The organism is Trinickia sp. (genome assembly GCF_057351765.1).
On sequence record NZ_JBMRBK010000008.1, the window covers coordinates 1 to 43,938 of the forward strand.

The following is a 43,938-nucleotide window of genomic DNA, read 5'->3' on the forward strand; positions in this document are numbered from 1 at the left end:
CGATCCTGACTTCGACGTGGCGATCGTCGGCGCGGGCCCCGTCGGCCTTGCGCTCGCCGCCTGGCTTGCCCGGCGCAGTGCAAGTGCCGGACTCGCCGTCGCGCTCGTCGACGCACGGGAGCCGGAGGATGCGACAAACGACCCGCGCGCCATCGCCGTCTCGGAAGGCTCCCGCATGTTGCTGGAGCCGCTCGGAGCGTGGCCGGCCGACGCCCATCCGATCGAGCGCATCCACGTTTCGGAGCGCGGACGCTTCGGTCGCACGCTGATCGAGCGCGACGAGCACGGCCTCGCCGCACTCGGTTATGTCGTTCGGTACGGGTCGCTCGTGCAGACGCTCGCCCGGACCGTGCGGCGCACCGCCGTAGACTGGTTCACGTCCACCTCCGCACTGCCGCCGCGTAACGAGCCGGGCGACGACGCGCTGACGCTGCCGCTCGAAACCGGAGCCGTGCGGCGCACGGTGCGCGCGCGCATCGTCGTCAACGCCGAAGGCGGCCTCTTCGGCGAGGTGCGCACCGGCGAGGGGGAGAGCGAGAGGGAGACCGAGGGCGAGACCCACAGCCCGCACGGCGCGGCAGGCTCGACCGAGGTCGCCCGCCGCACGATGCGCGACTATCGACAAACCGCGCTCGTCGGCGTCGTGAGCGTCGCCACACCGCAGCCGGATACAGCCTGGGAGCGCTTCACCGGCGAAGGGCCGATCGCTCTTTTACCGATGGGCGGGGTCGGACAGGCCGATTACGCGCTCGTCTGGTGCATGTCGCCCGATGAGGCCACCCGTCGCGCCGGACTGGCCGATGCCGAGTTGCTCGACGAGCTCGGGCGCGCGTTCGGCTCGCGCATGGGCCGCTTCGAGGCGATACGGGGCCGTGCCGCTTTCCCGCTCGGTCTCGCCGCGGCAAAGACGCTCGTCGATGGCCGCATCGCGGCGATCGGCAACGCCGCGCAGACGCTTCACCCCGTCGCGGGCCAAGGCCTCAATCTGGGGCTGCGCGACGCGCACGCGCTGGCCGACGCGCTCGCGCGGCTCGGGCCCGTGCCGGATGCACTCGCCGCGTTCGCCAAGGCACGCCGGCTCGACAGAACGCTCACGATCGGCGCCACCGATACGCTTGCGCGCCTGTTCACGGCCGATCTCGGGCCGCTGTCGCCGCTACGCGGCCTCGCGCTGACGGCGCTCGAATTCCTGCCGCCCGCCAAGACCGCGCTCGCGCGACAGATGATGTTCGGCCAGCGCCAGTAGCTTGCGAAACGAGGGCTGCGCCGGGGCCCACCCGCGGGGCTGACCGTTAACGCGGTAAAATGCCCGTTTCCCTTGTCGCCAGCCTGCGTCCGCGCCGCGTCACGAGCCCGGACAGCCGTTCCATCATGCCAACCCTCGGCCCTCACACTCTGCGCAACAATCTGTTCGTCGCTCCGATGGCGGGCGTCACGGACCGGCCGTTTCGGCAGCTCTGCAAGCGCCTGGGCGCCGGGTATGCCGTATCGGAAATGGTGGCTTCGAACGCTCAGCTCTGGAAAAGCGAAAAGACGATGCGCCGCGCCAATCATGCGGGCGAGGTCGAGCCGATCGCGGTGCAGATCGCGGGCGCCGACCCGGCCATGATGGCCGAGGCCGCTCGCTACAACGTGGCCAACGGCGCGCAGATCATCGATATCAACATGGGTTGCCCGGCGAAAAAGGTCTGCAATGTCGCCGCGGGCTCGGCGCTTTTGCAGGACGAGCCGCTCGTCGCCCGCATCGTCGAGGCGGTCGTGGCCGCCGTCGGCGTGGGGCCCAATGCCGTGCCCGTCACATTGAAGATCCGCACCGGCTGGGACCGCGAGCACAAGAACGCGCTCAATATCGCCCGCATCGCGGAGAACGCCGGCATCTCGATGCTGACCGTGCACGGCCGCACGCGCGCCGATCTCTATCACGGCGACGCCGAGTACGACACCATCGCCGCCGTGAAACGCGCAGCACGAATCCCCGTCGTGGCAAACGGCGACATCGATACGCCTGCGAAAGCGCAGGCCGTGCTCGCCGCCACCGGAGCCGATGCGATCATGATCGGCCGCGCGGCGCAGGGGCGCCCGTGGCTCTTTCGCGAAATCGAGCACTACCTGCGGCACGGCGAGCTGCTGCCGCCGCCGCGCATCGCGGAGATTCGCGAGGTGATGAACGAGCACCTCGAGGATCATTACGCGTTTTATGGCGAGTTCACCGGCGTGCGTACTGCGCGCAAGCATATCGGCTGGTACACTCGCGGCCTTCCTGGCGCCAATGCGTTCCGGCACAGGATGAACACGCTCGATACCACACGCGAACAACTGCTGGCCGTCAACGAATTTTTCGACGCGCAACTGGCTTTGTCCGACCGTCTCGTCTACGTGGAAGACGAAGCGGATACAAGCGGCGAGCCGAACCAGCCGAGACATCAAGAACCCATAGCAGCATGAGCAAACACAACATCGAACAATGCGTCCGCGACAGCCTGGGGCGGTACTTCCAGGATCTCGACGGCGCGAAAGCACACGACGTCTTCGACATGGTGATGTCGTGCGTCGAAAAACCGATGCTCGAGGTGGTGCTCGAGCAGGCCGGCGGCAATCAGTCGCTTGCCGCCGAATATCTCGGCATCAACCGCAATACGTTGCGCAAAAAGCTGCAACAGCACGGTCTGCTGTAGTCGCGCCGCCCTCGTCCCTTTTCGGTATTGGTTTCCATCATGATCAAGCAAGCGCTCATCTCCGTTTCCGACAAGTCCGGCATCGTCGAATTCGCCCAATCGCTCTCGGCGCTCGGCGTCAAGATTCTGTCGACGGGCGGCACGGCCAAGCTGCTCGCCGAGGCGGGCCTCGCCGTGACCGAAGTGGCCGACTACACCGGGTTTCCCGAAATGCTCGACGGCCGCGTCAAAACGCTGCACCCGAAAGTGCACGGCGGCATTCTCGCGCGCCGGGACGTGCCGGAGCATATGGCCGCGCTCGAGGCGCACGGGATTCCGACGATCGATCTGCTCGTCGTCAATCTCTATCCGTTCGTCGCAACGGTTTCGAAAGACCAATGCACGCTCGAAGACGCCATCGAGAACATCGATATCGGCGGTCCGACGATGCTGCGCTCGGCCGCCAAGAATCATCGCGACGTGACGGTTATCGTCGATCCGGCCGACTATTCGGCGGTGCTCGATGAAATGCGGGCGAACGGCAACACGGTCGGCTACAAGACGAACTTCCGCCTGGCGACGAAGGTCTTCGCGCACACGGCGCAGTACGACGGCGCGATCACGAACTATCTGACGAGCTTGACCGAGGCGCTCCAGCATAGCTCGCGCAACGCGTATCCGGCCACGCTGAACCTCGCCTTCGAGAAAGTGCAGGACCTGCGCTATGGCGAGAATCCGCATCAGAGCGCGGCGTTCTACCGGGACTTGTCGGCGCCGGCCGGTGCGCTCGCGGCCTATCGGCAGTTGCAAGGCAAGGAGCTCTCGTACAACAACATCGCCGATGCCGACGCGGCGTGGGAGTGCGTGAAGACGTTCGATGCAAGCGCCTGCGTGATCGTCAAGCATGCGAATCCCTGCGGCGTCGCCATCGGGGCCGATCCGCTCGAAGCCTACTCGAAGGCGTTCAAGACCGATCCGACTTCGGCTTTCGGCGGCATCATCGCGTTCAACCGCGAGCTCGACGAGGCTGCGGCTCAAGCCGTGGCCAAGCAGTTCGTCGAAGTGCTGATCGCACCGTCGTTCACGGAGGGCGCCAAGGCAGTCTTTGCGGCCAAACAGAATGTGCGTTTGCTCGAGATCGCTCTGGGCGCCGGGCAGAACACGTTCGATTTCAAGCGCGTCGGCGGCGGGCTGCTCGTGCAATCGCCCGATGCGAAGAACGTCTCGTCGCGCGAATTGCGCGTCGTGACCAAGCGTCATCCGACACCGCAGGAAATGGACGATTTGCTCTTCGCCTGGCGCGTCGCGAAATACGTGAAGTCGAACGCGATCGTCTTTTGCGCCAAGGGTATGACGCTCGGCGTCGGCGCGGGCCAGATGAGCCGGGTGGATTCGGCCCGGATCGCGAGCATCAAGGCGCAAAACGCGGGGCTCACGCTCGCGGGCTCGGCCGTGGCGTCCGATGCGTTCTTCCCGTTCCGCGATGGCCTCGATGTCGTCGTGGCCGCGGGCGCGACCTGCGTGATTCAACCGGGCGGCTCGATGCGCGATGACGAAGTCGTCGCCGCCGCGGACGAGCACAACATCGCCATGATCATGACGGGCGTGCGGCACTTCCGGCACTGATCGCCGATTGCATGTCGCGGGCGCCCGCATCGATGGGTGCCCGTTGCGTGTGCAACGTTTTCATCGAAGACAGTCGAGCCACGGACCGACACCCTCTCATTGAATCGGTCAGAACGCTGGCCCGGCGCACATGATCGTCCCAATAGCTGCACCGCTTTTCGCCTCTCCTCACACCCCTTCGCCCTCGCTCGCGTTTTGATACGTGCGCCCTCGATGCGCACGCCTGCCACGTCGCGCCGCCGTTCTCCTCTTCGCCCACCTCCATGCGCCCAATGTGCGCAACGCGATAATCGTCACCACTTCAGCGCGAGAGCCGCACACGGCACGCACTGAGCAACTGCAAGGCGCTTCGATCACATGAAGTCGTCAGCCATTGCGGCGACCACTCGATCGTCGAGCCGGTGACCAAAGAGAAGAACCTCCCAAGGAGACGTGTATGTCAACGCCCACTCTTTCGCCCACGACGGCACCGAGCGTCCCGCATGCGCAGCATCCGGCAGCGGACCGGCAGACTGCCGCCCCCGCCGCTGACGATGTCAATCGGGAGAACGCCTCCCGCCTGCGAGGCGGCAGGCTGCGCGGGCTGTTTCGGATGGATCGCAAACCGCAGCCGGTCGACGTCAAGCGAAAACTGGATGAGCACGTCGAGCGGACATTCGCAGGCAACGACGATCGAACGAGTCGCCGCCGGTTTCGCGCAGCGGCCGAGGACGCTCGCCAGCGCCCGAGCACTCACGATCCGATGACCGACCGGGAGTCGGCACGCGCTGAGATCGAGTCGATGTTCGAGGGCGTCAGCCATCAATTCGTCGATCAGTTGCTCGACAGACGCGAAAACAGCGACATCCCTGTCTACGGTCATGCGCCGCGCTACGCGCAGGCGATCGTGTTGGCCACCGCGCTCGCCCAGGCAACGGGCGGCGATGCAGAACGTGCGCGGGATGTCATGAATGCCTGGAATCTTCAAGCGGAGGGCGACCCGTCGCGATTCCCAGCAACGGTTCAAGCCGACGATCTGGCGGCCCAGTGTCTGCTCGCAAAAACCGAGCTGGGTTGGGATGTGCTGACGGCGCTCGCCCCATCGCGCTTTGTCCGCCTGAGCGATACGGACGACGAGCGTCGGCGGATGTCGACCACGCTCAGAGCGTGCGCACATCTGCTCGACAATCTGCCGTTCGGCGATGAGGCGTTTGAGCGCCCGCGAGATCTCAATGACGCCCTCATGCTCGCCCAGGAGATCGTTGATTGTGCCCTGCCCGAACCCGATGCCGACAAACCGCGGCCCGGCACCAGCGAGGCGCTGGGCTTCGAGCGCAATGTCATCGCGGCGCGCGCGTTGATGGGCTCGTGCTCCACCAGCCCTACCCGGAAGGAACGTGAGGCGATTCTGCTCTTCAAGCCACAAGGGGGCGAGCGCGACGCCAGAAATCTGTCGATGATGCGGCACCGGGTGAACCAGATATTCAGCGACACCAACGAAAAACGCGGTTTCTTCGGGCGCATGCCGACGATGAACCAGCGTCTGATGGACACGCTGGCCAAGCGGACCATGAGCGATTTAGTCGGGCATCTGGACGAGGCACTCGCCCCGCCGATGAGATGGGAAAACGGCCTGCTCGTGCGCGACACCGACTTCGTCCCGGAATTGACCGATGACCGCGTCCGTCAAGCGCTGCACTTCACCGCATTGAAAGCGTTCATCAACCGCGTGGATCACCGTACACGGCGCGCTTCGATCGATCTGAAAAGAGGGGAGTTCAACGATTTGCTCGATGCGACCGCGCGCAGGCTGCAAATCACGCCGCGGGAGCTGAGCCGCCACCCGGCATGGCAACAGGCGCACGGCGAATGCAGGCAACTGAACGTCGACAAACTGCGTGCATGGATGCGGGAAGCCGGCGTCGATCCCGCCACGTCCGACATGGGCAAGCACCTGCGGACGCTCGAAAACATGCAGCTAGGCAAAGCAAGCAACGCTCGAGGGGTGCGCGAGCTCGTCGATACGATGCGCCCCGGCACCTCCATCGCGTTCACGAGCCGAGGTGCACAGGGGCCGAATATCACGTACTGGGCGACGGTCGCTCCCGAGGCGTTGAGGCATAAATGGGGGCATCCGACCGTCACGCCGTTGCCGACAGGCTCTCGCATTCGCGGCCGCGGCGCCGCCATGATTCTCTCGGGGGACGAAGGTCCTGACGGCGCACATATCGACATCGACATCGGCACGATGGATCGCAAGTCATGGACACTTCTCGCCGGCGCTGTGGGGCAGATTCACTCCGAGAGCCCGAGCGCCGCGTCCGAGAATTTCTGGTGGCAAGTGTTCGAATATGGTTTTCACGGCTCTCACGAAACGTCGGAGGGCGTCAAGCTTCGCATCGCGGCCGACACGTTCGATGAGGCAAAGGCCTTGGCATGCAAGGTCGTCGATGCGCTATCCGGCGTGACCGCTTCCGAGGATAGCGACGAGGACCTTGGCGGGTGGGACAATCTCGTTGACGAGCATTTCGACAACGACCACATCAGCGTCCATCATCAAACGCGCGAAGACACGGAAAGGGCGCGTATCGCGCAGACCATGACGGTGCTCGGCGTAAACACCCCGTTCGGAGGCAACCTCGCCATTCCGAAGAACGCGTGGGTTGTGGGGGGCGTCAACAGCTGGTGGAACGCGTTCGCCGTGCAACTCTCGCGGACCAAAGGAACTCTCACGAGCCGAATCCGCGGGGCGGACAATGTCTCGCGAAGCGAGAACCGCCGCGAACAGCATATAACGCTCGGTGGGCTCACCTATCCGCAACCGAGCCTCACACCGCCCATTCACGACGTGACGGGGATGGGCCTCGGTGCGTGGTGGATCCCAATGAAACGGTTCGTAAAAGGACTCGAGAGCGGAGAGGCGACGCTGTACCTCCCGCCCCCGGGCTCCAACGGTACACCGTATCAAGAATGGGTCATGACCGAGCTCGAGTACATCGAATGGCAAACGGAACTCTGGGGCGCCTCTTCGCCTACGCCGCCAGAACACATGCGCAACCACATACTGCCCGATCGCCCCGCGGGCGCGCGCGGGGATCTCAAAGTCGTCGTGCGGCGCTATGTGAAGCCCGAAGCCGCGGGCGAGTTGAACGCCCGCTTCGACAGGATTGCCACAATGAACGGCAACCCCGCCGCGGGGCCGGCGATTCAGCGTGAGATGGACAGCGCGGGCGCGAAGCTGCTGGACGAATCCACTTGGGGCGAAAACATGGTGGTGTCATACCAGTACACCAATCAGCACGAAAATGTGAGCGGGATGCCACCGATCGCGTACCAGAAACAGCACTTCGTCGGCACCGTCGAGCGCGATCGTCAACACGTGCTCGGCCGAACGGGCGGACGCAATACGCTCGTCGGCACTCGCGTGCCCGAAATGTACGTGCCGGACGCCGAAAACCAGCGGATCTTCAAAGCCAATAAGCCGACCCGATTCGCACCCGCAGATCCCAACGTGCGTCAATCGCCGATGCAGCAGCAGATCCGCGAAATCTTCGCGAACTTTCCGCAGGAATGGATGCCGGTCGAGCCTGTGGTCATGCCGAGTCACAAGCAGATCTATGGGCAGCTCTTTCACTTGGTGCAGAGGCGCTCCCGTCTCTACCCGATAGGCACGCCCATCGGCGATGCGCTCCACGACTATCTGGGTACGTCCGACAGCATGGCCGTGGTCGACTGCGACCCCCGGCGCCCTGCGGCCGAGATCATGGCGGATTTCGAGCGGTCGCGGCGAGAATACGCAATCAAAAACATCGCGCAGGGACAAGCTATCCCGGACGATCTCGATACGTTGGGAGACGAGTTCTGGAAGGACTTCGACGTTGCGGACTTCTTCAAGGCGAACTTCTATCCGCCGCGTCGACCGCTTGCCGACAGAAAGCCCGAAGGGCCGATCAACTCACTGAAAGACCACGTCCTCGCGTTTCGCAAGATCAACAAGCTCGATATGTCGGAAGCGACGTTGCGGCCGGGCTCATCCGCAATTCCGGTTCCGGAGGTTGCGGACGTACCGTCAAATCGCTTCAGTACACCGTTCCAATGGGACCAGTTGCTGGCATCGGCGGGCCAACTGGCCGACGGAGACCTGGCGAGCGTCCGGCGTACGCTCATCAACAAAGCGCACATCATCAGGACGACCGGAATCGATGACAACGCCTACGCGACGCACTACACCGGACGTCAGCAGCCGGAGACGTTCGCGATCATCGCGGGGATGTATGCCGACCACGTCGGCAATGACGACATCCTGGTGGAGTTTCTGCCCGAACTGATGGGCGAGTGGTACAACAGAATGCGCGGTGCGGAGAGCCTGATGCCCGGGACCATCTTCAACGGTGTCGCAATGAAACCCGACGGCAAGATCATCAACGGTTTGATCGACTATGCGACGCCCTCGGGATCGCGCCCCGAAGGCGATCTCGAAGACACTGAGATCGCAGACGAGGAACTCGCGCGGGTCGGAATCAATCCTGCATTCGTGTTCGGCGAGAACCGCGATAGCGCGGCCATCGGTACCGATTTCAGCCGGGCGCAGCGCAACCCGGTCGATGGCCGCCGCGAACTGAGCTATTCCGCGCCGCTGACTGAAAATGCCCATGTGCTCCAGTCCGAGCGCGTCCTGGTAAGGGCGCTGCGTGCAGCCGGTCATGACGAAATGGCGGACATGCTGCAGAAGTTCGCCGATCAGCGCGAGCTCGCAATGCAGGAAACCTTCCTCGCGCCTCGTACGGATATCACGCTCGAGCCGAAGCCCGGCACGCGTCCGCCGATGATGGTCGGGTCGTACTACCGGCTCAGAGAAGGCGAGCTGCATCCACTGCTGTCGGCCGAGGTCGCCAACGCACTCTGGGCCGGCGTCGTGCCGCCGCAAGACATCGAATGGATCGTCGGGGCTTTGGACTCGCTCACCACCGGGGACGGTCTCATGGCCACCGCCGATGTGGATAGCCACGAGCAGTGGGATGGCCTCAATTTCTGGGCGATGCACGCTTACAAGGCGGTCGAAGGCCTGATCGCGAACGGTCATCCAGAGCGTGCGGAACGAATCGCGTTGGGCTTCGTGAAAAATGCCCGCGCGGCACTCGTCAATTACGGCATCACGGCCGAGAAGTACAACCCCAATGGCGAGCTGGGCCGCGGCGGCGAATATCCGGTTGAACCGAACATGACGATGACCAATGAAACGCTTGCCTATTTCGCATGGCGGTTCAAGAGCTGCAAGGAGGTCTACGAGCAACCGGTGGAGCAGACGGTGGCGGCCTGACAACACGTGTCCTCGCACTCGGGATGTATCGGAGCGTTGCGCCTGTAGGCGGGAAGTGCCGTTCGTTGTAGTATCGCAGGCACTTCCCCACCTGAATCTCATGAGAATCCTCGGCATCGATCCCGGCCTGCGCGTCACGGGCTTCGGCATCATCGATCAAACCGGCCAACGGCTCACTTACGTGACGAGCGGCGTCATCCGCACGGCCGATGCGGATCTGCCGTCCCGTCTTCGCACGATTTTCGACGGCATCTCCACGCTGATCCGCCAGCACACCCCGGACCAGTCGGCCATCGAAAAAGTCTTCGTGAACGTCAATCCGCAATCGACGCTGCTGCTTGGGCAAGCGCGTGGCGCGGCGATCTGCGGTCTCGTGTCCGGCGGCGTGCCCGTTGCCGAATATACGGCGCTGCAGCTCAAGCAAGCCGTCGTCGGATACGGCCGTGCGACGAAAGAACAAATGCAGCAGATGGTTGGACGCCTGCTCGATCTGCCCGGCCTGCCGGGCACCGACGCGGCGGACGCGCTCGGCATGGCCATCTGCCACGCCCACGGTGGAAGTGCGCTCGGCGCCCTCGCCGATATCGCCCCCGGGCTCGCGAAAAAAGGATTGCGCGTGCGGCGCGGGCGACTCGTCGGCTGACACGCAAGGCCAGCGGCCGGCTCGCGACACCTCGGCATACGCTACACTCGCGCATTGCCTTTCCACTCGCCTCAGACATGATCGGTCGAATCGCCGGCACCCTGCTTGAAAAGAACCCGCCTCACCTGCTCGTCGATTGCAGCGGCGTGGGCTATGAGATCGACGTGCCGATGAGCACGTTTTACAACCTCCCGTCGACCGGCGAAAAGGTCGTGCTGCTTACACAGCTGATCGTGCGCGAAGACGCGCACCTCCTCTACGGCTTCGGCACGGCCCAGGAGCGCACCACATTCCGCGAGTTGCTCAAGATCAGCGGCATCGGCGCGCGCATGGCGCTGGCAGTGCTCTCCGGCATGAGCGTTCAGGAGCTCTCCCAGGCCGTGACGCTGCAAGACGCCGCGCGTCTCACGCGCGTGCCCGGCATCGGCAAGAAAACGGCCGAGCGCCTGTTGCTCGAACTCAAGGGCAAGCTCGGCGCCGATCTGGGCGCGGCCGCCGCGGCCGTGTCCCCTTCCGATCACGCGAGCGATATCCTCAACGCCCTGCTTGCGCTCGGCTATTCCGAAAAAGAAGCGCTCGCCGCCATCAAGAACGTTCCGGCCGGCACCGGGGTGTCGGAAGGGATCAAGCTCGCGCTCAAGGCGCTCTCGAAGGGTTAACGGGCACCCCGGCCCAGCGGCGCCGCGCGCGGTACAATGGCGCGCATGATCGAAACCGACAAGCTCGCCACCGAGCGCATCATCTCCGCGGCCCCCTCTTCCTCGCACGAGGAAGCGTTCGAGCGCGCGCTGCGTCCGCGCCAGCTCGAAGAGTACGTCGGCCAGGAAAAAGTGCGCGGCCAGCTCGAAATCTTCATCGAGGCGGCCAAGCGCCGCTCCGAGTCCCTCGATCACGTCCTGCTGTTCGGCCCCCCGGGCCTCGGGAAAACGACACTCGCGCACATCATCGCCCGCGAAATGGGGGTCAATCTGAGGCAAACGTCCGGGCCCGTGCTCGAGCGTGCCGGCGATCTCGCCGCGCTGCTCACAAATCTCGAAGCCAACGACGTCCTGTTCATCGACGAAATCCATCGCCTTTCGCCCGTCGTTGAAGAAATTCTCTATCCCGCGCTCGAGGATTACCAGATCGACATCATGATCGGCGAGGGTCCGGCCGCGCGCAGCGTGAAACTCGATCTCCAGCCGTTCACGCTCGTCGGCGCAACGACGCGCGCCGGCATGCTGACCAATCCGCTGCGCGATCGCTTCGGCATCGTCGCGCGCCTCGAGTTCTATAACGCCGAGGAACTCGCGCGCATCGTCGTGCGCTCGGCATCGCTGCTCGGCGCGCAGATCCATCGCGACGGCGCGTACGAGATCGCGCGCCGCTCGCGCGGCACGCCGCGCATCGCGAACCGGCTGTTGCGCCGCGTGCGCGATTACGCCGAAGTGAAGGCCGACGGCAATATCACGGCGCGCGTGGCCGATGCGGCCCTTGCCATGCTCGATGTCGACGCCGTCGGCTTCGATCTGATGGACCGCAAGCTGCTCGAGGCCATCCTGCACAAGTTCGACGGCGGCCCCGTCGGCGTCGACAATCTGGCCGCCGCCATCGGCGAGGAGCGCGATACGATCGAAGACGTCCTCGAGCCGTATCTGATCCAGCAAGGCTATTTGCAGCGCACACCGCGCGGGCGCGTGGCGACTTTGGCGGCGTACCGCCATTTCGGCCTGGCCACCCCCGACGCGGCCAGCACCGTGCGCAGCCTCTGGGATAACGACGCCTCCTGAGGCGCAAGCGTCGAGCGCACGCGTCGGGCAGGCCTCATTTCAACGGTTCCCCAGCTCTCCATGTCAGATAGCGCCGGCAAAGCCCCTCGTCCGAGCATGGCATGGCGCGATGCGCTCGGCGCCCGAGTGCGCGCGAAGATCGTCCGGGGCATCACTCATCTGACGACAGGCAGCGGCCCGACGCTCGATTTCTCGTCGCCGCCCGGCGACCCGGGCCTCTTCGGCCCCGATGCGGTCTGCTGGCAAGTGCATGCCGATTTCACGGCGATGATGGTGGGTGGCATCTCGGCGTTGATGCTGCAGGCCCTCCATCCGCTCGCGTTAGCCGGTGTCTGGGACCATTCCACGTTTCGCACCGACATGCTCGGCCGCCTGCGCCGCACGGCCACGTTCATCTCGGGCACGACGTTCGGCAACCGCGCCGACGCGCTCGCGCTTATCGAACGCGTCAAACGCATCCACCTTGCCGTCAGCGGTACCGCTCCGGACGGGCGGCCTTACCGCGCCAGCGATCCCGGGTTGCTGACATGGGTCCACGTGGCGGAGGTCTCGAGCTTCATGGCTGCCCATCTGCGCTACGTCAATCCCGCGCTGTCGATCGGTGAGCAGGATCGCTATTACGCCGAGATGGCCATGATCGCGCAACTGCTGGGTGCCGAGGATGTGCCGCGCTCCCGGGCGGAAGTGGCGACCTATCTCGCCACCATGCGGCCCGCGCTCGAGGCAGGGCCGCGCGTGCAAGAAGTCGTAGCGGTGCTCGCCCACGCCGCCCCGAAAGGACGCTTGATGCGGCCCGCCGGCGCGTTGGTGTTCCGCGCGGGCGTCGATTCGTTACCCCGCTGGGCGCAGGACTTGATCGGTTTTTCGGCGCCGGCGCGGTATGCGGGCAAGCTGGCACGCCAAGGCGTACGGATCATCGCGCCCGCGATGCGCTGGGCGCTCGTCAATGGGGCATCGAAGCGCGCACGCCGGCGCGTGGCTGCGCAAGTGTGAACGGCATGACGGCGGTAATGGCGCCACCGCGACCAAGCTCAACGCTCGCGTCGATGATGCTCCGTATCGCCTACTTGCGGTCGACGCCTTTCGCCACCGCCAAGCCGTCGTCGGCGCTCGCGCTTTCGAGATGCGCGACATCGCCCCATTCGACGATCGAGGCGCGGCCGGCTTCGTCCCACTGCACGCTGTTGAGACTCGCATTGAGCAACGGATAGTCGCGCGGCGCATCGAGCGCCAGCCCGCGAGCACAGCGATAAACGCAATCGAGCACGCCACCGTGCGTCACGCAGACGATGCGGCCGTTCGGATGCTCGGCCGCGATTTGCGCGACGGTGTGCAGCACCCGGTGATAGAACACGCGTGGCGACTCGCCGCCTTCGGGCGCAAAGCCTGGATCGCGCGTCTGCCAGACCGCGTAGGCATCGGGGAACCGGTCCGCGATCTCATCGCTGTCATGTCCCTGAAAGACGCCGTAGGCGCGCTCGCGCAGCCCCGGTTGTAGCTTCAGCGACAAGCCGAGCACGGCCACCGTCGGCTCGGCCGTTTGCCGCGCGCGCATCAAGTCGCTCGCATAGATGGCATCGACCCCGCGGCCGGCGCCGGCTTCGCGCGCCATCCGCGCCGCAATTCGGCGCGCCTGCTCGAGCCCAGTCTCGTTCAGCGGGATATCGATGTGGCCCTGGATGCGCTTGATGCGATTCCAGTCCGTCTCGCCGTGGCGGATGAAAACGATGCGGGTTGGCATGATCGAAATACGTATGGACGGTCAGGTCAGACCCGGACCGTTCGGATCAGTTACGGGCGCGCAGCCAGAACGTGACGGGACCGTCGTTGACGAGCGAGACCTGCATCTCGGCACCGAACTCGCCGGTTTCGACGAGCGGGTGACGCGCCCGCGCCGCAGCAACGAAATAGTCGAACAGACGCCGCCCATCCTCGGGCGGCGCGGCCGGCGTAAAGCTCGGACGCAGGCCGCTGTCCGTATCGGCCGCCAGCGTGAATTGCGAAACGAGCAGCAACGCGCCGGCACGCCCTGCGCCGTCGATATTCGAAAGCGGCAGATTCATTTTGCCGGCCGCATCGCCGAACACGCGATAGCCCAGCACCTTGGCGACGAGTTTGTCGGCCACGGCTTCGCTGTCGCCGCGCTCGGCGCAAACGAGCGCGAGCAGTCCCGGGCCGATCTCGCCTGTTACGCGCGTGCCGACGCGCACTTGCGCCTGGGTCACCCGCTGGATCAAAGCGATCACGAGCCCCCCTCTGTCACGCGGTCAGCGTGATGCGCGCGAAGCGCCGCTTGCCGACCTGCACGACATATTCACCGGCGTCGACCTTGAGCCCTTTGTCCGTCACCGTCGTGCCGTCGATCCTGACGCCGGCTTGGTCGATGTTGCGCAGCGCCTCGCTCGTCGACGGCACGAGGCCCGCCTGTTTGAGCAATTGGCCGATGCCGAGCGGCGCGCCGGCAAGCGTCACCGATGGGATGTCATCGGGCACCCCGCCGCGCGCGCGGTGATTGAAGTCCTCGAGCGCACGCTCGGCGTCGGCCTGCGAATGAAAGCGCGCCACGACCTCCTGCGCGAGCAGCACTTTGAAGTCGCGCGGATTGCGGCCTTCCTGCGCCTCGCGGGCGAAGCGTGCAATCTCGTCAACGCTGCGAAACGACAGCAACTCGAAGTAGCGCCACATGAGCGTATCCGAGATGCTCATCAGCTTGCCGAACATGTCAGCCGGCTTCTCACTGATGCCGACGTAATTGTTCTTCGACTTCGACATCTTGTCGACGCCGTCCAATCCCTCGAGCAGCGGCATCGTCAGAATGCACTGCTGCTCTTGTCCATACTGCTTCTGCAGTTCGCGGCCAACGAGCAGGTTGAACTTCTGATCCGTGCCGCCGAGTTCAAGATCGGCATTCAGCGCGACCGAGTCGTAACCCTGCATCAGCGGATAGAGGAATTCGTGGATGGAGATCGGCACGCCACCCTGGAACCGCTTCGTGAAGTCCTCGCGTTCGAGAATGCGCGCGACGGTATAGCGCGACGCCAGCTTGATCATGCCGTCGGCGCCGAGCGGCATCGACCATTCGCTGTTGAAGCGGATCTCCGTCTTCTCGCGATCGAGCACAAGCGCGGCCTGATCGAAATAAGTCTTCGCATTCGATTCGATCTGCTCGCGAGTGAGCGGCGGTCGCGTGGCGTTGCGTCCCGAAGGATCGCCGATGAGCGAGGTGAAGTCGCCGATCAAAAAGATGACGGTGTGCCCGAGATCCTGAAGCTGACGCATCTTGTTCAGCACGACCGTATGGCCGATATGAATATCCGGTGCGGTCGGGTCGAGCCCGAGCTTGATGCGCAGCGGCTTGCCCGTCGCGGCACTTCGCGCCAGCTTCTGCACGAACTCCTCTTCGATCAGCAGTTCGTCGGCGCCGCGCTTGGCGACAGCGAGCGCGTGAAGGACCTCGTCCGTGACTGGAAACTTCGAGGCGGGTTGGGCAGTGGAGTCGGTGCTCATCGGAAAGTCGCGTGCTGGGACGTTGCAAAAGCCGTAATTGTCCCATATTCGTGCCGCGGCACGGCCAAACCGCATGGCGGCATCACGCCACCGGTAGCCTGATCCGGAATATGCTGCCGTGCTTCGGTTCAGACTCGAGTTCGATCACGCCGCCGTTGGCTTGCACTGCCCATTGCGCGATTGCGAGGCCGAGCCCCGTGCCGCCCGTCGCGCGCGAGCGGTCCGGCTCGACGCGATAAAACCGTTCGAAAACATGAGCCTGATGTTCGGGCGCAATCCCGGGTCCGGTGTCGGCCACCTCGACGACGACTTCGCCCGGGCGCGACGCAACACGTGCCTCGATCGCACCACCGGCAGGGGTATAGCGAATCGCATTGGCAAGGAGGTTGTAGACGGCTTGCTTGAGCGTCGCCTCGTCCACCGTCGCAAGGACCCCCGGCGCATTGGCGCAAACCAGCACCTGCCGCTTCTCTTCCGCCAGCACCGCCAAACTATCTATCGAGTGCGCAACGAGCGCACTCACATCGGTCACCGTCCGCTCGAGCGGCAATGCACCATCCTGCGCCCGCGTCAGCAAAAGCAGCCCATCCAGCAATTGCACGAGGCGGTCGACCTCTTCAAGCATGCTGCCGATCGCATCGGCGTGACGCACGCCGTCCCCCGGATGCTGCAACGCATTTTCACCCACGCTCCGTATGACCGTAAGCGGCGTGCGCAACTCATGCGAAGCATCCGCCGTGAAACGGCGCATCCGCTCGAACGCGCCTTCGAGTCGCGAAAGCGTGTCGTTGAACGCCACCGCAAGCTGTCCGAACTCATCATCGCGATCGTAGACAGGCAGGCGCTCCGACAAGTTCTCCGCACCGATGTCTCGCGCGCGACGCGCCATCTGAGCCACCGGCGCAATCGCATGCCCCGCCAGCCAATAACCGCCCGCAAGGCTCGCGAGCAATGCAGCCGGAAAACCGATCCAGATGAGGAGTGTCAGCTTGCGCCCGATCGCATAGGTCTGCTCGACATCTTGCGCCACGGCGACCGTGTAAGGTCCGCCCGGCGTACCGGTCTTCGCTTCGTGTAGGAAGTAGTGTCTGCCATTGCTGCCTTGCACGATTCGATCGGACTGACCGCTCCCACCCAGCAATCCGGCCGGAAACACCTCCCGCCAGGCAGCGGTCACACGCTCCCCGCGCTGAGCCGATGCAGTGCCGAACAGTCTCACGCCGCCAGGCCCGCGTGCGACCGACGCGTCGCCCGGCCACTGGTCGCCCGCTTCGTCGATGAGTGCCTTGACGTACGCGACATCGCGATCGGCCTGTGTCCGCAACAGCAACATGCTGCTCGTGCGCACGAACAGGTACACGCAGGTCGAGAGCGTCAGGCAAATCAACGTCAGCGTAATCGCGTACCAAAGCGTGAGCCGCCAGCGGACACGCCCGTGCATCGATCCCGTCATGGATGCGCACGCAAAACGAAGCCGATGCCGCGCACGGTATGTACGAGCGGTACCCCGAAACCCGTGTCGATCTTCTTGCGCAACCGCGCGATGTGAACATCGATCACGTTGTCGAGCGGCATCACGCGCGCGACCTCGTGCCAGATGTCGCGCACGATCATGGCGCGCGTCACCGTGGTGCCCCGATGGCGCAGCAGGAATTCGAGGATTTCGAACTCCTTCGCGGTTAGCTCGACGGCCTGTCCCGCCCGCGATACCGCACGCGCGACAAGATCCATTTCGAGGTCCGCGCATCGGAGCCGCAATACGGTCTCGGCGCCGCCACGCCGAAGCATTGCGCGAACACGAGCAAGCAGCTCCGGAAGCGCGAACGGTTTCACGAGATAGTCGTCGGCACCGCTGTCCAAGCCTCGCACGCGATCCTCGACTGAATCGCGCGCCGTAATGATGATGACTGGCGGCGCCGCATCGCGCGCGCGCATCGCAGATAGAATCTCGATCCCACCTCGCCCAGGCAACATCAAATCGAGCACGACGAGATCGAAGGGCTCGCCACTGAGCAGAAAGAAACCCTCTTCCCCCGTGGTCGCCACACGCACGTCGTACCGCGCAAGCGTCAAACTCTCCTCGATCACGCGGGCAAGCTTCGCTTCGTCTTCAATGACAAGGATCTTCATTTGGGAGCGGCAATACCCGCGGCTGGAGGCTGGCTCGCGCATTCTATACCGATGTGCGCGGGCTTCCTTTCTGAAGTTTTCTTCATGAAAAGTTCAGTTGCGCAGGCAAAGCTGCCTTTCTACGATGCTCCGCGTCGACGCTGCGTACCGCCTTTCCACGGCCTCGCACCCCGGCTTCCCTTCAACACGAATACGGTACCTCCATATGAAATTTGCTCTTCGAAGCATCTTGGCCTTCACGCTGCTCGTTTCGAGCCTCTTTGCTTTCGCCGGCGAGCAAGCATTCGACCGGACGACGTTCGACACATTGCGCGCCGCCGGCAAACCCGTCGTCGTCCATGTGCATGCCCCCTGGTGCCCTGTCTGCAAGAAGCAGGCGGAGGTGATTTCCTCGCTCGAATCCGATGCGCGGTTCAAGGACGTCACTGTGATGCGCGTCGATTTCGACACCGAAAAGGACGTGCAGCGGACACTGGATGTCAAGGCACGCAGCACCCTCGTCGCGTTCAAGGGCAACACCGAGGTCGGCCGCTCCACCGGTGAAACGAATCGGGACAGGATCGCAGCGCTATTTTCAAAGACCCTTCCCTAGGTCAGGCCCCACCCGGTACGCGCCCCCATGCAATTCGGCATCGGAACCTACGGCCTCGCCTATGCGGCCGGCCTCCTCTCGACCCTCTCCCCCTGCGTGTTGCCCCTCGTCCCGCTCGTCCTCGCGAGCGCAGCGTCGGCACACCGCTGGGGTGTTGCAGCGCTCACGGCCGGCCTCGCCCTGTCGTTCGCCGTAGCCGGTACGCTTCTCGCCGCGCTAGGCACCTCGCTCGGTATCGATGAGCTGATGCTGCGCAACGCATCGGCGGTGCTACTCGTTGCAGCCGGTGTCGTTACGCTGCTGCCGGCGCTTCAGCGTCGCTTCGGATCGGCCGCTTCAGGCATTGCGGCGATCGGCCATACATACAGCGCGCAAATCGATACGCAGACCCTGCGCGGCCAATTCGTCATCGGCCTGCTGCTCGGCGCGATCTGGAGTCCCTGCGCAGGTCCGACGCTCGGCGCAGCGATCGCACTCGCGGTGCAAGGCAAGGCGCTGGGCCCGATCGCAGCGCTCATGAGCGTCTATGCGGTCGGCGCCAGCACGCCGATGGCTGTGCTCGGCTTCGCCTCGCGTGCATCGGTGGCGAAACTGCGCGAGCGCATGCGCTCGACGGGATCGTTGGGCAAGCCCGTGCTCGGCGTGATACTCGTCGCGCTCGGGCTCGTCACGTTGACTCACGCCGACCGAGCTCTGGAAACCTGGGCGACCCAATGGCTGCCTGCGGCGCTCGTCGATCTGACCACGCGGTTTTAAGGGTTCAACATTGCCGACATCGCGAATGCAGCCACTTGTTCAGCATTGTGTCAACGCCGGGTACCATTGCTCCGATAATGTCATGCACGAAGCGCTTTCACATGCCTGCCCGCGCGCATTTCCGGCTCCTGCCGGCAACGAAACGACGAGGAGTTTTCCGTGCCCCGTACCGCCCCCTCCGCTCCCGGTGACGGCATCTACTTCGGCTTGATGTCCGGCACCAGTCTGGACGGCGTCGACGGCATCGCCGTCGAATTCGCCGACGGACGGCCCCCGACCGTGCTGGCCGACGCTTTCGTCGGCTTCGCCGACGGCCTGCGCGGCGCGCTCTTCGCGCTGCAGCAGCCCGGAGACAATGAAATCGAGCGCGAGGCGCTCGCCGCATCGGCGCTCGCGACACGGTACGCGGTGTGCTGCCACGAACTGCTTCGCTCCGCCAACCTGGCACCGTCGCGCGTGCGAGCGATCGGCGTACACGGGCAAACGGTGCGCCATATGATCGAAAAAGGCTATACGCGTCAGATCAATAATCCCGCCTTGCTCGCGGAGATGACGCACATCGACGTCGTGGCGGATTTCCGAAGCCGCGATGTGGCGGCCGGCGGCCAAGGCGCGCCGCTCGTGCCGGCCTTTCACGAGCAGATCTTCCGGTCAGCAGACGAGACCCGCGTGATCTGCAATCTCGGCGGGATCAGCAATATCACGATCCTTCCCGCCGACACCGACACCTCTGTCCGGGGCTTCGACTGCGGGCCCGCGAATGTGCTGCTCGACGAGTGGGCCAGCCGCCATCTAGGCACGCCCTACGACGAAGGCGGTCGATTCGCGGCAAGCGGCACGGTTGTCGAGCCGCTCCTGAACCGGTTGCTGGACGAGCCGTTTTTTGCATTGCCGCCACCCAAGAGCACGGGCCGCGATCTGTTCAATGCGAGTTGGCTGGATGCCAAACTGGCCGGTTTTTCCGGATCGGCCCCGGCCGACGTCCAGGCCACGCTGGCCGCGTTGACGGCGACGACCGTCGTGCGGGAGGTGGAGCGGCATGCCGGCGGATGCGGCGCTATTTACGTCTGTGGAGGCGGAGCGCGCAATCCCGAACTGCTTCGAGCGTTCGAGGCGGCATTGACGAAGAGCGGTGTCAGGGGCGCATCGGTGAGAACGACCGACGAACTCGGCGTACCGCCCCACCATGTGGAAGCGCTCGCGTTCGCCTGGTTGGCGAAGCGGTGTATCGAGCGGGCGCCGGGAAATCTGCCCGCGGTGACGGGCGCCGCGGGCGAGCGCGTGCTGGGGGCGCTCTACCCGGCGTGAGCGGTTGCTGAACGACCGGAACGGGGGAGACTACGTTACGCCGAGAACGACGAGCCGCAGCCGCACGTGGTCGTGGCGTTCGGGTTCTTGATGACGAATTGCGCGCCGTTGATATCGTCCTTGTAGTCGATTTCGGCGCCGACAAGATATTGATAACTCATCGAATCGATCAGCAGTTGAACGCCCGCCTTGTTCATGACGGTGTCGTCTTCGTTGATCGTTTCGTCGAACGTGAAGCCGTATTGGAAGCCCGAGCATCCGCCGCCTTGCACGAAAACGCGCAATTTGAGGTCCGGATTGCCCTCTTCGTCGATCAATTGCTTCACTTTTTCAGCCGCCGCGTCCGTGAAGACGAAGGGGCCGGGCATTTCGGTCACGGGGGTTTCAGTGACGGCGGTCATTCGAACTCTCCAAAAAAGCTGCTAAGCGCCATTGTAGGGCTGTTCGGAATATCGTGCTGTAAGTCCATGAATTCAATGGGTGCTTGCCTTACACGTTCCGTATGACGCCCCGGAAATGAACAAAGCCGCCGGTGCGGACAGCAGCGGCGGCTTTTTTTGCGGACCGCGCCAGCATTGCGGCGCGGTACCGGCGCGTATTAACGCTTCGAGAACTGCTTGCGGCGGCGTGCCTTGTGGAAGCCGACCTTCTTACGCTCGACTTCACGTGCATCGCGCGTCACGAAGCCGGCGCTCGACAGCGCGGGCTTCAGCGTCGCATCGTAGTCCATCAGCGCACGCGTGATGCCGTGACGGACCGCACCCGCTTGACCCGTCTCGCCGCCACCCGACACGTTGACCTTGATGTCGAACGTCGTGCCGTGGTTCGTGAGCTCGAGCGGCTGACGAACGATCATCAGCGACGTTTCGCGCGAGAAGTAATCAGCGATGGGCTTGCCGTTGACGACGATATCGCCCTTGCCTGCCTTGATGAAGACACGAGCGACGGCGCTCTTGCGGCGGCCCGTACCATAGTTCCAATTACCGATCATGTGGGCTCCCCTTAGATCTCGAGCGCTTGCGGCTGCTGAGCCGTATGCGGATGCGTCGCTTCGGCGTAGACCTTCAGCTTCTTGATCATTGCATAGCCAAGCGGGCCCTTCGGCAGCATACCCTTGACCGCTTTCTCGAGCGCGCGGCCCGGGAAACGCTCCTGCATCTTGCCGAACGTCGTTTCGTAGATACCGCCCGGGTAGCCCGAGTGGCGGTAGTACTTCTTGTCGGTGGTTTTGTTGCCCGTCACCTTCAGCTTGCCAGCGTTGATGACGATGATGAAATCACCAGTGTCGACGTGCGGGGTGAACTCAGGCTTGTGCTTGCCGCGAAGACGGCGTGCCACTTCGCTGGCGACACGGCCGAGAACCTTATCCGTCGCGTCAATCACGTACCATTCGCGCTTTACCTCTTCGGCTTTCGCGGAAAATGTCTTCATGATCGATCCAAAATTGTGACCTGCCCTTACTTTTCATTCCTGCTTGGATAGTTGCGTATCGAGACGCGGCGCAGGCTCTCCCTGTTCTTCTCCCGCGGGCATGGATGCGGAAAAGCCCTGAATTATAAAGGAATTCAAGGCGACACGTCAAAAAAAAGCCCGAACACTTGGCTCGGGCTTAATCCACCTAAGGAGGAGGGTGGAGGAGACATGCGGAGATTGCCGAACAACCAGGGCAACCAATGAGGCGTATTGTACAGAGGATCGCCCCATCGCGCAAGAAAATTTGCATGGCGAAATCGCATCTCACGATACGATATATCGATATCGCGCGCCGTGGGATTCCGCGAGGAGCGGCAGCGTTCGGGCGAGGCTACAATGCGCTCTTCTTTTGACTGCGCGGGAGCCTGAACATGGAATGCAAGGTGAGCTGGATGGGGCCTGACGGCATGGCGTTCGCCGCCGAGACCGGCAGTGGGCATCTGGCCATGATGGACGGCGCCCCCGAAGGCGGCGGCCGCAATCTCGCTCCGCGGCCGATGGAAATGGTTCTGCTAGGCACGGGCGGCTGCACGGCCTATGACGTCGTCATGATCCTGAAAAAGAGCCGTCAGGAGATCGCCGGGTGCTCGGTGACGCTGAAGGCGGAGCGTGCGAGCGTCGATCCGAAGGTCTTCACGAGCATTCACTTCCACTTCACGGTGACGGGGAAGAATCTGAACCCGGCCACGGTCGAGCGCGCCATCAACCTTTCGCACGACAAGTATTGCTCGGCATCGATCATGCTCGCCAAGACGGCCGAATTGACGCACTCCTTCGAGATTGTGGAGCAGTAAGGACGATCGCGTCATTTCGCCTTATTTAGCGGCGCGCGAATGCACTGAGCTCGGCCGGCAGGCAAGCTTCGATCCTTCGGAGTCGGTTTTCAGGCCAAGGGGGATATCAATGAGCTTCACTCTCGTCGCACCCGAGCAGTTCACCGCGCGCCAACAGCAGTATCTCGAGAAGTTCCGGCAATCCATCGATCTCGTCTCTTCGCAGGCGGGAGCAATCGTCGGCGCAAAAGACGTCGATTCGCGGCATCTCATCGCGACAGATTCTTATGCGCGCATCGTCGGCCTGTCCAAGGGAGGGGATGTGACCGGGCGCTTCGACCGCGAGATGCCTTGCGAGGGCACCGCCCAGTTCGCGGACTGCTATGTCCGCGAGGACCGCGACCTGCTATCGCATCGCGATCCCGGACGGATGACTTCCGTGATCAACATTCACGAGTACAGCGACGGCCTCAAAGGGCTGGTGTTCAACAAATTCGCGCTCAAGCACCGCCCGACGAAGTCGATTCTCGGCACCATCTACAGCGCGTACGAGTTCGATATCTCCCGCTTCTTGGCGATGTTGCCGAACTATACGTTCGAGTTCGGCGCAGGATGCAGCATCGCACGGGCTGACGACGCCCCGATCGAAATCGAGACACAGCTCACGGAGTTCGAGTACGAGATTGCGTTCTTGCTCACCATGAGATGGAGCCTGGGACAAATCCGCGACTTCCTGAGCGAGTATCGGCGCGGCACGGAAGCGGGCGTCATCGCCAGCGTCCGGACGATCGGCGACAAGCTCGGCGGCGGCTTACGGGGTGCATCGGCGTTGCGCGATAGGCTCGTCGAGCTTGGCGTGCATCGAAAAATGCCCAAGGCACTCTTTGATCATGTGACGGCCGCGCAGCCGCTGCGAGCCGGTTCATCACTTCGTGAGGACCTTCCTTGAACCCCAACATCGATCTGATCGGCGTGCCGGGCGGCCGGCACCTACTCGACACGCCCGCCCTGCTCGTCGATCTGGCCGCCCTCGAACGCAACATCGCCCGTATGGCGGAACTCGCTGCAAGCTCCGGTATTGCGCTGCGGCCGCACGCGAAAAGCCACAAGTCGGTCGAAATCGCGCGCTTGCAGATCGAAGCGGGAGCGATCGGGGTGTCATGCGCCACGCTCGGCGAAGCCGAAGTCATGGTCGAGGCAGGCATTCCCGGCGTCCTCGTGACTTCGCCCGTCGTCGGCAAGAACAAGATGCGCCGGCTCATTCGCAGCGCGCGTACCGCCGGGCCCGGGCAGTTGATGGTAGTCGCCGACCATCCCGACAACGTCGACGCACTTGCCGCAGCCGCGGTGGACCTCGGCCATCGGCTGCCGGTGCTCGTCGATTATCACGCCGGATATCACCGCACCGGCGTGGCCGATGCCGCGGCCGCCGTCGCACTCGCCCGACACATCGCGAAGAGCGATACGTTGTGCCTGGGTGGCCTGCAAGCCTATGGCGGAAACATTCAACACCTGGCAGACCGCCGTCAACGGCAACGAGCCGCGGCGGAACTGAGCCGTACGGTCGCGAACATCGTGGAGGAAATCGAATGCGCGGGCCTCGCGGTCGAGATCGTCACAGGCGTCGGCACGGGCACGCAGGAATTCGATTCGACCGCCCAGGTATTCACCGAGATGCAGCCCGGGTCGTATCTGTTCATGGATTCGGACTACCTGAAAGCATTGAGCGACCCGTTGCGCCCAGCCCCCTTCGAGACGTCTTTATTCGTGCAAAGTACGGTCGTCAGCGTCAACGCAACGGACTGGGTAACGGTCGACGCCGGCATCAAAAGCTTCGCGACGGATAGCGGCAAGCCCACCGTGGCACGTGGCATCGAAGGGCCGTCGACCTATGAATTCTTCGGGGACGAGCACGGCAAGCTGGTCGTCGACGCCGCCCATCGTCCGGCGCTCGGCGAACGCGTCGAATTCATCACTTCGCACTGCGATCCGACCGTCAATCTGTACCGCCACTATCATGTCGTCGATAGCGACGCGCTCGTCGCAATATGGCCGATCGACGCGTAGCCCCCCCTTAAGCCCCGCCCCGAAATACGACAGTCCGAAGGTGTTGGGCATGCCCGGTCCTCACCACAGCGGTCCACCAACCCATCGAATTCAGACCGAACTCCCCGGGAGACATCATAGACTGTGCTGCTCATCGAGCTACGATCGCGATGCGTGCGTGCCCCAAGGGTCACGGAGCCCCCAGCCCCCAGTCAAGGACAAGTGTCACCGTTCCGCGCGGCGTGCGCCGTCAGTCAGGCGCCTGACTTCTCGGCGTAGTCGCCGGTTTTCCGTGAACAACGCGACGAACACGATGACGCCCAAAATCAACGAACTCCACTCCCCCGCGGCGTGCCCAAAGGCCCATGCCAGCGACGCTAGAATCAACGACACAAGGAGTAGCAACGTGCGGTCTTTCCACCACTCAGCCGAACCGAACTTCATAGTTACCTCGCTGTGGCTGAAACGCGCGAATCGCAGACGAGCGCCGCATGCGCATAGGCAAGGCGGCCGGGCGCGCTTTGATTGAAAATTTCGGGATGGCACTGTATATGGTGATACAACTGCGGCGAAACACGTATCCCGGTATCCCCCTGAAAGCGTAGCACCGCGCGCCCGTTGTTCGCCGGAGAGGGCCCGCAACTCGTGTATTTGCCCATGGCGACCATTGCGCTGCCGATGGCGGCACCCGTGTAGTAAGAGGCATAAATTGCCCCGCCGACCAACAGCTTTTCGGGCAACGTCGTGGCGCCCACCAGTTCCGCAAGCGTCGCCCCCTTACCAAGCTTATCGACGGCTGCCACTAGCGCGCCGAGTTTGGTGAGTATCGTCACCTGAGTGCCGTACCAACTCGTCGGCACATCCAGGCCCAGCGCTTCCATATTCGTCTTGTAGGCGAGGAAAAACCCGGCCGCACCACATTGCATTGGCATAGGAAGTCTCTCAGGAAATGTTGTTATTGGTAAGCCCGCACGGGACTTGCCGCATTTTACACGCGGGCTTTTCATCCGCGGCATCAGAGGAGGTCCAAGTGACCGTCGGGACTTACATCCGCAGGAAGGTGCTCACTCTGGCGTAAAAGAAAAAGGCGGCACCCTGACAACGGGTGCCGCCCTTCGCGTCGATCGGCAAAGCAGGCCGGTAAGCCGGATTCTGTGCACGCGCGACGCGCCTTGCGGCGCGTCACACGCGTGGCAGTCATTCCTCTAGGCGCGCCATTGCTGACGCGCTCGAGCTTCCTACCCGCAGGCGAGACGGGGGCCCCGCTTGCATCCGAGGATGCGTGCCTGCCTATTTGGAATTGCTCCGGGTGGAGGTTACCGTGCCGGACTGCGTCGCCGCAGCCGCGGTGCGCTCTTACCGCACCGTTTCACCCTTACCTGATCCCGGCTTTCGCCGGGCCATCGGCGGTTTGCTTTCTGTTGCCCTGTTCCGCGTGTCGCCACGGATGGCCGTTAGCCATCACCCTGCCCTATGGAGTCCGGACTTTCCTCGCCCGTCGACGGCTTACGCCGGAAACGGCCGCGACTGCCTGGCCTGCTTTGCAACCGGAAAGTTTAGCACGCGCGGGACTGCCGATCCGCGCGACGCCCGCGGCGAAATACGCGCTCATCGTCGTAAAACGCCGGCTCCGCATTGGCCGGCCACCACCCCGGCACACCGAGGACCGGTAGCGGAGCGAACATGCGGCTGGAAAGCGGCGCCTCCAAGAGCGCATCGGCAACCGTCGCGTCGAGCCACTCGGTCTGCCGCGCCGCAGTCCACGAAAAATAGGCCTCGGGAGCGTCGACGATCCAGGCGTGAGCCGTACACCCCTTGTAGGGCGCAATCAGTTTTTCCTGCAGCGCATGGCCAAACAGGCGCACCGCGCATCGCTGGCCCCATGCCGTACGATCGGTCACGAACAGCCGCCGCCAATCGAATCCGGTGAGCGCACCCCGAAGCTCGGCGTCGGCCACGACGAACAGCGCGGCGTTCTCGTCGAAAAGCGTCAGTGCGTCGCGTTCCGCCCCGCGCCTCGCATTCACGCCGTCGCGCGCAATGATCCGCGCCTGTCGCGCGTTGAGCGTGGCCTTCACGCGCGGATAGATGAACCACATCAGTGCATTGAAGAAGTCGTGCAGATTCTCCCGCGTCGGTACGCGGCCGGTCGCGGCGATATGCGCTTCGTACGCATTCCCCGGCGGCAAATCCGCCTGAGCGATGAACGTGAGCGCCTCGCCCCGTCCCGTTCGATGGCCGGCTGCGGCGGCGTCCTGCTGTAGCGCCGCGAGATAGGCCTCCGGGCGCTCGATCGCCACGCGCTGCCAACGCGCGCCGCGTTCGGCGCAGGGCGCAAGCCAGGGCGCCGCCCAATCGATGCGCTCGAAACCCGCGAACGCGGGTGCGCTCGGCGCGACGCCCTTCGCAAGCAGGCTCATCCCGGGATCATCCGCGAGTCGTCATTCGAGCGCCGGCCCACCTCAGGCAAGCCGCCAGCCGATTTCCTCGCCGCCGCGCAACGGCACGACGGAAGCGTCGCCCGCATCGAATTCGGCCGGCAACGCCCACCGCTCGCGCGTGAGCGTTACCTTTGCCGTGTTGCGCGGCAGACCGTAGAAATCTGCGCCGAAAAAGCTTGCGAACCCCTCGAGCTTATCGAGCGCGTCCGCCTGCTCGAACGCCTCGGCGTAGAGCTCGAGCGCGTGCAACGCGGTGTAGCAGCCGGCGCAGCCGCAAGCATGTTCCTTCGCCCCCTTCGCATGGGGGGCGCTGTCGGTCCCGAGAAAAAACCGCGGATTGCCCGACGTCGCCGCAGCCACGAGGGCACGACGGTGGGTTTCGCGCTTGAGCACAGGCAGGCAGTAATAATGCGGCCGGATGCCACCTTGAAAAATGGCGTTGCGGTTGTAAAGCAGGTGGTGAGCCGTGATCGTAGCGCCAAGCTGGCCGTCGGCCGCACCGTCGTCGCGCACGTAATCGGCGGCATCCTGGGTCGTGATGTGTTCGAACACCACTTTGAGCGCGGGAAAATCGCGCCGCAGCGGGATCATGACGCGATCGATGAACACCTTTTCCCGATCGAACAGGTCGATCGACGGATCGGTCACCTCGCCGTGCACGAGCAGCGGCATGCCGAGTTCCTGCATCGCTTCGAGCGTTTTTGCGCACTTGCCCAGATCGGTCACGCCGGCGTCCGAATTGGTCGTCGCGCCTGCGGGATAAAGCTTCACGCCGTGCACGAAACCGCTTTCCCTGGCCCGCCGGATTTCGTCTGCTGGCGTGTTGTCGGTCAGATACAGCGTCATCAGCGGCTCGAAGGCGGCGCCTTCGGGCAGCGCACCCAGGATGCGCTCGCGATAACCGCGCGCGGCCTCGGTCGTCGTCACCGGGGGCTTCAGGTTCGGCATGACGATGGCCCGGCCGAACTGGCGCGCGGTATGCGGCAGCACCGCGGCAAGCATCGCGCCGTCACGCAGATGCAGATGCCAGTCGTCGGGGCGGGCAAAGGTCAACGAGTCGGGCAAGGAATTCGAAGAGACAGTCATGGCAGCGGCAGAACGGAAAACAGGAGAAAAGCGGCGCCCCTCGAGGGGCGGCCAAGAGCACCAACGGCATATTGACGCCCGCACGAACGTGGGAAAACCGCAACGCCGGGCCGCGCCAGGCCACTGATTTAGCTTTTTTCGGTCAGCGGCTCGGTATATGCTTCAAACAATATATTGTAGCGGGTCCGTCAAACGGCTCGCCCGTACCGCACGCCCTCGTACCATGTGCCAACTTCTCGGAATGAACTGCGCCGCGCCGACGGACGTCACGTTCTCCTTCACCGGCTTCGCGGCGCGTGGCGGCGTCACCGACCACCATGCCGACGGCTGGGGCATCGCGTTTTTCGAGGACAAGGCCTGCCGGCTTTTCATCGATCATCAATCGTCGGCCACTTCGCCGATCGCGGAGATGGTCAAGCGATATCCGATCAAATCGAAAAACACGATCGCCCATATCCGCAAAGCCACGCAAGGGCACATCCTGCTCGAAAACTGTCACCCTTTCATGCGTGAACTCTGGGGGCGGCATTGGATATTCGCGCACAACGGCGATCTTGCGGGCTATCGGCCGACGCTGACAGGTGTCTATCAGCCGGTAGGTACGACCGATAGCGAACTCGCCTTTTGCGCGATCATGCAGGGCCTGCGTCAGGCATTTCCATGCGCGCAGCCACCGTTGCACGATCTGTTCGCGGCGCTCACCGCGCTCACCCGCGAAGTCACGAATTACGGCGTGTTCAATTTCCTGATGTCGAACGGGCAGGCGCTGTTCGCTCACTGCTCGACGCACCTGCATTACCTCGTGCGCCGGTGGCCGTTCTCGACGGCGCATCTCATCGACGCCGATATGTCGATCGACTTCGCGCAATACACGACGCCGGAAGACCGCGTCGCGGTGATCGCGACTCAGCCGCTGACGGACAACGAGATTTGGACGGCGTTCGAGCCGGGCGACCTGCTGATGTTCCAGGATGGCGATGTAGCCGCGCGGGCCCATATCCCCGTGCCGCCGTCAGTGCTCGAAAAAGCACGCAACCCCGCGTGCGATCCCACTGCTTCGAGTACGCGCATCGCTGCCGCGGGCGGCGATCTGGCCGCCGAAGCGGACGACATCGCCGCGTACGAGTCGTAACGGCTGCCGCCGTTGCCGCGGTAGATCGCCGCGGCAACGGCTAGCGGTCAATGCAGAATCTTCGCGAGAAAGTCTTTCGCGCGATCCGATTTCGGATTCGCGAAGAAATCCTCCTTGCGATCGTCCTCGACTATCGCGCCCCGATCCATGAAGATCACGCGGTGCGCGACTTTCTTCGCAAATCCCATTTCGTGCGTCACGCACATCATGGTCATGCCTTCGCGCGCGAGCTCGACCATCACGTCGAGCACCTCGTTGATCATTTCGGGGTCAAGCGCCGAAGTCGGCTCGTCGAACAGCATGGCGACGGGATCCATCGACAACGCTCGCGCGATCGCCACACGCTGCTGCTGACCGCCCGAGAGCTGGCCAGGATACTTGTCGGCGTGTGCCTGCAGGCCGACGCGATCGAGCAGCTTCAGGCCCTTCACCCTGGCCTCGTCCTTCGAGCGGCCGAGCACCTTCATTTGCGCAAGCGTCAGATTCTCGGTGATCGACAGATGCGGGAAGAGCTCGAAGTGCTGAAACACCATGCCGACCTTGGCGCGGAGCTTCGAGAGGTTCGTGCCCTTGTCGTTCAGCGACTGCCCGTTGACGACGATATCGCCTTGCTGAAACGGCTCGAGGCCATTGACCGTCTTGATGAGCGTCGATTTTCCCGAGCCCGACGGCCCGCACACGACGACAACCTCGCCTTTTTTCACTTCGGTCGTGCAATCGGTGAGCACCTGGAATTGCCCGTACCACTTCGAAACGTTCTTGATCGAAATCATCTTGCGACCTTTTTACGGAGTACTTTGACCAGGCTCGACGCCAGCGTACAAATTACGAAATAAACCGCGCCCGCGAACAGTACCATCTCGACCATCGTGCCGTCGCGATCGCCGATGTTGGTAGCCGTGCGGAAAAAGTCCGCGAGGCTGATCACATACACGAGCGACGTGTCCTGAAAGAGCACGATCGCCTGCGTGAGCAGCAGCGGCACCATCGCGCGAAACGCCTGCGGCAGGATGATGTAGCGCATCGACTGCCCGTAAGTCATGCCGAGCGCGAACGATGCGTTGACCTGCCCGCGCGAGACCGACTGAATCCCGGCACGGATGATTTCCGAGTAGTAGGCGGCCTCGAACAGGGAGAACGCCACCATGGCCGAGGCGAGCCGAATGTCGATGTTGGCCGACAGCCCGAGCACGCTTTGGAGGAACTGCGGCACGATCAGGAAGAACCACAGCAGCACCATGACGAGCGGAATCGAACGGAATACCGTCACGTAGCCCTTCGCGAACCAGCCGAGCGGGGCGACGCCCGACAGGCGCATCAGCGCGAGCACGGTGCCCCACACGATGCCGACGACAATCGCAAGAACCGTGATCTCGAGCGTGACGATGGCCCCGCTCCACAGCGTCGGCAACGCCCCCGCTATGCTGCTCCAATCGAATTGATGCATCACTTGCCTCCGATATAGCCGGGCAGGCGGCTCTTATGTTCGATGAAGCGCATGATGCCCATGACGACCAGGTTGATGACGACATAAGCGAGCGTGACCGCGATGAACGACTCGTAGGTCTGTGCCGTATAGTCGACGAGTTGCCGGGCTTGCGCCGAGAGATCGAGCAGGCCGATCGTCGAGGCCACGGCCGAGTTCTTGAAGACATTCAGGAACTCGGAGGTCAACGGCGGCACGATGATCCGGTAGGCCACCGGCAACAGCACGTAACGGTACGTCTGCCATTGCGTGAGCCCGAGCGCGAGACCCGCGGCACGCTGCCCGCGCGGCAACGCCTCGATGCCGGATCGAACCTGCTCGCACACGCGCGCGGAGGTGAACAAGCCGAGACAGATGATGGACGACGAAAAGAATTGCGCGCTGGGCGGCAACTGTTTGAACCACGTGCCGATCGAAACGGGCAACAACTCGGGAACGACGAGATACCAGATAAAAAACTGGACGATGAGCGGGACGTTACGGAAGACCGCGACATAGCCGGTCGCGAATCCCGATAGCGAACGGTTAGGCACCGTGCGCAACACACCGACGATCGAACCGACGATGAGGGCGATCACCCAGGCGGACAGCGACACGGTCACCGTCACGCGCATGCCGGAAAGCAGCCACCCGAGATAGGTCGTCGGCTCGCCGGTCGACACGGGCTGAAGCAAAACGCCCCAGTTCCAGTGATAGGACATGATGAGACTCCAACGAAAAGAACGGAAGGAGCGAGGCCCCTTCCGTTCGATTCAACTTCCAACCGATGCGGATGTGCCGATCAATCGATCGCTTTGTCGTTCGGGTTCTTGAACAGCGCCTTCATGTCCTCGCTTTCCGGGAAGTTCAGATTGAGCCCCTTCGGCGGAATCGGCGATTCGAACCACTTCTTGTAGCTCTTGTCCGCCTCGCCCGATGTTTCGAACCTGGCGATCGCATCGTCGACGACCTTCTTGAATGCCGGATCGTCCTTGCGCATCATGCAGCCATACGCTTCACGCGACTGCGGCGTGCCGACGATCACCCACTCGCCCGGATTGTGCGCTTTGGCGCGCTCGCCCGCGAGCAGCGCATCGTCCATCATGAACGCGACGGCACGGCCCGATTCCAGCGTATGGAACGAATCGCCATGATCCTTCGCGCTGATGATGTTCATACCCATGTTCTTGTCCTGATTCATCTTGCGCAGCAGACGCTCGGACGTCGTACCAGCCGTCGTCACGACGGTTTTGCCCTTCAGATCGTCGAAATCCTTGATGCCCGAATCCTTTTTCGTCATGAGCCGCGTGCCGATCACGAAGAACGTATCCGAGAAAGCGGCTTGCTGCTGACGCTCCTTGTTGTTCGTCGTCGAGCCGCATTCGATATCGACGGTGCCGTTCTGCACGAGCGGAATACGGTTTTGCGAGGTGACCGGGATATTCTTCACCTGCAGGTTCGGCATGTTGAGCTTCTTTTTGACCGCATCGACGACCGCCATCTGAACGTCGCGCGCGTAGCCTACGACGTCTTGCTTCTCGTCGTAGTAGGAAAACGGAATCGACGATTCGCGGTGGCCGAGCGCGATGACGCCCGTGTCCTTGATTTTTTTCAGCGTGCCCGAGTCTTGCGCGAACGCGCTGCCTGCGACGAGGGTGCATACGGCGGCAAACAATACAGCTGTCTTCTTGATCTTCATTGTGGCGATCTCCTTTGGCCAGAACCGGCGCCAGTGTATCAAGTTACCTTTTTGAAAGCATCGGATTTGCGCAAATGCCTTTTCGCACGGCGAGTCTCGTGCCCGCTTGGACGAGGAAACGGGCGACACCGATCGATGTCGCCCGCGTCGAGGTGCCGGCAGCGCCGCCTCGTGCGCGGCATGCCGGACAACAGGGGAAAAGCTTCCCGGGATAACCGGTATCAGGGGTAAAGCCCGCGCATTTCACGCGCCATCAGGATGCGCTTGCACGCCACGATGAACGCCGCGGTGCGCATCGAAACCTTGTTTTCGCTCGCCACCTGCCAGACGGCGTTGAACGCTTCGCGCATGACGCGCTCGAGGCGCTGGTTGATCTCGTCTTCGGTCCAGAAAAAGCTCGAGAAATCCTGCACCCATTCGAAGTACGACACGGTCACGCCGCCCGCGTTGGCCACGACGTCGGGGATGACCAGCACGCCCTTGTCGTGGAGGATGTCGTCCGCCGCGGTCGTCGTCGGACCGTTCGCACCTTCGACGACGATCTTCGTCTTGATCCTGGCCGCGTTTTTCTCGGTGATCTGGTTTTCGAGCGCGGCAGGGATCAGGATGTCGGTCTCGATCGTCCAGAATTCGTCGCTGCTGACCGGGTCCGCACCCGTGAAGCCGCCGACGCCGCCGGTTTTCGCAACATGCTCGAGCAGCGCGACGGTATCGATACCGCTCGCCCGATGCAGCGCGCCAGTGTGATCCTGCACCGAAATCACCTTGGCGCCGGCTTCCTGGAACAGGCGCGCCGCGATGCCGCCCACGTTGCCGAAGCCCTGCACGGCCACGCGCGCGCCTTCGATGCTCAAGCCCACCCGGCGCGCGGCTTCCGTACCCACCACGAACACGCCGCGCCCGGTCGCTTCGCGGCGGCCCAGAGAGCCGCCCAGCGTGATCGGTTTGCCCGTCACGACGCCCGTGGCCGTTTGGCCCTGGTTCATCGAGTACGTGTCCATCATCCACGCCATGATCTGCTCGTTCGTATTGACGTCCGGCGCGGGGATGTCCGTATTCGGCCCGATGATGATGCCGATCTCGCTCGTGTAGCGACGCGTGACCCGCTCGAGTTCGCCGCGCGAAAGCTTGCGCGGATCGACGCGGATGCCGCCTTTCGCGCCGCCGTAGGGAACGTTCACGGCTGCGTTCTTCACCGACATCCAGGCGGAGAGCGCCATGACTTCCGAGAGCGTCACATCCTGGTGATAGCGCACGCCGCCCTTGCCCGGGCCGCGCGAGACATTGTGTTGAACGCGATAGCCTTCGAAATGCGCGACGGTGCCGTTGTCGAGCTCGATCGGCACATCGACGATCAAGATGCGCTTGGGGCGCTTGAGGGTTTCGATCCAGCGGGAAAGCGAGCCGAGATACGGCGCGACGCGGTCGACCTGACGCAGGTAATTGCCCCAGGGACCCAGATCGTCAGCATGCAGATACGAAGGGATGGATTGCGTAAGTGCGTCTGACGGCAGTGGCGATGACATGAAGACTCCAACGGTCACGGAATGAGCGCCATTGTCGGAAAACCGCTTTTTGAAATCCAATGCCGTATGGTCATTGCGTTATGTGTTTTTTGCATAACGTGGCGATGGCCGTTGTCAATCTCCGGTCTGAACATGAAGGCCACACGCTGCGGCGCAGAGGTCGCTTCTTCGCACAGCGCGAATTGCCGCGAAGGTGGCAATGTTACAAGTGACGGCAGTCAACGCTGTCTGGAGAAATCATGACGAACTCGGTGGGCGGCCCGATCGACCCTCGATCCGATCCACGCCTCAACGCGCCGCAAGCGCCTCAGCAGCCCCCGCAGCACGGCCCCGGCGTGGCGCCACCTCCGCCGGCGCAGCCTCCTGCCAATCAACCGCTGATCGATGCGCTGCGCGACAGGACACAGCGAGGGGTGGACGCCGTGTTCGGCAAGCTTGGCGCGCAGCAAGGCAGCAATGTACCTCCCAGGCCGCCCTTGCCGCCTCAGGCTCCGTACTATGGTGGGCCGCCCGCTGGGGCACCGCAAGCCCCCGTCTACGGCGCACCTCCCGTCCCGCCGGGCGCCCCCCCTCAAGCCCCCTACTACGGTGCCCCACCGGCGCCGCAGCGCCCGCGACCTCCAGTTGGACAGGGCAGGCTTGCGCAGTTGCTGCAGTCGCCGCAAAGCCTCGTGGAAAAAGGCGGCAACGTTCGTGCGGTTGCGCAGACCAAGGGTGTTTCCGATCCGATGACGATCTCGTGGCTCGAAGCGATTTCCGTCCAGGGGCCGGCCGGCCGAAGGGCGTTCGAAACGGGCAACTTCATGGCTGCCGCGCAAGAGTTCGGCATTTTCGAAACCAACAATGTCGTGGCGTTGAAGTGGTGTGCCGTCCAAGGCTGCATCGCTCGCGGGGAGAAGGTGGCCAGCGCCGCCCAACGTTACGGGATCACCGATGATGCGTCGCTCACAGCGCTGCAGCAATACGCGCTGGAGAGCCTTGCCCGCCGCGATGTCATCCAGTCGCCCCAGGCCCATTACGAAGCCGTTGCCGAGCGCTATGGCCTCAGCGACGCAAACCGAGAGATGCTGCGGGGCTATGCTGCGATGGCAGCCGTCGAACGTCATCACCCGCTGCATCAGGCACAGATGCTCGATCAAGTGGCAAGACAATACGGCTTCGATGTCCCTGAACTGAAGTGGGAGCTGGCGAAGGTTGCCGCGCTGCAAAGGGGTGAGCCCGTAGGCGAGCTCGCCAATCGGCTGGTTCTGGACCGCGGTCAGCAGTTCGAATTGGAGAGGCGGGTAATCCAAGCCAGCGCGGGTCCGGCAGTAGCGCGCGGTGAAAATGTGCTCGTAGTGGCCAGCCGGCACGGCATTACAGTCACCGTTACATCCTTGCTCGAAGATGCCGCCATTGAAGGCGCGGCCGGCCATGCCTTACGGGGCGCGGGCGCGTTAGCCGGAGACGTTCAGGCAATCGCGAACCACTATGGAATCTCGCCTGCGAGGGCCTCGCTCGTCGCGGCGAGAGCAGCGGTAGCCCACGGATACAACGTGAACGTCATGGCACAGCGATACGGGATTACAGACCCCTACGCCGTCCAGGAGCTCGGGCAGATTTGCACCGACGGCCCGGCGGCAATGGCAGTCCGGCAACCCAATGCGACAGTAGAAGGTGTCGCCCAGTACTTCGGACTCACGAATCCCGATCATGTCGAGCGACTGACTGAAATCAAAGCCTCGTTGAACGGCTGAGCGAGCCGCACGGCAACCGCTACGGGCAGTCGATCAGTCGATGCGGGGCGCCTCGACCGGACCGCCTCGCAGCTCGTTCGCCACCACCTCCCAAAGTTGGCGCACGAGCGCATGGCGCGGATCTTCGCCGGCAACGGCAAGCTTGTCACGGTAAAGGCGGATCTCCATCGTCAGGGTGAAACGATCCGCCGCCACGCCGCGCGCCGGGCGATCGAGCCGCACCAGCGCGCCCGCCGCCACGGCGTCCTCCACTGCGCTATGCGGCAGGAACGCGACGCCGTGTCCGGCGATGGCCATGGCCTTCAGCGCTTCGGCCATGTCCGTCTCATAGATGCGGTCCAGATAAAGCCGCTCCGGTGCCTTGGCGACAATCACCTCTGTCATCCGCCCCAGATACGCGTTCTGCGTATAGGACAGGTAAGGCACCGGCGTCTCGGGTGTGCCCGGCAACTGGTACCGGGGACGGCCCGCGCGCACCGGCGCCGAGAACGGACTGATCGGTTCGAAGCCGAGCGTCAGCATGTCGTACCGGCCCGGATCGAGCGCGACAGGATGGCTCGGATGGTGATAGCCCATGACGAGATCGCACCCGCCTTCGACGAGCGACAGCACAGCATCATGCACGTTCAGCGCCCGCAGCCGCGTATGCACCGGCCCCATGCGGGCCTCGATACGCTGCAGCCAATGCGGGAAATAGGTGAGCGACAGCGTGTGCGGCACGGCGAATTCGATCGTCGCCGCCGGAGCGCCTATATGCCCGCGCAGCACGATTCTCGCTTCGTGCATCTGCGAAAGCATTGCGAGCGCCTGCTCGTAGAACACCTCACCGGCCTGCGTGAGTCGCGTCGGATAAACCGAGCGGTCGATGAGCTCAGTGCCGAGCCACGCCTCGAGCGCCTGGATGCGCCGCGAAAACGCCGGCTGCGTCACATGCCGCAGCTCGGCCGAGCGGCTGAAGCTGCGCGTCTCCGCCAACGAGACGAAATCCTCGAGCCATTTCAGTTCCATACGAGCATCGGGCAAACACCGCCGCGGCGGCAACGCCTCGCATTGTACTGTCGCCGGTATCCGCTCCGTCGCGCCCCCGCCGAGGGCAGCTGCCGGTTTATGTAGAAGATTGGCGCGGCGCACCATCGGGGCGCGCACCACGCACGGGTGCAGTGCCGATTGCGCACGGCAGGTGCGCATGGCCGGGCCGCGCACCAATGCAGCCGGGGTGCGCCCGCTGCGCCTGGGGCCGGCCGTGCGTTCCCACCGAGCCAACCCTCACGCGCCTCGCGCGGCCGTGCCTCCGGTGAGGCAGCGACATGGCACGGCCCTTGCGTAATCACGCCGTCGCGCTGCACTGCAAAATAACAAGGCGCATCTTTCTCCGATCACCCGCGAGGCTGTCATGAAGAATCTGCAACACGCGCTACAGAGCGGCAACTGGCGATCGCTGCTTGCCTGTTTCCTGTATTTCGATACCGGCTTTACCGTATGGGTCCTTTACGGCCCGCTCGCCCCGTTCATCGGCAAGGACATAGCGATGACGGCCGCGCAGCAAGGCTTTCTCGTCGCCGTCCCGGTACTGGCCGCCGCGATTTTGCGCGTGACGCTCGGCAACCTCTATCAATCGACCAATGGACGGCGCATTGCGCTCGTCGGCGTGCTGCTGTCCGCGCTACCGACGATCGTGCTGCCGCTTTGGCCCGCAGCGCCCAGCTACACACTCCTGCTCGTACTCGGCGTGTTTCTCGGCATGGGCGGGGCGAGCTTCGCCGTCGCGCTTCCGATGGCCGGCAGCAGCTATCCCCCGAAAGTCCAGGGCCTCGTGCTCGGCCTGGCCGCCGCCGGCAACATCGGCGCGGTGCTCGACGGGTTCCTGTTCCCGCGCGTCGCGGCTGTGCTCGGCTGGCAAATGGCCACCGCGGCGGCGCTGCCGCTGCTTGCGATCGCGGGCCTCGCGGTCTTCGCATGGGCGGAAGACCGCGGCGAAAAGACCGGCAGTACGCTGCGCGCAACGGGCAGCTTCATCGCCACGCTCGCCGGCCTCATCGTGCTCGTGCTCGCGGTGAAAGCAGGTGTGTTCGGCACGGGCAAGACCGGCCTGCTGCTCCTGCCGGTGCTCGGCGCGATCGGCGCGATCGCGCTGTTGCCGGCGCGCTACCGGAGCGTGCTGGCGGAACGCGACACGTGGGTCATCATGCTGGTCTACAGCATCACGTTCGGCGGCTTCGTCGGCATGTCGTCGTATGTGACGCTGCTGCTCACGAACCTTTATCAAATGCCCAAACTCGAAGCCGGCCTGTTCATGTCGCTGCTTGCGTTTCTCGGCGCGATGGTACGCCCGCTCGGCGGGTACCTGGCCGATCGCGTGACCGGCGTGCGCGCCCTCGTCGTCCTGCTCGCCGTCATCTCCGCCGCCGATCTGCTGTTCGCGGCATGGATGCCGCCGTTGAGCGGCGGCATCGCGATCCTCGTGTGCCTGTATCTCGCCTTCGGACTCGGCAACGGCTCGACGTTCCAGCTCGTGCCGCATCGCTGGAAGGGCAAGACAGGCCTCTTGTCGGGTGTCGTGGGCGCCGCGGGCGGCATCGGCGGTTTCTATCTGCCGGTTGTCATGGGCATCGCCAAGGAAAGCACCGGCAGCTACCAGATGGGCTTCGCCACCTTCGGCGCGCTCGCCGCCTGCGCCTGCCTGGCCGTCCTCGCGCTGCGCGCGCAATGGCTCGTCTGGGCGGCGCCGGGCGCGCCGGTCGCGGCCCCCGCGGCGACGGCCAGCATCGGTCGTACGGCCACAGCCGGCGACTGAGTCAGGTTCGCGCACTACGCGCGCGTCATTCTTTGCAAGGCATGCGGCAACGCATGCCTTTTTCTTTGGCGACGCGGCAACCGGTAGCCGGAGACACAAGCGGCGGGTCCCGCTCGGCGGCGACGTCCCCGCTCGATGGTAAAATGCGCGATTCCCTTGCCGCTTACGAACGGGCGCTTGCTGCGCTCCGTCGCCCCATCATGTCCGATACCCGCGCCGATACCCTTTTTGCCCTCACCGCACTCTCACCGCTCGACGGCCGCTACGCCGCCAAGACCGAAGCCCTGCGCGATTGGCTGTCCGAAGCCGCTTTCATGCGCCACCGCGTCACCGTCGAAGTGCATTGGCTCATCGCGCTCTCGCACGCGGGCTTCGCCGAAGTGCCGCGCTTTTCGGGCGAATCGGAGCGGTTCCTGCTGCAGCTCGTCGAACGCTTTTCGGCCCACGATGCGGCGCGGATCAAAGAGATCGAGCGCGTGACGAACCACGATGTGAAGGCGGTCGAGTACTGGCTCAAGGAATCGGTCAAAGGCCAGTCCGAGCTCGAGCGCGCAAGCGAATTCATTCATTTCGCCTGCACGTCGGAGGACATCAACAATACCTCCCACGGGCTCATGCTCGCCGGCGCACGCGAGCACGTGATCCTGCCCGCGCTGCGTTCGGTCGAAAGCCGGCTCGTCGCGCTGGCACGCGCGCATGCCGAGCAACCGATGCTCTCGCGCACGCACGGCCAGCCCGCGAGCCCGACGACGCTCGGCAAGGAAATCGCCAACGTGGCGGCGCGGCTGGCCCGCGCGATCGAGCGGATCGCCGAGGTGCGGATTCTCGGCAAGATGAATGGCGCGGTGGGCAATTACAACGCGCATTTGTCGGCGTATCCCGAGTTCGACTGGGAAGCGTTCTCGCGCGAGGTGGTCGAAAAGCGGTTGAAGCTGACGTTCAATCCCTACACCATCCAGATCGAACCGCACGATTACATGGCGGAACTCTTCGACGCCGTCGCGCGCGCCAATACGATCCTGCTCGACCTCGATCGCGATGTCTGGGGCTATATCTCGCTCGGCTACTTCAAGCAGAAAACGAAAGCCGGTGAAATCGGCTCGTCGACGATGCCGCACAAGGTCAATCCGATCGACTTCGAAAACTCCGAAGGCAACCTCGGATTCGCCAATGCGACGCTGCGCCACCTCGCCGACAAGCTGCCCGTGTCGCGCTGGCAACGCGATTTGACCGATTCGACGGTGCTGCGCAACATGGGCGTCGCGCTCGGCTATTCGCTGCTCGCCTATGACGCGCTGATTCGCGGTCTCGATAAACTCGAAGTGAATCCGCAGCGCCTGAACGAGGATCTCGACAACTGCTGGGAAGTGCTCGCCGAGCCCGTGCAAACGGTGATGCGCCGGTACGGCATCGAAAACCCGTACGAGCAATTGAAGGAGTTGACACGCGGCAAGGGCATCACGCGCGAGGCGTTGCAGCAGTTCATCGCTCAACTCGCGATTCCCGACGATGCGAAGGCACGCCTCGCGGCAATGACCCCGGCATCGTACACGGGCAAGGCCGTGGAACTGGCGAAACGGATCGCCTGACCAGGATTCTCCCGTTGCCCGCGTTGCCGCTCCAGGCCCCGACCGCGTGGCGCTCGCGGCGACGCCTCCCGTAGCGGCCCTGGTTTAAGACGCGCCGATCGTCTTCAACCGCGCGAGCACCTCGTCGACGATCGCCTCGGGTGCCGGTTCGATGCTGACCGTGATCGCCTCATCCTCGCCCGGCTCTTCGAGCGTATCGAGCTGGCTCTGCAACAGCGCCGGATCGAAGAAATGCCCGGAACGCGCGCCGAGCCGCTCGTGCAGCACGGCGAACGACCCCTTCAGATAGACGAAATGCACGCGGCCGTCCGGCGGTACGCCGCCGCGCAGCACGTCGCGGTACTCGCGCTTGAGCGAAGAGCAGCCGAACACGGCCGTCTCACCCGCGTTCTCTTCCTCGAGGATCGCCTCGCGTATCGAAGCCAGCCACGGCCAACGGTCGTCGTCGGTCAACGGAATGCCGTGCGCCATCTTGTCCTTGTTCGCCGCGCTGTGAAACGTATCGCCGTCGATGAAACCACAGCCGAGCCGCTCGGCCAGCAGCTCGCCGATGAGCGTCTTGCCAGCGCCCGATACTCCCATCACGATCAAAATCATTGCGCCTCCCGCTGCGGCACCCGTGGGCCCCAAAGGGGGCCGGCAAGTGCGTCAAAGAACCGCGCTCAACGCGAAGGTGAGCGCCAGGCCGAGCAGCGAGATGATCGTCTCGCACAAAGACCAGGTCTTGAAGGTCTGCCCGACCGTCATGCCGAAATACTCTTTGATCAGCCAGAAGCCTCCATCGTTCACATGCGAGAAAATGAGCGAGCCCGAGCCCGTCGCCAGCACGAGCAGTTCGGGACGCACGTGCATCACACCGGCAGCGGCCACCGGTGCGACGATGCCGCATGCGGTCGTCATCGCCACGGTGGCCGAGCCCGTTGCGAGCCGGATCAGTGCCGCGGCGAACCAGCCGAACAACAGCGGCGAGAGATGCGCCTGCGTGGCGAGCGCGACGATCTGCTGCGAAATGCCGCTATCGCGCAAGACGCCGCCAAAACCGCCGCCCGCACCGACGATCAACGTAATGCCGGCGATCGGTGCGAGACAATCGCCGCAAAATTTTTGGATCTGCGCGCGCGTAAAACCGCGCAGCGCGCCGAACGTCCAGAAGCTGACGAGCACCGCGATGAGCAGCGCCACGTCCGCGTTGCCGACGAAGCGCAGCAAGTCGTTCGGCAGTGTCTTCGGCGCGAAGGCGAGATCGGCCCAACTCCCTACCAGCATCAGCAAGACCGGCAGCAAAATCGTGAAAAGTGTAATTCCGAAGCTCGGTAAAGCGCGCCGCGTCGCACCCGTGCCGGCCGCCCCAACCTCGTCGGATTCGACGAATTGGGCGGCGAGCGGATTCGTATCGGGCAGTTTGACGTGGCGATAAATGAGTAGCGCAAAAATCGGACCGGCCACGAGCGCGGTCGGCACGCCGACGATGAGCCCATAGGCCACGGTCTTGCCGATGTCCGCGCCGTACGCCTGCACCGCCAGCAGTGCCGCCGGGTGCGGCGGGATGAGTCCGTGCACGACGGATAACCCCGCCACCATCGGCAAGCCGATCAGCAGCAGCGATTTACCGGTCCGCCGCGCGACGTTGAATGCTATTGGAATCAGCAGCACGAAGCCGACTTCGAAGAAGACCGGCAAACCGACGATGATGGCGACGAACAGCATCGCCCAGTGGATGTGCTTTTCGCCGAACCAGCGAATGAGCGTGGTGGCGATCTGCTCGGCCCCGCCGGACTCCGCCATCATCTTGCCGAGCATCGTGCCCAAACCCACGACGATCGCGATGTGGCCGAGCGTGCCGCCGTTGCCCGCCTCGAACGATTTGACGATCTTGTCCATCGGCATGCCCGCCGCCATGCCAAGAGCAAGCGAGACGAGGATCAGAACGATGAACGGGTAGAGCTTGAAGCGGGTGATCAGAATGATGAGAACTGCAATCGCGATCACCGCGTAAAGGAGCAACAGGCCGCCGTGGACCGATCCCATGAAACCCTCCTTGGCTTGTCATGCAATGAAGGTAAGTGACCGGGCGCGATGCGCCGCGCCGTCGCTGCATTGTAGGCGGACAGACGGCGCGGCGATAGAACGGCTCAGAAAGCGCGGCTTCCCGCGCTGCGTCAATGCTGATGCGCGGCCAGCTCCGAGGCGCCGCGCGCGAGGCGCGTGACTTCGTCCCAGTTGCCGGCGGCCAGCGCCGCCTTCGGCGTCAACCAGGAACCGCCGACGCAGACGACGTTCGGCAACGCGAGGAAATTCGGCGCCGTCTCGGCGGTGATGCCGCCGGTCGGGCAGAACTTGAGCGCCGGGAACGGACCATGGAACGCTTGCAGCATCGCCACGCCACCCGCTTGCTGTGCGGGGAAGAACTTCACGATCTCATAGCCGAGTTCGAGCGCGAGCAGGATGTCGGTGGGCGTCATGACACCGGGCAGGAGCGGCAACCCGGCATCCTGAGCAGCCTTATGCATGTCCTTCGTAAGCCCCGGGGACACGCCGAATTGCGCCCCCGCTTTCTTGGCCAGCGCGCACTGCCCGGGCTCGGTAATGGTACCGACGCCGACGACGATATCGGGCGCAAGCTGGCTCGCCCGCTCGATCGCCTGCAGCCCGGCCGGCGTACGCAACGTGATTTCGAGCACTTTGACGCCGCCCGCATGGAGCGCGCGCGACACGTGCTCGCCCTGCTCGGCGGACTCGAACGCCAGCACCGGAATGACCGGGCCGAGCCGGACGATGTCTTCGATCTTTTTCATCTGCACTCCTTATCGCTCGATGGCATGAATGTGTCGTTCGGCCTGCTCTCCGACGAGGGAGCCGAACACGGAGGCGCCCATTTCCGCCGGCAACGCGGCCGCGCGAAAGACGCCGAATAATTCGCGGCCGAAGCCGACTTCGTTTTCGGCCTGATGCTTCGGTGCATCGACGGCGCGCGCGGCCCATTCCGCCTCGTCGACTTCGACATCGAGCACGCCACGCTCGGCATCGATCGTGACGATGTCGCCGGTGCGAACCTTGCCGAGCGGCCCAGCCAGCAGCGCTTCGGGCGAGACGTGGATGACGGCGGGCACCTTGCCCGATGCGCCCGACATCCGGCCGTCGGTCACCAATGCGACGTGAAAGCCTTGATCCTGCAGTACGCCGAGCAATGGCGTGAGGCGATGAAGCTCCGGCATGCCGTTCGCCCGCGCGCCTTGGAAACGGACGACAGCGACGAAGTCGCGCTTGAGCTCACCATTGTCGAACGCTTCTTGCACCGCCTCCTGCGATTCGAAGACGATCGCCGGTGCGCGCACGCTCCGATGCTCGCTCGCCACGGCGGAAATCTTGATGACGCCACGGCCCAGTTTGCCTTGCATGAGGCGCAGCCCGCCGTCGGGCTGGAACGGCTCGCCGATCGGCCGCAGTACGCTGGCATCGCCGGTGGTCTCGGCACCGGGTACCCAGGCGAGTTCGCCATCGACGAGACGCGGCTCCTGCGTGTAATGCGCGAGCCCCTTGCCCGCGACGGTGTGCACATCGTCGTGCAGCAAGCCGCCCTCGAGCAGATTGCGAACGAGGAATGCCATGCCGCCTGCCGCATGATAGTGATTCACGTCGGCCTTGCCGTTCGGATAGATCTTCGCGAGCAGCGGCACCGCTTGCGACAGGGTGTCGAAGTCGTCCCAGTCGATCACAATGCCCGCCGCGCGCGCGATGGCGACGAGGTGCAGTGTATGGTTCGTCGAGCCGCCCGTGGCGAGCAGTGCCACGATGCCGTTGACGATCGCCTTCTCGTCGATCACGTGGCCGATCGGCGTGTAATTGCCGCGCTCCACGGTGAGATCGAGCACGCGGCGTGCGGCGGCAGCCGTC

41 protein-coding genes and 1 other RNA gene are annotated in these 43,938 nt (G+C 63.9%); 19 read left to right on the forward strand and 23 right to left on the reverse strand.

Annotation, left to right across the window (positions count from 1 at the left end; all coding sequences use genetic code 11):
* From ACO1XS_RS01280 to ACO1XS_RS01320, 9 genes are all read left to right on the forward strand, one after another.
* On the forward strand, nucleotides 1–1,246 hold a 1,246-nt coding region (locus ACO1XS_RS01280), incomplete at its 5' end, for a UbiH/UbiF/VisC/COQ6 family ubiquinone biosynthesis hydroxylase (protein WP_486389860.1).
* Between the two features lie 125 nt (nucleotides 1,247–1,371).
* A complete protein-coding gene (gene dusB / locus ACO1XS_RS01285) occupies nucleotides 1,372–2,445 on the forward strand; it encodes a tRNA dihydrouridine synthase DusB (RefSeq protein ID WP_331571052.1) in 1,074 nt (357 codons plus the stop codon).
* The gene (locus tag ACO1XS_RS01290) at nucleotides 2,442–2,675 is read left to right on the forward strand and encodes a Fis family transcriptional regulator (RefSeq protein ID WP_173255266.1); all 234 of its coding nucleotides are present in this window, start codon (nucleotides 2,442–2,444) and stop codon (nucleotides 2,673–2,675) included. The genes dusB and ACO1XS_RS01290 overlap by 4 nt, the downstream gene beginning before the upstream one ends.
* Before the next feature lie 39 nt (nucleotides 2,676–2,714).
* A complete protein-coding gene (gene purH / locus ACO1XS_RS01295) occupies nucleotides 2,715–4,280 on the forward strand; it encodes a bifunctional phosphoribosylaminoimidazolecarboxamide formyltransferase/IMP cyclohydrolase (RefSeq protein ID WP_486389861.1) in 1,566 nt (521 codons plus the stop codon).
* A gap of 436 nt (nucleotides 4,281–4,716) precedes the next feature.
* The gene (locus ACO1XS_RS01300) at nucleotides 4,717–9,579 is read left to right on the forward strand and encodes a trehalase family glycosidase (RefSeq protein WP_331571022.1); all 4,863 of its coding nucleotides are present in this window, start codon (nucleotides 4,717–4,719) and stop codon (nucleotides 9,577–9,579) included.
* A gap of 100 nt (nucleotides 9,580–9,679) precedes the next feature.
* Nucleotides 9,680–10,222, forward strand: a complete 543-nt coding sequence (ruvC, locus tag ACO1XS_RS01305; RefSeq protein WP_331571024.1) for a crossover junction endodeoxyribonuclease RuvC — start codon at nucleotides 9,680–9,682, stop codon at nucleotides 10,220–10,222.
* Between the two features lie 77 nt (nucleotides 10,223–10,299).
* Complete coding sequence (gene ruvA, locus ACO1XS_RS01310) at nucleotides 10,300–10,881, forward strand: Holliday junction branch migration protein RuvA (RefSeq protein ID WP_486389862.1); 582 nt, start codon at nucleotides 10,300–10,302, stop codon at nucleotides 10,879–10,881.
* 45 nt (nucleotides 10,882–10,926) lie between these two features.
* Nucleotides 10,927–11,991, forward strand: a complete 1,065-nt coding sequence (ruvB, locus tag ACO1XS_RS01315; RefSeq protein WP_331571028.1) for a Holliday junction branch migration DNA helicase RuvB — start codon at nucleotides 10,927–10,929, stop codon at nucleotides 11,989–11,991.
* A 60-nt stretch (nucleotides 11,992–12,051) separates the two neighbouring features.
* The gene (locus ACO1XS_RS01320) at nucleotides 12,052–12,984 is read left to right on the forward strand and encodes an oxygenase MpaB family protein (protein WP_486389863.1); all 933 of its coding nucleotides are present in this window, start codon (nucleotides 12,052–12,054) and stop codon (nucleotides 12,982–12,984) included.
* Nucleotides 12,985–13,054: 70 nt separating this feature from the next.
* Here ACO1XS_RS01320 and ACO1XS_RS01325 read toward each other — a convergent pair whose 3' ends face one another.
* The 5 genes from ACO1XS_RS01325 to ACO1XS_RS01345 form a co-directional block, all read right to left on the reverse strand.
* Complete coding sequence (locus ACO1XS_RS01325; RefSeq protein WP_486389864.1) at nucleotides 13,055–13,732, reverse strand: histidine phosphatase family protein; 678 nt, start codon at nucleotides 13,730–13,732, stop codon at nucleotides 13,055–13,057.
* A gap of 46 nt (nucleotides 13,733–13,778) precedes the next feature.
* On the reverse strand, nucleotides 13,779–14,237 hold the full coding sequence (gene dtd, locus ACO1XS_RS01330; protein ID WP_331571030.1) for a D-aminoacyl-tRNA deacylase: 459 nt from the start codon (nucleotides 14,235–14,237) through the stop codon (nucleotides 13,779–13,781).
* A gap of 13 nt (nucleotides 14,238–14,250) precedes the next feature.
* The gene (gene tyrS, locus ACO1XS_RS01335; protein WP_331571032.1) at nucleotides 14,251–15,498 is read right to left on the reverse strand and encodes a tyrosine--tRNA ligase; all 1,248 of its coding nucleotides are present in this window, start codon (nucleotides 15,496–15,498) and stop codon (nucleotides 14,251–14,253) included.
* 82 nt (nucleotides 15,499–15,580) lie between these two features.
* Nucleotides 15,581–16,951 (reverse strand): sensor histidine kinase, encoded by a 1,371-nt coding sequence (locus ACO1XS_RS01340; protein WP_486389865.1) that lies wholly within the window; start codon nucleotides 16,949–16,951, stop codon nucleotides 15,581–15,583.
* On the reverse strand, nucleotides 16,948–17,628 hold the full coding sequence (locus tag ACO1XS_RS01345; RefSeq protein ID WP_331571036.1) for a response regulator transcription factor: 681 nt from the start codon (nucleotides 17,626–17,628) through the stop codon (nucleotides 16,948–16,950). Before ACO1XS_RS01345 ends, ACO1XS_RS01340 begins: the two co-directional genes overlap by 4 nt.
* A gap of 205 nt (nucleotides 17,629–17,833) precedes the next feature.
* Here ACO1XS_RS01345 and ACO1XS_RS01350 point away from each other — a divergent pair, with 205 nt between their 5' ends.
* From ACO1XS_RS01350 to ACO1XS_RS01360, 3 genes are all read left to right on the forward strand, one after another.
* Nucleotides 17,834–18,220, forward strand: coding sequence for a thioredoxin family protein (locus tag ACO1XS_RS01350; RefSeq protein WP_486389866.1), 387 nt, complete (start codon nucleotides 17,834–17,836; stop codon nucleotides 18,218–18,220).
* A 27-nt stretch (nucleotides 18,221–18,247) separates the two neighbouring features.
* Complete coding sequence (locus ACO1XS_RS01355; RefSeq protein ID WP_331571040.1) at nucleotides 18,248–18,976, forward strand: cytochrome c biogenesis CcdA family protein; 729 nt, start codon at nucleotides 18,248–18,250, stop codon at nucleotides 18,974–18,976.
* Between the two features lie 159 nt (nucleotides 18,977–19,135).
* Entirely contained in the window at nucleotides 19,136–20,284 is a 1,149-nt protein-coding gene (locus tag ACO1XS_RS01360) for an anhydro-N-acetylmuramic acid kinase (RefSeq protein WP_331571042.1), read from the forward strand.
* Nucleotides 20,285–20,319: 35 nt separating this feature from the next.
* Here ACO1XS_RS01360 and erpA read toward each other — a convergent pair whose 3' ends face one another.
* From erpA to rplM, 3 genes are all read right to left on the reverse strand, one after another.
* Nucleotides 20,320–20,685: an iron-sulfur cluster insertion protein ErpA gene (gene erpA / locus ACO1XS_RS01365; RefSeq protein WP_173255275.1), complete on the reverse strand. Its 366-nt coding sequence runs from the start codon at nucleotides 20,683–20,685 to the stop codon at nucleotides 20,320–20,322.
* Nucleotides 20,686–20,882: 197 nt separating this feature from the next.
* Nucleotides 20,883–21,275, reverse strand: a complete 393-nt coding sequence (gene rpsI / locus ACO1XS_RS01370; RefSeq protein ID WP_173255276.1) for a 30S ribosomal protein S9 — start codon at nucleotides 21,273–21,275, stop codon at nucleotides 20,883–20,885.
* An 11-nt stretch (nucleotides 21,276–21,286) separates the two neighbouring features.
* A complete protein-coding gene (gene rplM, locus ACO1XS_RS01375) occupies nucleotides 21,287–21,715 on the reverse strand; it encodes a 50S ribosomal protein L13 (RefSeq protein ID WP_331571044.1) in 429 nt (142 codons plus the stop codon).
* A 413-nt stretch (nucleotides 21,716–22,128) separates the two neighbouring features.
* Here rplM and ACO1XS_RS01380 point away from each other — a divergent pair, with 413 nt between their 5' ends.
* From ACO1XS_RS01380 to ACO1XS_RS01390, 3 genes are all read left to right on the forward strand, one after another.
* Complete coding sequence (locus ACO1XS_RS01380) at nucleotides 22,129–22,551, forward strand: OsmC family protein (protein ID WP_173255278.1); 423 nt, start codon at nucleotides 22,129–22,131, stop codon at nucleotides 22,549–22,551.
* A 109-nt stretch (nucleotides 22,552–22,660) separates the two neighbouring features.
* Nucleotides 22,661–23,479: a hypothetical protein gene (locus ACO1XS_RS01385; protein ID WP_486389867.1), complete on the forward strand. Its 819-nt coding sequence runs from the start codon at nucleotides 22,661–22,663 to the stop codon at nucleotides 23,477–23,479.
* Nucleotides 23,476–24,597 carry a DSD1 family PLP-dependent enzyme gene (locus tag ACO1XS_RS01390; protein WP_486389868.1) on the forward strand — a complete coding sequence of 374 codons (1,122 nt, stop codon included), beginning with the start codon at nucleotides 23,476–23,478 and terminating at the stop codon, nucleotides 24,595–24,597. Before ACO1XS_RS01385 ends, ACO1XS_RS01390 begins: the two co-directional genes overlap by 4 nt.
* Nucleotides 24,598–24,801: 204 nt before the next feature.
* Here ACO1XS_RS01390 and ACO1XS_RS01395 read toward each other — a convergent pair whose 3' ends face one another.
* The 5 genes from ACO1XS_RS01395 to pyrC form a co-directional block, all read right to left on the reverse strand.
* Nucleotides 24,802–25,020 carry a hypothetical protein gene (locus ACO1XS_RS01395; protein ID WP_173255279.1) on the reverse strand — a complete coding sequence of 73 codons (219 nt, stop codon included), beginning with the start codon at nucleotides 25,018–25,020 and terminating at the stop codon, nucleotides 24,802–24,804.
* Between the two features lie 2 nt (nucleotides 25,021–25,022).
* The gene (locus ACO1XS_RS01400; RefSeq protein WP_486389869.1) at nucleotides 25,023–25,508 is read right to left on the reverse strand and encodes a hypothetical protein; all 486 of its coding nucleotides are present in this window, start codon (nucleotides 25,506–25,508) and stop codon (nucleotides 25,023–25,025) included.
* A gap of 193 nt (nucleotides 25,509–25,701) precedes the next feature.
* Nucleotides 25,702–26,119: RNase P RNA component class A (gene rnpB / locus ACO1XS_RS01405), an RNA gene on the reverse strand.
* A gap of 13 nt (nucleotides 26,120–26,132) precedes the next feature.
* On the reverse strand, nucleotides 26,133–26,996 hold the full coding sequence (locus ACO1XS_RS01410) for a DUF3025 domain-containing protein (RefSeq protein ID WP_331568703.1): 864 nt from the start codon (nucleotides 26,994–26,996) through the stop codon (nucleotides 26,133–26,135).
* Nucleotides 26,997–27,038: 42 nt separating this feature from the next.
* Nucleotides 27,039–28,103, reverse strand: coding sequence for a dihydroorotase (pyrC, locus tag ACO1XS_RS01415; protein WP_486389870.1), 1,065 nt, complete (start codon nucleotides 28,101–28,103; stop codon nucleotides 27,039–27,041).
* Between the two features lie 223 nt (nucleotides 28,104–28,326).
* On the opposite strand from pyrC, the gene ACO1XS_RS01420 reads away from it, so the two are divergent.
* Nucleotides 28,327–29,235, forward strand: a complete 909-nt coding sequence (locus ACO1XS_RS01420; protein WP_331568706.1) for a class II glutamine amidotransferase — start codon at nucleotides 28,327–28,329, stop codon at nucleotides 29,233–29,235.
* A 47-nt stretch (nucleotides 29,236–29,282) separates the two neighbouring features.
* Here the strand turns inward: ACO1XS_RS01420 and ACO1XS_RS01425 are convergent, their stop codons facing one another.
* The 5 genes from ACO1XS_RS01425 to ACO1XS_RS01445 form a co-directional block, all read right to left on the reverse strand.
* Complete coding sequence (locus ACO1XS_RS01425) at nucleotides 29,283–30,008, reverse strand: amino acid ABC transporter ATP-binding protein (protein ID WP_173255283.1); 726 nt, start codon at nucleotides 30,006–30,008, stop codon at nucleotides 29,283–29,285.
* Entirely contained in the window at nucleotides 30,005–30,682 is a 678-nt protein-coding gene (gene gltK, locus ACO1XS_RS01430; RefSeq protein ID WP_331568707.1) for a glutamate/aspartate ABC transporter permease GltK, read from the reverse strand. The genes ACO1XS_RS01425 and gltK overlap by 4 nt, the downstream gene beginning before the upstream one ends.
* The gene (locus tag ACO1XS_RS01435; RefSeq protein WP_486389871.1) at nucleotides 30,682–31,422 is read right to left on the reverse strand and encodes an amino acid ABC transporter permease; all 741 of its coding nucleotides are present in this window, start codon (nucleotides 31,420–31,422) and stop codon (nucleotides 30,682–30,684) included. The genes gltK and ACO1XS_RS01435 overlap by 1 nt, the downstream gene beginning before the upstream one ends.
* A gap of 80 nt (nucleotides 31,423–31,502) precedes the next feature.
* Nucleotides 31,503–32,399, reverse strand: a complete 897-nt coding sequence (locus ACO1XS_RS01440) for a glutamate/aspartate ABC transporter substrate-binding protein (RefSeq protein WP_486389872.1) — start codon at nucleotides 32,397–32,399, stop codon at nucleotides 31,503–31,505.
* 221 nt (nucleotides 32,400–32,620) lie between these two features.
* A complete protein-coding gene (locus ACO1XS_RS01445) occupies nucleotides 32,621–33,925 on the reverse strand; it encodes a Glu/Leu/Phe/Val family dehydrogenase (protein WP_331568710.1) in 1,305 nt (434 codons plus the stop codon).
* A gap of 239 nt (nucleotides 33,926–34,164) precedes the next feature.
* Between ACO1XS_RS01445 and ACO1XS_RS01450 the strand changes: the two genes are divergently transcribed.
* Complete coding sequence (locus ACO1XS_RS01450; RefSeq protein WP_486389873.1) at nucleotides 34,165–35,661, forward strand: hypothetical protein; 1,497 nt, start codon at nucleotides 34,165–34,167, stop codon at nucleotides 35,659–35,661.
* 33 nt (nucleotides 35,662–35,694) lie between these two features.
* On the opposite strand, the gene ACO1XS_RS01455 is transcribed toward ACO1XS_RS01450, so the two are convergent.
* Nucleotides 35,695–36,669 carry a LysR family transcriptional regulator gene (locus ACO1XS_RS01455; protein ID WP_331568712.1) on the reverse strand — a complete coding sequence of 325 codons (975 nt, stop codon included), beginning with the start codon at nucleotides 36,667–36,669 and terminating at the stop codon, nucleotides 35,695–35,697.
* Between the two features lie 385 nt (nucleotides 36,670–37,054).
* Here ACO1XS_RS01455 and ACO1XS_RS01460 point away from each other — a divergent pair, with 385 nt between their 5' ends.
* Together ACO1XS_RS01460 and purB are read left to right on the forward strand one after the other, a co-directional pair.
* Nucleotides 37,055–38,455 (forward strand): MFS transporter, encoded by a 1,401-nt coding sequence (locus tag ACO1XS_RS01460; protein ID WP_331568714.1) that lies wholly within the window; start codon nucleotides 37,055–37,057, stop codon nucleotides 38,453–38,455.
* A 200-nt stretch (nucleotides 38,456–38,655) separates the two neighbouring features.
* On the forward strand, nucleotides 38,656–40,044 hold the full coding sequence (gene purB, locus ACO1XS_RS01465; protein ID WP_331568764.1) for an adenylosuccinate lyase: 1,389 nt from the start codon (nucleotides 38,656–38,658) through the stop codon (nucleotides 40,042–40,044).
* Between the two features lie 84 nt (nucleotides 40,045–40,128).
* On the opposite strand, the gene ACO1XS_RS01470 is transcribed toward purB, so the two are convergent.
* The 4 genes from ACO1XS_RS01470 to ACO1XS_RS01485 all read right to left on the reverse strand — a co-directional run.
* Nucleotides 40,129–40,641: a gluconokinase gene (locus tag ACO1XS_RS01470; RefSeq protein ID WP_440560979.1), complete on the reverse strand. Its 513-nt coding sequence runs from the start codon at nucleotides 40,639–40,641 to the stop codon at nucleotides 40,129–40,131.
* Nucleotides 40,642–40,692: 51 nt separating this feature from the next.
* Nucleotides 40,693–42,072: a GntT/GntP/DsdX family permease gene (locus ACO1XS_RS01475; protein WP_331568718.1), complete on the reverse strand. Its 1,380-nt coding sequence runs from the start codon at nucleotides 42,070–42,072 to the stop codon at nucleotides 40,693–40,695.
* A 131-nt stretch (nucleotides 42,073–42,203) separates the two neighbouring features.
* Nucleotides 42,204–42,839, reverse strand: coding sequence for a bifunctional 4-hydroxy-2-oxoglutarate aldolase/2-dehydro-3-deoxy-phosphogluconate aldolase (gene eda / locus ACO1XS_RS01480; protein ID WP_331568720.1), 636 nt, complete (start codon nucleotides 42,837–42,839; stop codon nucleotides 42,204–42,206).
* A 9-nt stretch (nucleotides 42,840–42,848) separates the two neighbouring features.
* Nucleotides 42,849–43,938, reverse strand: a 1,090-nt coding sequence (locus tag ACO1XS_RS01485) for a dihydroxy-acid dehydratase domain-containing protein (RefSeq protein WP_486389874.1), incomplete at its 5' end; no start/stop codon positions are given.

What these genes read in the sequence shown, in the direction of transcription:
- dusB (WP_331571052.1), top strand. Translation starts at nt 1,372, where the DNA reads ATGCCAACCCTCGGCCCTCACACTCTGCGCAACAATCTGTTCGTCGCT.
- ACO1XS_RS01290 (WP_173255266.1), top strand. Translation starts at nt 2,442, where the DNA reads ATGAGCAAACACAACATCGAACAATGCGTCCGCGACAGCCTGGGGCGG.
- purH (WP_486389861.1), top strand. Translation starts at nt 2,715, where the DNA reads ATGATCAAGCAAGCGCTCATCTCCGTTTCCGACAAGTCCGGCATCGTC.
- ACO1XS_RS01300 (WP_331571022.1), top strand. Translation starts at nt 4,717, where the DNA reads ATGTCAACGCCCACTCTTTCGCCCACGACGGCACCGAGCGTCCCGCAT.
- ruvC (WP_331571024.1), top strand. Translation starts at nt 9,680, where the DNA reads ATGAGAATCCTCGGCATCGATCCCGGCCTGCGCGTCACGGGCTTCGGC.
- ruvA (WP_486389862.1), top strand. Translation starts at nt 10,300, where the DNA reads ATGATCGGTCGAATCGCCGGCACCCTGCTTGAAAAGAACCCGCCTCAC.
- ruvB (WP_331571028.1), top strand. Translation starts at nt 10,927, where the DNA reads ATGATCGAAACCGACAAGCTCGCCACCGAGCGCATCATCTCCGCGGCC.
- ACO1XS_RS01320 (WP_486389863.1), top strand. Translation starts at nt 12,052, where the DNA reads ATGTCAGATAGCGCCGGCAAAGCCCCTCGTCCGAGCATGGCATGGCGC.
- ACO1XS_RS01325 (WP_486389864.1), bottom strand. Translation starts at nt 13,732, where the DNA reads ATGCCAACCCGCATCGTTTTCATCCGCCACGGCGAGACGGACTGGAAT.
- tyrS (WP_331571032.1), bottom strand. Translation starts at nt 15,498, where the DNA reads ATGAGCACCGACTCCACTGCCCAACCCGCCTCGAAGTTTCCAGTCACG.
- ACO1XS_RS01340 (WP_486389865.1), bottom strand. Translation starts at nt 16,951, where the DNA reads ATGACGGGATCGATGCACGGGCGTGTCCGCTGGCGGCTCACGCTTTGG.
- ACO1XS_RS01345 (WP_331571036.1), bottom strand. Translation starts at nt 17,628, where the DNA reads ATGAAGATCCTTGTCATTGAAGACGAAGCGAAGCTTGCCCGCGTGATC.
- ACO1XS_RS01350 (WP_486389866.1), top strand. Translation starts at nt 17,834, where the DNA reads ATGAAATTTGCTCTTCGAAGCATCTTGGCCTTCACGCTGCTCGTTTCG.
- ACO1XS_RS01355 (WP_331571040.1), top strand. Translation starts at nt 18,248, where the DNA reads ATGCAATTCGGCATCGGAACCTACGGCCTCGCCTATGCGGCCGGCCTC.
- erpA (WP_173255275.1), bottom strand. Translation starts at nt 20,685, where the DNA reads ATGACCGCCGTCACTGAAACCCCCGTGACCGAAATGCCCGGCCCCTTC.
- rpsI (WP_173255276.1), bottom strand. Translation starts at nt 21,275, where the DNA reads ATGATCGGTAATTGGAACTATGGTACGGGCCGCCGCAAGAGCGCCGTC.
- rplM (WP_331571044.1), bottom strand. Translation starts at nt 21,715, where the DNA reads ATGAAGACATTTTCCGCGAAAGCCGAAGAGGTAAAGCGCGAATGGTAC.
- ACO1XS_RS01380 (WP_173255278.1), top strand. Translation starts at nt 22,129, where the DNA reads ATGGAATGCAAGGTGAGCTGGATGGGGCCTGACGGCATGGCGTTCGCC.
- ACO1XS_RS01385 (WP_486389867.1), top strand. Translation starts at nt 22,661, where the DNA reads ATGAGCTTCACTCTCGTCGCACCCGAGCAGTTCACCGCGCGCCAACAG.
- ACO1XS_RS01395 (WP_173255279.1), bottom strand. Translation starts at nt 25,020, where the DNA reads ATGAAGTTCGGTTCGGCTGAGTGGTGGAAAGACCGCACGTTGCTACTC.
- ACO1XS_RS01400 (WP_486389869.1), bottom strand. Translation starts at nt 25,508, where the DNA reads ATGCCAATGCAATGTGGTGCGGCCGGGTTTTTCCTCGCCTACAAGACG.
- ACO1XS_RS01410 (WP_331568703.1), bottom strand. Translation starts at nt 26,996, where the DNA reads ATGAGCCTGCTTGCGAAGGGCGTCGCGCCGAGCGCACCCGCGTTCGCG.
- pyrC (WP_486389870.1), bottom strand. Translation starts at nt 28,103, where the DNA reads ATGACTGTCTCTTCGAATTCCTTGCCCGACTCGTTGACCTTTGCCCGC.
- ACO1XS_RS01420 (WP_331568706.1), top strand. Translation starts at nt 28,327, where the DNA reads ATGTGCCAACTTCTCGGAATGAACTGCGCCGCGCCGACGGACGTCACG.
- ACO1XS_RS01425 (WP_173255283.1), bottom strand. Translation starts at nt 30,008, where the DNA reads ATGATTTCGATCAAGAACGTTTCGAAGTGGTACGGGCAATTCCAGGTG.
- gltK (WP_331568707.1), bottom strand. Translation starts at nt 30,682, where the DNA reads ATGCATCAATTCGATTGGAGCAGCATAGCGGGGGCGTTGCCGACGCTG.
- ACO1XS_RS01435 (WP_486389871.1), bottom strand. Translation starts at nt 31,422, where the DNA reads ATGTCCTATCACTGGAACTGGGGCGTTTTGCTTCAGCCCGTGTCGACC.
- ACO1XS_RS01440 (WP_486389872.1), bottom strand. Translation starts at nt 32,399, where the DNA reads ATGAAGATCAAGAAGACAGCTGTATTGTTTGCCGCCGTATGCACCCTC.
- ACO1XS_RS01445 (WP_331568710.1), bottom strand. Translation starts at nt 33,925, where the DNA reads ATGTCATCGCCACTGCCGTCAGACGCACTTACGCAATCCATCCCTTCG.
- ACO1XS_RS01450 (WP_486389873.1), top strand. Translation starts at nt 34,165, where the DNA reads ATGACGAACTCGGTGGGCGGCCCGATCGACCCTCGATCCGATCCACGC.
- ACO1XS_RS01455 (WP_331568712.1), bottom strand. Translation starts at nt 36,669, where the DNA reads ATGGAACTGAAATGGCTCGAGGATTTCGTCTCGTTGGCGGAGACGCGC.
- ACO1XS_RS01460 (WP_331568714.1), top strand. Translation starts at nt 37,055, where the DNA reads ATGAAGAATCTGCAACACGCGCTACAGAGCGGCAACTGGCGATCGCTG.
- purB (WP_331568764.1), top strand. Translation starts at nt 38,656, where the DNA reads ATGTCCGATACCCGCGCCGATACCCTTTTTGCCCTCACCGCACTCTCA.
- ACO1XS_RS01470 (WP_440560979.1), bottom strand. Translation starts at nt 40,641, where the DNA reads ATGATTTTGATCGTGATGGGAGTATCGGGCGCTGGCAAGACGCTCATC.
- ACO1XS_RS01475 (WP_331568718.1), bottom strand. Translation starts at nt 42,072, where the DNA reads ATGGGATCGGTCCACGGCGGCCTGTTGCTCCTTTACGCGGTGATCGCG.
- eda (WP_331568720.1), bottom strand. Translation starts at nt 42,839, where the DNA reads ATGAAAAAGATCGAAGACATCGTCCGGCTCGGCCCGGTCATTCCGGTG.